Source organism: Burkholderia sp. ABCPW 11, from assembly GCF_001523445.1.
Classification (GTDB): Bacteria; Pseudomonadota; Gammaproteobacteria; order Burkholderiales; family Burkholderiaceae; genus Burkholderia.
Genome location: NZ_LOVM01000030.1, coordinates 57,455 through 113,278 on the forward strand (window position 1 = coordinate 57,455; position 55,824 = coordinate 113,278).

General features: G+C 68.2%; 56 protein-coding genes (2 of these 56 only partly in view). 39 read left to right on the forward strand and 17 right to left on the reverse strand.

Annotation, left to right across the window (positions count from 1 at the left end; all coding sequences use genetic code 11):
• The 6 genes from rqpR to WS61_RS11635 all read right to left on the reverse strand — a co-directional run.
• Nucleotides 1-198: the start of a response regulator transcription factor RqpR gene (gene rqpR, locus WS61_RS11610; RefSeq protein ID WP_059500610.1), read on the reverse strand. It extends 459 nt beyond the left edge of the window; the window shows 198 of its 657 coding nt (coding positions 1-198); it begins with the start codon at nt 196-198; the stop codon falls past the left edge of the window.
• Nucleotides 199-205: 7 nt separating this feature from the next.
• Nucleotides 206-1,021, reverse strand: coding sequence for a quorum system sensor histidine kinase RqpS (gene rqpS / locus WS61_RS11615; RefSeq protein ID WP_059500611.1), 816 nt, complete (start codon nt 1,019-1,021; stop codon nt 206-208).
• Between the two features lie 415 nt (nt 1,022-1,436).
• Entirely contained in the window at nt 1,437-2,207 is a 771-nt protein-coding gene (locus tag WS61_RS11620) for a ferredoxin--NADP reductase (RefSeq protein ID WP_059500612.1), read from the reverse strand.
• Nucleotides 2,208-2,513: 306 nt separating this feature from the next.
• Nucleotides 2,514-3,329: an endonuclease/exonuclease/phosphatase family protein gene (locus WS61_RS11625; protein WP_034208635.1), complete on the reverse strand. Its 816-nt coding sequence runs from the start codon at nt 3,327-3,329 to the stop codon at nt 2,514-2,516.
• Nucleotides 3,330-3,334: 5 nt separating this feature from the next.
• Entirely contained in the window at nt 3,335-3,820 is a 486-nt protein-coding gene (locus tag WS61_RS11630) for a hypothetical protein (RefSeq protein WP_059500613.1), read from the reverse strand.
• Nucleotides 3,821-3,966: 146 nt separating this feature from the next.
• The gene (locus WS61_RS11635) at nt 3,967-4,686 is read right to left on the reverse strand and encodes a nitroreductase (RefSeq protein ID WP_059500614.1); all 720 of its coding nucleotides are present in this window, start codon (nt 4,684-4,686) and stop codon (nt 3,967-3,969) included.
• A gap of 249 nt (nt 4,687-4,935) precedes the next feature.
• Here WS61_RS11635 and WS61_RS11640 point away from each other — a divergent pair, with 249 nt between their 5' ends.
• The 10 genes from WS61_RS11640 (at nt 4,936) to WS61_RS11685 (ending at nt 16,373) form a co-directional block, all read left to right on the forward strand.
• Nucleotides 4,936-5,916, forward strand: coding sequence for an AAA family ATPase (locus WS61_RS11640; protein ID WP_034208632.1), 981 nt, complete (start codon nt 4,936-4,938; stop codon nt 5,914-5,916).
• A gap of 156 nt (nt 5,917-6,072) precedes the next feature.
• The gene (locus WS61_RS11645) at nt 6,073-7,182 is read left to right on the forward strand and encodes an NAD(P)/FAD-dependent oxidoreductase (protein ID WP_059500615.1); all 1,110 of its coding nucleotides are present in this window, start codon (nt 6,073-6,075) and stop codon (nt 7,180-7,182) included.
• Between the two features lie 156 nt (nt 7,183-7,338).
• Entirely contained in the window at nt 7,339-7,650 is a 312-nt protein-coding gene (locus tag WS61_RS11650; protein ID WP_059500616.1) for a high-potential iron-sulfur protein, read from the forward strand.
• Between the two features lie 190 nt (nt 7,651-7,840).
• Nucleotides 7,841-9,148, forward strand: a complete 1,308-nt coding sequence (locus WS61_RS11655) for an MFS transporter (protein WP_034208629.1) — start codon at nt 7,841-7,843, stop codon at nt 9,146-9,148.
• Nucleotides 9,149-9,470: 322 nt separating this feature from the next.
• Nucleotides 9,471-11,099, forward strand: a complete 1,629-nt coding sequence (locus tag WS61_RS11660; RefSeq protein WP_059500617.1) for an ABC transporter substrate-binding protein — start codon at nt 9,471-9,473, stop codon at nt 11,097-11,099.
• 110 nt (nt 11,100-11,209) lie between these two features.
• Complete coding sequence (locus tag WS61_RS11665; RefSeq protein ID WP_059500618.1) at nt 11,210-12,220, forward strand: ABC transporter permease subunit; 1,011 nt, start codon at nt 11,210-11,212, stop codon at nt 12,218-12,220.
• A 4-nt stretch (nt 12,221-12,224) separates the two neighbouring features.
• The gene (locus tag WS61_RS11670) at nt 12,225-13,142 is read left to right on the forward strand and encodes an ABC transporter permease subunit (protein ID WP_059500619.1); all 918 of its coding nucleotides are present in this window, start codon (nt 12,225-12,227) and stop codon (nt 13,140-13,142) included.
• Nucleotides 13,143-13,226: 84 nt separating this feature from the next.
• Nucleotides 13,227-14,225, forward strand: a complete 999-nt coding sequence (locus WS61_RS11675) for an ABC transporter ATP-binding protein (RefSeq protein ID WP_059500620.1) — start codon at nt 13,227-13,229, stop codon at nt 14,223-14,225.
• The gene (locus tag WS61_RS11680; RefSeq protein ID WP_059500621.1) at nt 14,222-15,235 is read left to right on the forward strand and encodes a peptide ABC transporter ATP-binding protein; all 1,014 of its coding nucleotides are present in this window, start codon (nt 14,222-14,224) and stop codon (nt 15,233-15,235) included. Before WS61_RS11675 ends, WS61_RS11680 begins: the two co-directional genes overlap by 4 nt.
• Entirely contained in the window at nt 15,228-16,373 is a 1,146-nt protein-coding gene (locus tag WS61_RS11685) for a TraB/GumN family protein (protein WP_059500622.1), read from the forward strand. Before WS61_RS11680 ends, WS61_RS11685 begins: the two co-directional genes overlap by 8 nt.
• 557 nt (nt 16,374-16,930) lie before the next feature.
• Here the strand turns inward: WS61_RS11685 and pxpA are convergent.
• From pxpA to pxpB, 3 genes are read right to left on the reverse strand one after another with little or no spacing between them, the layout of a single operon-like run.
• The gene (pxpA, locus tag WS61_RS11690; protein ID WP_059500623.1) at nt 16,931-17,695 is read right to left on the reverse strand and encodes a 5-oxoprolinase subunit PxpA; all 765 of its coding nucleotides are present in this window, start codon (nt 17,693-17,695) and stop codon (nt 16,931-16,933) included.
• Nucleotides 17,696-17,750: 55 nt separating this feature from the next.
• Complete coding sequence (locus tag WS61_RS11695) at nt 17,751-18,818, reverse strand: biotin-dependent carboxyltransferase family protein (protein ID WP_059500624.1); 1,068 nt, start codon at nt 18,816-18,818, stop codon at nt 17,751-17,753.
• Entirely contained in the window at nt 18,815-19,471 is a 657-nt protein-coding gene (gene pxpB, locus WS61_RS11700; protein WP_059500625.1) for a 5-oxoprolinase subunit PxpB, read from the reverse strand. The genes WS61_RS11695 and pxpB overlap by 4 nt, the downstream gene beginning before the upstream one ends.
• Before the next feature lie 149 nt (nt 19,472-19,620).
• Here pxpB and WS61_RS11705 point away from each other — a divergent pair, with 149 nt between their 5' ends.
• On the forward strand, nt 19,621-20,133 hold the full coding sequence (locus WS61_RS11705; protein ID WP_011546427.1) for a winged helix DNA-binding protein: 513 nt from the start codon (nt 19,621-19,623) through the stop codon (nt 20,131-20,133).
• Between the two features lie 74 nt (nt 20,134-20,207).
• Here the strand turns inward: WS61_RS11705 and WS61_RS11710 are convergent, their stop codons facing one another.
• Entirely contained in the window at nt 20,208-20,816 is a 609-nt protein-coding gene (locus tag WS61_RS11710) for a 5-formyltetrahydrofolate cyclo-ligase (RefSeq protein WP_059500626.1), read from the reverse strand.
• An 8-nt stretch (nt 20,817-20,824) separates the two neighbouring features.
• Between WS61_RS11710 and WS61_RS11715 the strand changes: the two genes are divergently transcribed.
• From WS61_RS11715 to WS61_RS11730, 4 genes are all read left to right on the forward strand, one after another.
• The gene (locus WS61_RS11715) at nt 20,825-22,777 is read left to right on the forward strand and encodes a lytic transglycosylase domain-containing protein (RefSeq protein ID WP_059500627.1); all 1,953 of its coding nucleotides are present in this window, start codon (nt 20,825-20,827) and stop codon (nt 22,775-22,777) included.
• Between the two features lie 338 nt (nt 22,778-23,115).
• Nucleotides 23,116-24,075 carry a complex I NDUFA9 subunit family protein gene (locus tag WS61_RS11720; RefSeq protein ID WP_059500628.1) on the forward strand — a complete coding sequence of 320 codons (960 nt, stop codon included), beginning with the start codon at nt 23,116-23,118 and terminating at the stop codon, nt 24,073-24,075.
• Between the two features lie 61 nt (nt 24,076-24,136).
• Complete coding sequence (locus WS61_RS11725; RefSeq protein ID WP_059500629.1) at nt 24,137-24,784, forward strand: glutathione S-transferase family protein; 648 nt, start codon at nt 24,137-24,139, stop codon at nt 24,782-24,784.
• Nucleotides 24,781-26,025 (forward strand): multifunctional CCA addition/repair protein, encoded by a 1,245-nt coding sequence (locus WS61_RS11730; RefSeq protein ID WP_059500630.1) that lies wholly within the window; start codon nt 24,781-24,783, stop codon nt 26,023-26,025. Before WS61_RS11725 ends, WS61_RS11730 begins: the two co-directional genes overlap by 4 nt.
• 38 nt (nt 26,026-26,063) lie before the next feature.
• Here WS61_RS11730 and WS61_RS11735 read toward each other — a convergent pair whose 3' ends face one another.
• Nucleotides 26,064-26,843: a helix-turn-helix domain-containing protein gene (locus WS61_RS11735; RefSeq protein ID WP_059500631.1), complete on the reverse strand. Its 780-nt coding sequence runs from the start codon at nt 26,841-26,843 to the stop codon at nt 26,064-26,066.
• A gap of 368 nt (nt 26,844-27,211) precedes the next feature.
• Between WS61_RS11735 and WS61_RS11740 the strand changes: the two genes are divergently transcribed.
• Entirely contained in the window at nt 27,212-29,062 is a 1,851-nt protein-coding gene (locus WS61_RS11740; RefSeq protein ID WP_059500632.1) for a M24 family metallopeptidase, read from the forward strand.
• A 49-nt stretch (nt 29,063-29,111) separates the two neighbouring features.
• Here WS61_RS11740 and WS61_RS11745 read toward each other — a convergent pair whose 3' ends face one another.
• The 3 genes from WS61_RS11745 to flgA all read right to left on the reverse strand — a co-directional run bounded on the left by WS61_RS11745 (nt 29,112) and on the right by flgA (nt 31,339).
• The gene (locus tag WS61_RS11745) at nt 29,112-29,552 is read right to left on the reverse strand and encodes a flagella synthesis protein FlgN (protein WP_059500633.1); all 441 of its coding nucleotides are present in this window, start codon (nt 29,550-29,552) and stop codon (nt 29,112-29,114) included.
• Nucleotides 29,553-29,629: 77 nt separating this feature from the next.
• Nucleotides 29,630-29,959, reverse strand: a complete 330-nt coding sequence (gene flgM / locus WS61_RS11750) for a flagellar biosynthesis anti-sigma factor FlgM (protein WP_059500634.1) — start codon at nt 29,957-29,959, stop codon at nt 29,630-29,632.
• Nucleotides 29,960-30,076: 117 nt separating this feature from the next.
• Complete coding sequence (gene flgA / locus WS61_RS11755; RefSeq protein ID WP_059500635.1) at nt 30,077-31,339, reverse strand: flagellar basal body P-ring formation chaperone FlgA; 1,263 nt, start codon at nt 31,337-31,339, stop codon at nt 30,077-30,079.
• 205 nt (nt 31,340-31,544) lie between these two features.
• Between flgA and flgB the strand changes: the two genes are divergently transcribed.
• The 13 genes from flgB (at nt 31,545) to WS61_RS11820 (ending at nt 45,004) form a co-directional block, all read left to right on the forward strand.
• Nucleotides 31,545-32,033 carry a flagellar basal body rod protein FlgB gene (flgB, locus tag WS61_RS11760; protein ID WP_059500636.1) on the forward strand — a complete coding sequence of 163 codons (489 nt, stop codon included), beginning with the start codon at nt 31,545-31,547 and terminating at the stop codon, nt 32,031-32,033.
• 40 nt (nt 32,034-32,073) lie between these two features.
• Nucleotides 32,074-32,499, forward strand: a complete 426-nt coding sequence (flgC, locus tag WS61_RS11765) for a flagellar basal body rod protein FlgC (RefSeq protein ID WP_006477560.1) — start codon at nt 32,074-32,076, stop codon at nt 32,497-32,499.
• A gap of 67 nt (nt 32,500-32,566) precedes the next feature.
• Nucleotides 32,567-33,313, forward strand: a complete 747-nt coding sequence (locus WS61_RS11770; RefSeq protein ID WP_059500637.1) for a flagellar hook assembly protein FlgD — start codon at nt 32,567-32,569, stop codon at nt 33,311-33,313.
• Nucleotides 33,314-33,340: 27 nt separating this feature from the next.
• A complete protein-coding gene (gene flgE, locus WS61_RS11775; protein ID WP_059500638.1) occupies nt 33,341-34,582 on the forward strand; it encodes a flagellar hook protein FlgE in 1,242 nt (413 codons plus the stop codon).
• A 19-nt stretch (nt 34,583-34,601) separates the two neighbouring features.
• Nucleotides 34,602-35,360, forward strand: coding sequence for a flagellar basal-body rod protein FlgF (flgF, locus tag WS61_RS11780; RefSeq protein ID WP_059500639.1), 759 nt, complete (start codon nt 34,602-34,604; stop codon nt 35,358-35,360).
• A gap of 35 nt (nt 35,361-35,395) precedes the next feature.
• Nucleotides 35,396-36,184, forward strand: a complete 789-nt coding sequence (flgG, locus tag WS61_RS11785) for a flagellar basal-body rod protein FlgG (RefSeq protein ID WP_034208601.1) — start codon at nt 35,396-35,398, stop codon at nt 36,182-36,184.
• Nucleotides 36,185-36,205: 21 nt separating this feature from the next.
• Nucleotides 36,206-36,895 (forward strand): flagellar basal body L-ring protein FlgH, encoded by a 690-nt coding sequence (gene flgH / locus WS61_RS11790; RefSeq protein ID WP_059500640.1) that lies wholly within the window; start codon nt 36,206-36,208, stop codon nt 36,893-36,895.
• A 5-nt stretch (nt 36,896-36,900) separates the two neighbouring features.
• Entirely contained in the window at nt 36,901-38,082 is a 1,182-nt protein-coding gene (locus WS61_RS11795; protein ID WP_059500665.1) for a flagellar basal body P-ring protein FlgI, read from the forward strand.
• Nucleotides 38,083-39,066 (forward strand): flagellar assembly peptidoglycan hydrolase FlgJ, encoded by a 984-nt coding sequence (flgJ, locus tag WS61_RS11800; RefSeq protein ID WP_059500641.1) that lies wholly within the window; start codon nt 38,083-38,085, stop codon nt 39,064-39,066.
• 218 nt (nt 39,067-39,284) lie between these two features.
• Nucleotides 39,285-40,040, forward strand: a complete 756-nt coding sequence (locus WS61_RS11805) for a flagellar brake protein (protein ID WP_034208598.1) — start codon at nt 39,285-39,287, stop codon at nt 40,038-40,040.
• 193 nt (nt 40,041-40,233) lie between these two features.
• The gene (gene flgK, locus WS61_RS11810) at nt 40,234-42,165 is read left to right on the forward strand and encodes a flagellar hook-associated protein FlgK (RefSeq protein WP_059500642.1); all 1,932 of its coding nucleotides are present in this window, start codon (nt 40,234-40,236) and stop codon (nt 42,163-42,165) included.
• Between the two features lie 16 nt (nt 42,166-42,181).
• Nucleotides 42,182-43,417 (forward strand): flagellar hook-associated protein FlgL, encoded by a 1,236-nt coding sequence (flgL, locus tag WS61_RS11815; RefSeq protein ID WP_059500643.1) that lies wholly within the window; start codon nt 42,182-42,184, stop codon nt 43,415-43,417.
• 279 nt (nt 43,418-43,696) lie between these two features.
• Nucleotides 43,697-45,004 (forward strand): solute carrier family 23 protein, encoded by a 1,308-nt coding sequence (locus WS61_RS11820; protein ID WP_059500644.1) that lies wholly within the window; start codon nt 43,697-43,699, stop codon nt 45,002-45,004.
• A 40-nt stretch (nt 45,005-45,044) separates the two neighbouring features.
• On the opposite strand, the gene WS61_RS11825 is transcribed toward WS61_RS11820, so the two are convergent.
• On the reverse strand, nt 45,045-45,929 hold the full coding sequence (locus tag WS61_RS11825) for a transcriptional regulator GcvA (protein ID WP_059500645.1): 885 nt from the start codon (nt 45,927-45,929) through the stop codon (nt 45,045-45,047).
• 108 nt (nt 45,930-46,037) lie between these two features.
• Here WS61_RS11825 and WS61_RS11830 point away from each other — a divergent pair, with 108 nt between their 5' ends.
• Together WS61_RS11830 and WS61_RS11835 are read left to right on the forward strand one after the other, a co-directional pair.
• A complete protein-coding gene (locus WS61_RS11830; RefSeq protein WP_373557119.1) occupies nt 46,038-46,694 on the forward strand; it encodes a chromate transporter in 657 nt (218 codons plus the stop codon).
• Nucleotides 46,691-47,218: a chromate transporter gene (locus WS61_RS11835; RefSeq protein ID WP_053524657.1), complete on the forward strand. Its 528-nt coding sequence runs from the start codon at nt 46,691-46,693 to the stop codon at nt 47,216-47,218. Before WS61_RS11830 ends, WS61_RS11835 begins: the two co-directional genes overlap by 4 nt.
• Before the next feature lie 162 nt (nt 47,219-47,380).
• Here the strand turns inward: WS61_RS11835 and WS61_RS11840 are convergent, their stop codons facing one another.
• Nucleotides 47,381-47,719: a hypothetical protein gene (locus WS61_RS11840; RefSeq protein ID WP_059500647.1), complete on the reverse strand. Its 339-nt coding sequence runs from the start codon at nt 47,717-47,719 to the stop codon at nt 47,381-47,383.
• 282 nt (nt 47,720-48,001) lie between these two features.
• Here WS61_RS11840 and WS61_RS11845 point away from each other — a divergent pair, with 282 nt between their 5' ends.
• The 8 genes from WS61_RS11845 to WS61_RS11880 all read left to right on the forward strand — a co-directional run bounded on the left by WS61_RS11845 (nt 48,002) and on the right by WS61_RS11880 (nt 54,892).
• Nucleotides 48,002-48,748 carry a YoaK family protein gene (locus WS61_RS11845; protein ID WP_059500648.1) on the forward strand — a complete coding sequence of 249 codons (747 nt, stop codon included), beginning with the start codon at nt 48,002-48,004 and terminating at the stop codon, nt 48,746-48,748.
• A complete protein-coding gene (locus WS61_RS34845; RefSeq protein ID WP_059500649.1) occupies nt 48,658-49,218 on the forward strand; it encodes a hypothetical protein in 561 nt (186 codons plus the stop codon). Before WS61_RS11845 ends, WS61_RS34845 begins: the two co-directional genes overlap by 91 nt.
• Nucleotides 49,215-50,336, forward strand: a complete 1,122-nt coding sequence (locus tag WS61_RS11855; protein ID WP_059500650.1) for a porin — start codon at nt 49,215-49,217, stop codon at nt 50,334-50,336. Before WS61_RS34845 ends, WS61_RS11855 begins: the two co-directional genes overlap by 4 nt.
• 374 nt (nt 50,337-50,710) lie before the next feature.
• Entirely contained in the window at nt 50,711-50,938 is a 228-nt protein-coding gene (locus WS61_RS11860) for a hypothetical protein (protein WP_034208778.1), read from the forward strand.
• Nucleotides 50,939-51,179: 241 nt separating this feature from the next.
• Nucleotides 51,180-52,535, forward strand: coding sequence for a glutathione-disulfide reductase (gene gor / locus WS61_RS11865; RefSeq protein WP_059500651.1), 1,356 nt, complete (start codon nt 51,180-51,182; stop codon nt 52,533-52,535).
• 511 nt (nt 52,536-53,046) lie between these two features.
• Entirely contained in the window at nt 53,047-53,718 is a 672-nt protein-coding gene (locus WS61_RS11870; RefSeq protein ID WP_218921206.1) for a CsgG/HfaB family protein, read from the forward strand.
• Between the two features lie 57 nt (nt 53,719-53,775).
• Entirely contained in the window at nt 53,776-54,207 is a 432-nt protein-coding gene (locus WS61_RS11875) for a DUF4810 domain-containing protein (protein WP_059500653.1), read from the forward strand.
• Between the two features lie 10 nt (nt 54,208-54,217).
• Nucleotides 54,218-54,892 carry a DUF799 domain-containing protein gene (locus WS61_RS11880; RefSeq protein ID WP_059500654.1) on the forward strand — a complete coding sequence of 225 codons (675 nt, stop codon included), beginning with the start codon at nt 54,218-54,220 and terminating at the stop codon, nt 54,890-54,892.
• A 90-nt stretch (nt 54,893-54,982) separates the two neighbouring features.
• Here the strand turns inward: WS61_RS11880 and WS61_RS11885 are convergent, their stop codons facing one another.
• Nucleotides 54,983-55,824 carry the 3' portion of an FAD-binding oxidoreductase gene (locus WS61_RS11885; RefSeq protein ID WP_059500655.1) on the reverse strand. It continues 460 nt past the right edge of the window, so 842 of the gene's 1,302 nt are visible here — the last part of the coding sequence; the start codon falls outside the window, past its right edge; it ends in the stop codon at nt 54,983-54,985.

The following is a 55,824-nucleotide window of genomic DNA, read 5'->3' on the forward strand; positions in this document are numbered from 1 at the left end:
CACCTCGATGCCGTTCGTGTCGGGCAGCGAGATGTCGAGCAGAATCACGTCGAATTCCTGTTTGTCGACGGCGGCCATCGCGTCGCCGCCGCTCTCGGCCTCGGTCACGTCGCGCGCGACGCCGCGATCGATCAGCAACTGGCGGATCCCTTGCCGGACGATCGCGTGATCGTCCACGAGCAGGATGTTCAGGCTCATCGCGACCTCACGAAAGCGACGTGCGGCGTGCTGCGCCGGACACCGCGAGCAGCGAAGCCCACGCGAAGCGCGCGGTGACGCGCGTGCCTCGCCCGGTTGCCGGCGTGGCCGTCTCGAAGCTACCGCCGAACGCCTCACAGCGGGCGCGCATGCCGGCCAGGCCGTAGCCGTTGCGGCCGCGCCGGGCGAAACCGGTCCCATCGTCGGCGACACTCAGCGACAGATGCGTGCCGTCGGTGACGATCCGGACATCGACCGCCGTCGCGCGCGCGTGTTTCGCGACGTTCGACAGTGCCTCCTGCGCGACGCGGAACACCGCAAGCGCGCCTGCGCCGGCGAGCTGCGTCAGGCGTGCGTCGGCCGCGCACACGAAGCTCGTGCGCAGGCCGGTGCGCGCCGCATGCGTGTCGATCCACGACGCCAGCGCGCCGACCATGCCGGCGTCGAGCGCCGGCGCGGCGCGTTCGTCGATGAGCCGGCGATTCGCGTCGGTCGCGGCGTCGAGCGCCTGCTGCGCCAGCGTCAGTGCGCGCAGGCAGGCTTCCGGCGCATCGGCCGGCAGCCATGTTTGAACGTTTGCCAGTGCGAAGCGGGCGGCGGTCAATTCGGCGCCGAGCCCGTCGTGCAGCTCGCCGGCCAAATGGCGGCGGGCCGCTTCGTCGGCGGCGAGAAGCTGGGCGGAAAGTGCCGCGATCCGTGCGTCGGACGCGTCGCGTCCCGACGCTTCGTCGGCCATGGGCGGCGTAGCAGCGTAGCCGGGCATGCGCTGCCGCGACGGGAACGGGGCGTGGGCGCCCAAGGGCGCGTTAAGCGACGTATCCATGACTCTCCCTGCTGTCAGAAAGCGGTTCAGACACCGGCTGGCTGCGTGGGCTGGCTGCCGTTTCGACGACGGTCGCCGCCACGGAGTCGCTCCATGCCGAGGTAACAAAAGTTACATCTTGTAACACTTGCATCCGACCCTTCCACGCTCATCCGAACGGCAACCACGCGCGCCGAATAATATCTCAAAATTTCCGAAAAGGTCATGTCAGGCGGTCATTTAAGGGTAAATGTGAATAATCGGAATGAAGGTGTTGTAGGAAAAACACTGACACCCGACCACCCCACGATGACGTATCAAAATGTAACTATTTGAGATGGAATGGTCCCAGTTTGTTACGAATTCGCCAAGTAGGGACGAAAAAAAACCGGAGCTTTCGCTCCGGTTCTTGATGACGCGCAAATTAGGGGATCGATCAGTCCACGAACGCGCGCTCGATCACGTAGTGGCCCGGCGCGCTGTTCTTGCCTTCGACGAGGCCGGCCTGCTTCAGCAGGTCGGTCGTGTCCTTCAGCATCGCGGTGCTGCCGCACAGCATCACGCGGTCGTTTTCCGGCGAGAACGCCGGCACGCCGAGATCCGTGAACAGCTTGCCCGTTGCGATCAGGTCGGTGATCCGGCCTTCGTTGTCGAACGCTTCGCGCGTGACCGTCGGATAGTAGACGAGCTTTTCCTTGATGATGTCGCCCAGGTACTCGTGGCCGGGCAGGTCGTGCTTGATGTAGTCCATGTACGCGAGCTCGCCCTTCAGGCGGCACGTGTGGGTCAGGATCACCTTGTCGAAGCGGTCGTAGATGTCCGGATCGCGGATGATCGACATGAACGGCGCGAGGCCCGTGCCCGTCGACAGCATCCACAGCGTCTTGCCCGGCAGCAGGTTGTCGGCCACCAGCGTGCCCGTCGGCTTCTTGCCGATCAGCACCTTGTCGCCCACCTTCAGGTGTTGCAGGCGCGACGTCAGCGGGCCGTTCTGCACCTTGATGCTGAAGAATTCGAGATGCTCTTCGTAGTTCGGGCTGACGATCGAGTAGGCGCGCGCGAGCGGCTTGCCGTCGACTTCGAGGCCGACCATCGTGAATTCGCCGTTGTTGAAGCGCAGGCTCGCCTCACGGGTGCAGGTGAAGCTGAAAAGCGTGTCGGTCCAGTGATGGACGGATTGGACGGTGGCGGTGTCGTATTTGCTCATGGCTTTGAAAACGGACGCGCGTGGCGAACGCGTGTAACGGGCCCAAAAACGGGCAAAAAACCGAGTGCGACGGCCCGATCGCGGATCGGCCGGCCGGCGCGTCGGACACGCGCCTTCTCGATGACAGACGTTTGAGGAACTCGTTATTTTACCCTGTTGACGCGGATCGCGGGCTTGACCCCCGCGGCCGCGCGGATTTGGCGCAACATATCCTTTCAACGAGCTTTCATCGGTCGGCCGCCCGTTTCGCGCCGAGGCCGGCGCATTCCGGCAGCGCCGTGACCGGCGGCGCGCCCGACCGGGCAACTACTGCGGATCGAGGCGCAGGCGCGCGATGTACGGCAGATGGTCCGACAGCCATGCAGCCTCGCCGGACGGCGCGCGCCATTCGAGCGGCGTCAGGCCGCGCACGAACATCTTGTCGAGCGCGAGCGCCGGCGAGAACGCCGGGAACGTGCGGCCCGATTCGCCGAGCAGCGTCGCGACCTCGGACAGCCCGATCTCGCCGAACAGCGCGACCGAATCGTTGCGCCAGTCGTTGAAGTCGCCGGCGAGCATCAGCGGGCCGTCGCCCGCGTTGCGCACGATCCAGTGCGCGATCCAGTGCATCTGGCGCAGCCGCGCGGCGCGCGTGAGCGCGAGATGCGCGCACAGCAGCGTGACCGGGCGTGCGCCCGCGAGCGTCGCGCGCGCGACCAGCAGCCCGCGCCGCTCGAAGCGATGCGCGGAGATGTCCCAGCGGCCGCCGAGGTCGAGCGGATGCGGCGACAGGATCGCGTTGCCGTGCCGCCACGACGGCTTGAACACGTTGGGCCCGAGCGCGATCTGCCAGTCGAGCGCCTGCGCGATCTCGGTGGCCTGGCAATGCCACACGTCGTCGACCGCGTCGTCCATCGGCGCGCCGAAGCCCGGGGCGAGCATCGGGCGCGGCATGCGGCGCGCCATCGCTTCCTGCAGGAAATACACGTCGGCGTGCGTCGACTGCATCCAGTCGCGCATCGCGTTCCACGCGGTGAAGCCGAGCGGCGAGCGGCCCTTGTGCAGGTTCCAGCTGACGGCGGTGATTTCGTCGGGCGCGGCGTGCGGTTCGGCGAACGGCAGCGAGAGGGCGTCGGCGGACATGACGCTCAGTCCTTCGCGACGTGCGCGCGCACGCGGTAGACGAGATGCGGATGCTGCTCGACGAGCGTCCAGTCGGTCCAGGCGTCGCCGCCGACCGACAGGCCGGGGTGGCTCGCGACGATTTGCCGCGGCGACGCGGGCAAGCACGGATCGCCGCGCGCGTTTTCGTCGTCGAGCGTTTCCTGCACGTCGAGCCCGAGCGACACCGTGTTCGCGCTGGCATCGACGGCGAGCGGGGCGACCGTCACCGAGCGCGCGCGCTCGGTCGGCACGACGCGCGCGGCATTGCCGCAGCCCACCGGCACGGCGGCCGGATAGCGATGGGTATCGGTGCGGGACTGGCCCACGGTGGTGTTTTGCTGGAACGTGTCGATCGTCTGACCGTCGCGCACCACCTGGATTTCCCATGCGACGACGGCGGGCGCGGGGCTCTGCGCATGGGCGGCGAGCACGACGCTCGCAAGCAGGACGGCCAGGCCGTGTTTCAGCATGAAACGTCTCCGGAAACGCGGGATAGCGGGGAACGGACGCACATCTTACGCCCGATCGATTTCGGTCGCGATGTGACGGGACGTGCCGCGGCAGGTTCGCAGCACGATGCGGTCCTGCTCGACAGGTAAGGCCGCGTCATGCGTTTTCAAGCGAAAAAGCGCGTGAATTCGGCGACGCTCGCGCGCTCGGTGACGAGACGGTTCTCGATCGCGTCGGGGTCCGCATGGCCGAGCGCCATCCCGCAGACGAACTGTTCGTTCGGCGGAATGCCGAGGTGGTCGGCGACGATCCGGTGAAACGGCACGAACGCGGCCTGCGGGCAGGTATCGAGGCCGCGGGCGCGCGCGGCCGTCATCACGCCTTGCAGGAACATCCCGCAATCGAGCCACGCGCCGCGTGTCATGACCCGGTCCAGCGTGAAGAACAGCGCGACCGGCGCATCGAAGAAACGGAAATTGCGCGCGTGCTGCGCGTGCATGCGCGCCTTCTCGTCGCGGCGAATGTTCAACAGGCCGTACAGATCCCAGCCGACCTTGCGGCGCCGGTCGATATACGGCGACACCCATTCGCGCGGGTAGTAGTCGTATTCGGCGACGTATTTCTCGTCGCGCGCCGGATCGTCGTAGGCCGCGGTGAGCGCGGCGGCGAGCGCGTCGCGCGTGGCGCCCGTCGCGACGTACACGCGCCATGGCTGGATGTTGGTGCCCGACGGCGCGCGGCTCGCGGCTTCGAGGATCGCCTCGATCGTCTCGCGCGGCACGGGCGTCGGCAGGAACGCACGGACCGAACGACGCGACTTGAGCGCGGCGTCGACGGAACGGATCGCGTCGGCGTCGACGCGCGGAGAAGCAGCGGGGATGGACATCGGCAACCCTTCGGGCGAGGCGTCGGGCGAGGTGCGCAGCAGCGTGTGCGCGGCGCGCGGACGCCGTCGGCGAGCCCGGCGCGAGCCTCGTGAACTTTCGATCATACGCCGCGGCGCGCGGCCGTGCAGCGTGCGCGCGCTGTTAGCAGCAGACGCACCCGGCTGCTTGCTTGCATGGCGATGCGGGATCGCTACACTGAAATCGTAAGGGTCTGATGAGTATGTGACGGCAAGTGCAGCGAGGTAGGTATGACGACGGCGATGGTGAAACAGGAACTGGCGGTGGCGTCCTTCAGCACGGTGTACGACCTCGAGCAGGTCGAGACGGCGCTGGGCGACCTGAACGAGAGCGCAAGCGACGCACTGCGCTCGACCTACGAGAAGATGCTCAAGACGGGGAATCTGCGTTTCTGCGTGAAGCCGAACCGGATGCCGTCGTTCGACGCGCTCGGCGAAGCGTTGCCGAATTTCGGCGAGCCGCTCGATGACGTACGCAAGCAGATCGCGCTGTGTCTCGAAACGGACGACCGGCTCGAACTGATGCCGATCCTGCTGCTCGGGCCGCCCGGGATCGGCAAGACGCATTTCGCGAAGGCGCTCGCGCAGCTGCTCGGCACCGCGTACCACTACGTGCCGATGAGTTCGCTGACGGCGGGCTGGATCCTGTCGGGTGCATCGTCGCAATGGAAGAACGCGAAGCCCGGCAAGGTGTTCGACGCGCTCGTGAACGGCAGCTACGCGAACCCGGTGATCGCGGTCGACGAAATCGACAAGGCCGGCAGCGATGCGCAATACGATCCGCTCGGCGCGCTGTATGCGTTGCTCGAGCACGACACCGCGCGCGCGTTCGTCGACGAATTCGCGGAAGTGCCGATCAACGCGGGCAACGTGATCTGGATCGCGACCGCGAACGACGCGCACGCGATTCCCGAGCCGCTGCTCAACCGGATGAACGTGTACGAGATCGCGCCGCCCGATGCGGCCGGCGCGCGCCGTATCGCGCAGACGATCTACGACGAGATCCGCACGTCGCATGCGTGGGGGCGGCGCTTTCCCGATACGCTCGGCGACGACGCGCTCGACGTGCTGGCCGCGACACCGCCGCGCACGATGCGCCGCGCGCTGCTGCACGCGTTCGGCGCCGCGCGGCTCGACGGCCGCGACGCGATCGCGCCGGCCGACATCCGCGCCGACGAAGGCGCGGCGAAGCGCCGGCCGATCGGCTTCTGACGCGGCCACGCGCGCACGGCTGCGGCGTGCGCGCGTGGCATTCGTTGCGCGGTCGGCCGCATCGTCGCGCCACGATGCGCGCGCGTTCGGCAAGCGGGCGAACCGGGACGTACAATTCCCCTCTCTCCCTTCGACGCGCGAGCAGCGCGAAAAGCCATGGAGCAGACGGATTGTGTCGTGATCGGCGCGGGTGTCGTCGGTCTGGCGATCGCGCGCGAACTCGCCGCGCGCGGGCGTGAAACGATCGTGCTCGAGGCGGCCGACGCGATCGGCACGAGCACGAGTTCGCGCAACAGCGAGGTGATTCACGCGGGGCTCTACTATCCGCGCGGGTCGCTGAAGGCGGTGACGTGCGTGCACGGGCGCGACCTGCTGTACGAATTCTGCGACACCCATCACGTGCCGCACCGGCGCACGGGCAAGCTGCTCGTCGCGACGAGCGCCGCGCAGGTGAAGCAGTTGAAGGCGATCGCCGCGCGCGCGGCCGAAAACGGCGTACTCGACCTGCTGCCGCTCACGCGCGCCGAGGCGCAGACGCTCGAGCCCGCGCTCGAATGCGTGGAGGCACTGTTCTCGCCGTCGACGGGCATCGTCGACAGCCACCAGCTGATGCTCGCGCTGCTCGGCGATGCGGAGCGCGACGGCGCCGTGTGCGCGCTGCAATCGCCGGTCGAAGCGATCGACGTGCTGCGCGGCGGGCGCTTCATCGTGCGCACCGGCGGCGCCGCGCCGGCCGAGATCGACGCCACCTGCGTGATCAACAGCGCGGGCCTCGGCGCGCAGGCGCTCGCGCGCCGCACGCGCGGCCTCGATCCGCGCTGGGTGCCGCCGCTCTATCTCGCGCGCGGCAACTATTTCAGCCTGTCGCGCCGTGCGCCGTTCTCGCACCTGATCTATCCGATGCCCGATCGCGCGGGGCTCGGCGTGCACCTGACGCTCGATCTCGGCGGGCAGGCGCGCTTCGGCCCGGACGTCGAGTGGTGCGATTCGTTGCGCTACGAAGTCGATCCGGCGCGCGCGGGCGCGTTCTACGCGTCGATTCGCGCATTCTGGCCGGGCCTGCCCGACGATGCGCTGCAGCCGGCGTACGCGGGCATCCGGCCGAAGGTCGCGGGGCCCGGCGAGCCGCCGGCCGACTTCATCGTGCAGGGCGCCGCGCAGCACGGCGTGCGCGGGCTCGTGAACCTGTTCGGCATCGAGTCGCCGGGGCTCACCGCCGCGCTCGCGCTCGCGCAGCGCGTCGGCGACATGGTGTCGCGCGCGTGACGCACGGCCCGCCGCCGCGCGGGCCGGCTGGATGAGCCCGTGTGAAATCCCTTATCTCCGGCATTTCGGCGCGCACATTTATCCGCTTGGGCGTTATTCTGTCGTACGCCGTCGCCAGAACGGCTTTCAAACCGATAACGTTGGAGCGAGTCCCCCATGAAAACATCCCGTCGGAGTTTCCTGATTACGAGCATTGGCGCCGTGTCCGCGCTGGCGCTGTCGCGCGAAGCGCTGGCCGATGCGCCGATGCTGTCGGAAACCGATCCGACCGCGACGGCGCTCGGCTACAAGGCCGATGCCACGAAGGTCGACAAGACGAAGTACCCGAAATACGCAGCGGGCCAGGATTGCGCGGCCTGCATGCTGTACCAGGGCAAGAAGGGCTCGGCTGCGGGCCCGTGCGGCGCGTTCCCCGGCAAGCAGGTGTCGGCGAAGGGCTGGTGCAGCGCTTTCTCGAAGATGGGTTGAGGCCCGTGCGGCGTCGTGCGATGCCGCATTGTGGCGAAAACCGCAACACGCTCGCTGTCGTTCGATGGCGGGCGTTTTTTATTGCTTGAAAACGGTTCCGCCGCTTTCTACACTCGCTGCACACCAGCGCGCCGCGGCACCGCGCGCGCCGAACCGCCCGACACGGCGTATCCACGAGGACGAGGCACGCATGGCGACGATTGCGAATTCAACGAAAGCGACCCGGCCCGAGCGTGCGCTGAACCGGCGCGCGGTGGTGGCCGCCGTGATCGGCAATGCGCTCGAGTGGTACGACTTCACGGTGTTCGGCTTCATGACGGTCGTGATCGCCGAGCTGTTCTTCCCGACCACCAGCGAATACTCGTCGCTGCTGCTCACCACCGCGACGTTCGGCGTCGCGTTCTTCATGCGCCCGATCGGCGGCATCGTGTTCGGGCTGTACGCGGACCGCGCGGGCCGCAAGGCCGCGCTGTCGCTCGTGATCCTGTTGATGACGGCCGGCATCTTCCTGCTCGCGATCGCGCCGCCCTATGCGGCGATCGGCATCGGCGGGCCGCTCCTGATCGTGCTCGGCCGCCTGCTGCAGGGCTTTTCCGCGGGCGGCGAATTCGGCAGCGCGACGGCGCTGCTGATCGAAGCCGCGCCGTTCTCGAAACGCGGTTTCTACGGCAGCTGGCAGATGGCGAGCCAGGCGGCCGCGCTGCTGATCGGCGCGCTCGTCGGCGCGGCCGTCACGCGCGGGCTGTCGCACGACGCGCTGCGCAGCTGGGGCTGGCGCGTGCCGTTCATCCTCGGGCTCGTGATCGGCCCGATCGGCTTCTACATCCGCCGCCATCTCGCGGATTCCGAAGCATTCCTGCATGCGCAGCAAAGCGCGCGCCGCGCGACGCTCGGCGAAGTGTTCACGCGCCACCCGCGCGAGGTGCTGTGCGGGCTCGGCTCGGTGATCGCGCTCACGGTGACGATCTACGTGCTGATCAGCTATCTGCCGACCTTCGCGGTGAAGCAACTGAAGCTGCCTTATGCGGAATCGTTCTACGCGGTGATCGTCGGCAACCTGCTGCTGATGGTGCTGTCGCCGGTCGCGGGCGCGTGGTCGGACCGCATCGGCCGAAAAGGGCTGTCGCTGTGGTCGCTCGTGCTGACGCTCGCGCTGATGTATCCGCTGTTCGCGTGGCTCGACGCGGCGCCGAGCATCGGGCGGCTGATCGCGGTACAGGCCGTGCTGTCGGTGACGCTCGCGGGCTACTACGGGCCGTTCGGCGCGATGATCGCCGAACTCTTTCCGGCCAACGTGCGCTCGACCGGGCTGTCGATCGCGTACAACGTCGCGGTGATGCTGTTCGGCGGCTTCGGCCAGTTCATCGTCACGTGGCTGATCAAGGTCACGGGCACGCCGCTCGCGCCGACCTACTACGTGATGGCGGGGCTCGCGCTGTCGATCGTCGCGGTCGCGTTCGTGCCCGCGCGCAGCGCCGATCTCGATGCGCCGGCGTGACGACATGACGATTCGAAGACGGTCATCGAATCGTTTCGCAAAACGCAATGATGTGCTGCGGAACGCGGGGGAAACGGTGCGTCGCCCCCTTCGTGTTCGCACCCGAATTGTTTAGTCGTCGAACGAAACATGCCGCGAAATGAACGGAATCGTCGCTCGCGCGCGTTGTCGCATTTTTTACCCACACTAAAAATCGGCAAAAACCCGGCGGGCATCTAGAAGAGTTTTTTCTCCAGCTTGTTGCCACATCGTTAGCTCAAGTAATATCCGCGTACGCCGGACCCTGGCGGGACCGGTTCCGATCTGGAGACCTGGAGGAAACATGGAATACAACCGTCTGTTGCACACCCTGCGTGTTACCGCCATGGCAGGCGTGGCAGCGGCATCGCTCGGCGTCGCGGGCTCTGCATTCGCACAGATCCCGAACAAAACGCTCGTCTACTGCTCAGAAGGCAGCCCGGCGGGTTTCGATTCCGCGCAATTCACGACCGGCGTCGATTTCACCGCCGCCACGTTTACCGTCTACAACCGCCTCGTCGAATTCGAGCGCGGCGGCACGAAGGTCGAGCCCGGCCTCGCCGAGAAGTGGGACGTGTCGTCCGACGGCAAGGTATACACGTTCCACCTGCGCCATGGCGTGAAGTTCCACACGACCGACTTCTTCAAGCCGACGCGCGAGTTCAACGCGGACGACGTCGTGTTCTCGTTCGAGCGCATGCTCGATCCGAACAACGCGTTCCGCAAGGCGTACCCGGTGTCGTTCCCGTACTTCACCGACATGGGCCTCGACAAGCTGATCACGAAGATCGAGAAGGTCGACCCGTATACCGTGAAGTTCACGCTGGCCGAGCCGAACGCGCCGTTCATCCAGAACATGGCGATGGAATTCGCGTCGATCCTGTCGGCCGAATACGGCGACCAGTTGATGAAGGCCGGCAAGGCCGCCGACATCAACCAGAAGCCGATCGGCACGGGCCCGTTCATCTTCCGCAGCTACACGAAGGACGCGACGATCCGCTTCGATGGCAATCCTGATTACTGGAAGAAGGGCGCGGTGAAGCTGTCGAAGCTGATCTTCTCGATCACGCCGGATCCGGGCGTGCGCGTGCAGAAGATCAAGCGCAACGAATGCCAGGTGATGAGCTATCCGCGCCCGGCCGACATCGCGACGCTGAAGGCCGATCCGAACGTCGACATGCCGTCGCAGGCCGGCTTCAACCTCGGCTACCTCGCGTACAACGTCGAGCACAAGCCGGTCGACAAGCTCGAAGTGCGTCAGGCGCTCGACATGGCGATCAACAAGAAGGCGATCCTCGAATCCGTCTACCAGGGCGCCGGCCAAGCCGCGACCGCGCCGATGCCGCCGACCCAATGGTCGTACGACAAGAACCTGAAGATGGCTGCCTACGACACCGCGAAGGCGAAGGCGCTGCTCGCGAAGGCAGGCTATCCGAACGGTTTCGAGATCACGCTGTGGGCGATGCCGGTGCAGCGCGCGTACAACCCGAACGCCCGCCTGATGGCCGAGATGATCCAGGCCGACTGGGCGAAGATCGGCGTGAAGGCGAAGATCGTCACGTACGAGTGGGGCGAGTACATCAAGCGCGCGCACGGCGGCGAGCAGGACACGATGCTGATCGGCTGGACGGGCGACAACGGCGATCCCGACAACTGGCTCGGCACGCTGCTCGGCTGCGAGGCGATCAAGGGCAACAACTTCTCGCACTGGTGCTACAAGCCGTTCGACGACCTGGTCCAGAAGGGCCGCACGACGACGGGCCAGGACGCGCGCACGAAGCTCTACACGCAGGCGCAGCAGATCTTCGCGCAACAACTGCCGTTCTCCCCGATCGCGAACTCGACGGTCTATCAGCCGGTGCGCAAGAACGTGGTCGACATGCGTATCGAACCGCTCGGCTATGCCCGCTTCGACGGGGTTAGCGTGAAGTAACACGCCTGTCGTAAGCTGTCGCGAAGACCGGCTAACTCATCCGGCGGCGGGAGGCCAAAAGCTTCCCGTCGCCGGTCGCACATTTCCCACAAGAAAATACGAGACGCATCATGTTCAGATTCGTGTTGCGCCGCGTGGGGATGGTGATCCCGACCTTCATCGGCATCACCATCCTGGCGTTTGCGCTGATTCACCTGATACCGGGCGACCCCATCGAAGTGATGATGGGCGAGCGCGGCGTCGATCCCGCGATGCACGCAGAGGCGATGAAACGCCTCGGGCTCGACGAGCCGCTGCCGCTGCAGTACCTCCACTACGTCGGCCGGGCGCTGCACGGCGACCTCGGCACGTCGATCATCACCAACACGAGCGTCGCGGGCGAATTCTTCGCGCGCTTCCCGGCGACCGTCGAACTGTCGCTGTGCGCGCTCGTGTTCGCGCTCGTCGTCGGCCTGCCGGCCGGCGTGATCGCCGCGCTGCGGCGCGGCTCGGTCATCGACCACGGCGTGATGGGCACCGCGCTCACCGGCTACTCGATGCCGATCTTCTGGTGGGGGCTGATCCTCATCATGGTGTTTTCGTCGTACCTCGGCTGGACGCCCGTGTCGGGCCGCATCGCCGTCGAATACGACTTTCCGCATCCGACGGGCTTCATGCTGATCGACGCGCTGCTCGCGCCCGACGAAGGCTCATTCAAGTCGGCGGTGAGCCACCTGATCCTGCCCGCGATCGTGCTCGGCACGATCCCGCTCGCGGTGATCGCGCGGATGACGCGCTCGTCGATGCTCGAAGTGCTGCGCGAGGACTACATCCGCACCGCCCGCGCGAAAGGGCTGTCGCCCGTGCGCGTGGTCGTCGTGCATGCACTGCGCAATGCGCTGATCCCGGTCGTCACCGTGATCGGCCTGCAGATCGGCACGCTGCTTGCGGGCGCCGTGCTGACCGAGACGCTCTTTTCGTGGCCCGGCATCGGCAAGTGGCTGATCGACGCGATCGGCCGCCGCGACTATCCGGTCGTCCAGGGCGGCATCCTGCTGATCGCGACGCTCGTGATCGTCGTGAACCTGGTCGTCGACCTGCTGTACGGCGTGCTGAATCCGCGCATCCGCCACACGAGGTAATTCCATGAGCAATCTGCAAAACACCCTGCCGAGCGAATCCGCGCCGGCCGGCGGCCGTGCGCTCGCGCTGCGCGAGTTCTGGGCCAACTTCTCGCGCAACCGCGGCGCCGTCGGCGCGGGCATCGTCGTGATCGTGCTGATCGTCGTCGCACTGTTCGCGCCGCTGATCGCGCCGCACAGCCCGGTCGAGCAATACCGCGACTACGTGAAGATTCCGCCCGCGTGGCTCGCCGGCGGCAACTGGCAATTCATCCTCGGCACCGACGAAGCGGGCCGCGACATTCTTTCGCGGCTGATGTTCGGCGCGCGGATGTCGTTCTGGATCGGCTTCGTGTCGGTCGTGCTCGCGCTGATCCCCGGCATCGTGCTCGGCCTGATCGCCGCGTTCTTCCAGAAGTGGGCCGACACGCCGGTGATGCGCATCATGGACGTGCTGCTCGCGCTGCCGTCGCTGCTGCTCGCGGTCGCGGTCGTCGCGATCATCGGCCCGGGCCTCACCAACACGATGTTCGCGATCGCGATCGTCGCGCTGCCGGCCTACGTGCGCCTCACGCGCGCGTCGGCGCTCGGCGAGCTGCAGAAGGAATACGTGACCGCGTCGCGCGTGGCCGGCGCCGGCACGCTGCGCCTGATGTTCTCGCAGGTGCTGCCGAACTGCACGGCGCCGCTGATCGTGCAGGCGACGCTCGGCTTCTCGTCGGCGATCCTCGACGCGGCCGCGCTCGGCTTCCTCGGCCTCGGCGTGCAGCCGCCGACCGCCGAGTGGGGCGCGATGCTCGCGTCCGCGCGCGACTACATCGACAACGCGTGGTGGATCGTGACGATGCCCGGGCTGTCGATCCTGATTTCGGTGCTCGCGATCAACCTGCTCGGCGACGGGCTGCGCGACGCGCTCGATCCCAAACTGAAGCGGATGGCGTGATATGAAACGACCCCCACACTCTCTTCGTTCGTTGCCCCCCAAGGGGGCGGTCATCCTCCTTGGGGCGGCCCGGCGGAGGACGACATGACCCAAAATCTACTGACTATCCGCAATCTCGCGGTGAACTTCAACGGCCTGCCCGCGGTCGACCGGATCAACCTGTCGGTCGCGCCGGGCGAGGTGGTGGGCGTCGTCGGCGAATCGGGCTCGGGCAAGAGCGTGACGATGATGGCGCTGATGGGCCTGATCGACGCGCCCGGCAAGGTGACGGCCGACGAGGTCACGTTCGACGGCGTCGACCTGCTGAAGGCGTCGCCGAAGGCGCGCCGCAAAATCGTCGGCAAGGACATCGCGATGGTGTTCCAGGACGCGCTGACGAGCCTGAATCCGAGCTACACGGTCGGCTACCAGATCAAGGAAGTGCTGAAGCTGCACGAAGGCCTGCGCGGCGACGCGCTGCACCGGCGCGCGCTCGAACTGCTCGATCAGGTCGGCATTCCCGATGCGAAGAACCGCATCGCGTCGTTCCCGCACCAGATGTCGGGCGGGATGAACCAGCGCGTGATGATCGCGATGGCCGTCGCGTGCAACCCGAAGCTCCTGATCGCCGACGAGCCGACCACCGCGCTCGACGTGACGATCCAGGCGCAGATCATGGATCTGCTCGTGAAGCTTCAGAAGGAGCGCGGGATGGCGCTCGTGCTGATCTCGCACGATCTGGCGGTGGTATCCGAGGTCGCGCATCGCGTCGCGGTGATGTACGCGGGCGAGGTCATCGAGACCAACCGCGTGCCCGACATCTTCCGCGCGCCGCATCATCCGTACACCGAAGCGCTGCTCGCGGCGATTCCCGAGCACAATCGGGGGGCGCGTCGCCTTGCCGCATTGCCGGGCATGGTGCCGGGCCGCGATGATCGCCCGTCCGGGTGCCTCTTCGCGCCGCGCTGCAAGTACGTCGTCGACGATTGCCGCAAGGCGCGGCCGGCGCTCGACACGCTGGTGCCGGGCAACGATGCGATGCGCGCGCGCTGCATCAAGCCGCTCAATGTTTCCAACCTCGACCTGACGGGAGGCGCACGATGAATGCAGTCCAGGATACGCGCCACGTGTCGCACGACGAGGACGTCCTGGTGGCCGACGGCCTCGCGAAGCACTATTCGGTGAAGCGCGGGATGTTCGGGCAGGGCACGGTGAAGGCGCTGAACGGCGTGTCGTTCTCGCTGAAGCGCGGCAAGACGCTCGCCGTCGTCGGCGAGTCGGGCTGCGGGAAGTCGACGCTCGCGCGCCAGCTCACGATGATCGAGACGCCCACGTCGGGCAGCCTGACGATCGACGGCAAGAACGTGGCCGGCGCGAGCCGCGACACGGTCGCCGACCTGCGTCGCCGCGTGCAGATGGTGTTCCAGAACCCGTTCGCGTCGCTCAACCCGCGCAAGACCGTCGAGCAGACGCTCGCCGAGCCGCTCGAGATCAACGCGAACCTGACGGCCGCCGAGCGCGCCGCGCGCATCGCGCAGATCATGCGCACGGTCGGGCTGCGGCCCGAGCACGCGAAGCGCTATCCGCACATGTTCTCCGGCGGCCAGCGCCAGCGGGTCGCGATCGCGCGCGCGATGATCCTCGATCCGCGCATCGTCGTCGCCGACGAGCCGGTGTCTGCGCTCGACGTGTCGATCCAGGCGCAGATCCTGAACCTGTTCATGGATCTGCAGGAGCAGTTCAAGACGAGCTACGTGTTCATCTCGCACAACCTGTCGGTGGTCGAGCACGTCGCGGACGACGTGATGGTGATGTACTTCGGCAGCGTCGCCGAGCTCGGCGACAAGGCGACGATCTACGCACGGCCGCGCCATCCGTACACGCAGGCGCTGATGTCGGCGACGCCGGCGATCTTCGAGGAAGACCGCCGCGTGCAGATCAAGCTGCAGGGCGAGCTGCCGTCGCCGCTCAATCCGCCGTCGGGCTGCTCGTTTCACCAGCGCTGCCCGTACGCGGTCGAGCGGTGCCGCGTCGAGGAGCCGCAATTGCGTGAAGTGGACGGCCGGCGCGTGGCCTGCCATCGCGCCGAGGAGGTCGGGGAGGAGAATGCCTGAAGCGTTGGCGGCGCGCGTGTCCGGCGTGCGCCGTGCGGGGGCAGGCGGCGCGCGCGCGATGCGCGCATACCGCTACGCGCGGCGCTGGAGCGTGCGCACCGTCACGGGCGCGGCGCTGGCCGGCGCGTGCGTGGCGGCCAGCGTCGTGGTGCCCGTCGAGCCGGCGCGCGCCGAAGGGCGTGCGCCGGCGACTTCGCCGATTCATCCGTCGCAGGTTCCGCCGCCCGGCATGAGCCTGCCGGGCTTCCATGCGCCGGCCGGATCGGACGGCACGGTGTCGCGCGGCACCGTGCGCGTGCAGCCGGCGCGCATGCCGTTCTACGTCGCGACCAAGGGCAAGGTCACGCTCTACGTGCTCGGCACGCTGCACACGGGCGATCCGTCCGATTACCCGAGCGCGCAGCCGTTCCGGCCGCGCATCCTCGCGGCGCTCGCCGCGTCGCCGACGCTCGCGCTCGAACTGTCGCCCGACGACCTGCTCGAATCGCAGGACGACGTGTCGAAATACGGCGTGTGTCGCTACCCGTGCCTGCAGCGCCTGCTGCCCGAGCCGCTGTGGCAGCGGCTCGCGGCGCGCCTGCGCGGCAATCCGGCCGCGCTCGCCGAGATCCGCAAGATGCGGCCGTGGCTCGCGGCGCTCGTCGTCGAGACCTACGATTCGCTGTCGGCGGGCCTGCAGACCGAATACGGCACCGAGGCGCAACTGCAGAACGTGTTCCTGAAGAAGAAGGGCGGCCGCGTGATCGGACTCGAGACGCTCGCCGAACAGATGCGCGCGTTCACCGGGCTGACGCTCGCCGAGCAGCGCGAGATGCTCGCGCAGGACATGGTGCAGACGCCCGCGCAGAACGCCGACGACATCAAGGCGCTGCACCGGCTGTGGCGAATTGGCGACGCCGATGCGATCTCCGCATGGGCCGTCGCGAAGAGCGAGCGGCTCGCGCATTCGAAGGCGTTGTCGGCGTCGCTCGACAACAAGATCGTGTACGAACGCAACCGGCGCTTCGTTGCACGGATGACGGCAATCGCCGCGCCGAACCGGCCGCTGTTCGTCGCGATCGGCGCGCTGCATCTGGGTGGCCCGCGCGGCGTGCTCGAATTGTTGCGCCAGCAAGGATACCGGGTCGACGCGAACTGATCGGGCCCGCCTGCCCGCATCGATCTTCCCCTGTTTGATCGACGTCGCACGCACGGCGCGCAGCGCCTGCGCGGTGGCGTCGCTCGATAAGGAAAACCCTTGAATCGTCGGAAAATAGCGTTTAAAACGATTGACATCCCGTTCGGCCGATATCTATTCTTCACCCCACAAGTTGAAAAAATGAAAAGAATAGATAAGTTCTACGGGGTAGCAGAAATAAAGCGCGGGGTGAGCGTCGCCGGCACATGAAGCATGTGCCGGCCGCGGAGAGTCTGCATGCACGGCGGGGCCAATCGTCGTCGAAAACACATGCATGCAGGCCGACTTGCACATAAGCGACGTTCCGCCGTCTGACCGGGGAAGGCAGTGATCGGGCGGCGGCGGACGTTTTTTAATCCGGAATATTTTTCCGGTCACCGTCGAAAGACGGTTTCGGGGGGCGAATCGACAGACGGCGAAGCCGCAGCGATTGCGCCAACGGAAAAGCGCCACGAGGGCGCTTTTTTCTTTGGTGCGACGAAAACGCGCGACACGCGGGCGATGCGCCGGATGCTTCGTTACGCGCCTTCGTCGGCCTGCAGCGCGCCGGGCGCCACGACGTCGACGCCGGCCGCCTCGAGCGCCGTGCGAATCCTTTTCGCGAACGCCAGCGCATGCGGCCCGTCGCCATGCAGGCAGACGGTCTGCGCATTGAGCGGCACCCATTCGCCGCTCAATGCGCGCACCTGCCGGTTGCGCACCATGTCGAGCGTGCGCGCGAGCACCGCATCTTCATCGTCGATCAACGCGCCGGGCAGGCTGCGCGGCACCAGCGAGCCGTCCGCGCGATAGCCGCGATCGGCGAATACTTCCTCCACCGCCGCGAGCCCTGCATGTCGCGCGGCCGCGATGAACACGCTGTTCGCGAGCCCGAACACCGCGAGCGACGGATCGAAGTCGTGGATCGCGGATACCACCGCGTCGGCGATCATCGGATCGCGCGCGGCCTGGTTGTACAGCGCGCCGTGCGGTTTCACGTGCGCAATGCGCCCGCCCTCGGCCTGCGCGATCGCAGACAGCGCGCCGAGCTGGTACAGCACGCCCGCGTAGATGTCGCCGGCCGGCAACTGCATTTCCTTGCGGCCGAAATTCTCCGGATCGTGAAAGCTCGGATGCGCGCCGATCGACACGCCTTTCTGCACGGCCCAGCGCACGCAGTCGCGCATCGCATTCGCGCCGCCCGCATGCCATCCGCATGCGATGTTCGCCGACGTGACGAGGTCGAGCAGCGCCTCGTCCGATCCGCATCCTTCGCCGAGATCGGCATTCAGATCGATTTCCATAACGTTCCTCGTCCACTGATTGCGTGGCGTGTCCTCCGTGCCGCTTCCGTCATTGTCACGCCGCGCGCGTTTGGGCGGCGCGGCGCGCTTCCTCGCGCATCTCGATCGCGACGTCGATCTGCCGCAAGTACGCCCGTTCCGCGACGAGGGCGGCGCGTGCGGCGTCGAGCGTCGTGCGCACGAAGCGGATCGGCAGGTTGAGCCGCGCCTGCGCGAGCTTCCACAGGTCGGCGCGGATCACCGTGCCGATCTTCGGGTAGCCGCCGGTGGTCTGGGCGTCGTGCATCAGCACGATCGGCTGGCCGTTCGGCGGCACCTGGATCGTGCCGGGCAGCACCGCGTGCGACAGCAGCTCGACCGGGCGCTCGCGCACGAGCTCGGCGCCGGCGAGCCGATAGCCCATCCGGTTGCTGTTCGCGGTGACGAGCCATTCCTCGTCCCAGAACGCCTGCTGCGAATCGGCCGCGAACGACGCGTAGTCGGGGCCCGGCAGCACGCGCACGGGCATCGCCCACGGTGCGTGCGCGGGGCGGTGACGGCGCGGCGGCTCGTCGACGCGCACGAACGCGCACCACGCCGGCGCCTTCACGCCGAATTCGGGCGCATCGGCCGCGAGGCAACCCGCGCCGGCCGGCGGCACGCCGACCGGGAGCCGGTCGCCGTCGCGCAGCGCGCGGCCGCCGAGGCCGCCGAAGCGCGACGCGAGATCGGTGCTACGCGAGCCGAGCATCGGCAGCACGTCGATGCCGCCCGCGATGCACAGGTAGCCGCGCATGCCGCGTTTCGCGGCCGGCAGCACGAGCGTCTGCCCGGCGCGGACCGGCAGGCTCCACCATGAGTACACGGGCTTGCCGTCGAGCGTCGCGCCGAATTCGGTGCCGGCGATCGCGATGCGCGTCGCGCGCGTGAAGCGGAACGTGGCGGGGCCGATCGTGATTTCGACGGCCGCCGCGTCGGGGCGGTTGCCGACGAGCCGGTTGCCGACCTCGAGCGCGAGGCCGTCGAGCGCGCCGCCTTGCGCGACGCCGAGATGGCGCGTGCCGCGGCGCCCGAGATCCTGCACGGTCGACAGCGGGCCGGCCCGCACGACCTCGATGGTGCCCGGTGCGTGGCTCTGGGTCATCGTGGGTCGACTCCCGCAACGGTGAAGCGTACGCGGTCGCCGGGCAGCAGCAGCGTCGGCTGCGGCCGCGCCGGATCGAACAGCGACTGCGACGTGCGGCCGATCAGTTGCCAGCCGCCGGGCGACGTGGCCGGGTAGATGCCGGTTTGCGCGCCGCCGATGCCGACCGAGCCGGCCGGCACCTCCAGGCGCGGCGCCGCGCGGCGCGGCGTGTGCAGCGATGCGTCGAGGCCGCCGAGATACGCGAAGCCCGGCTGGAATCCGACGAAGAACACGACGTAGGTGCCGGCCGCGTGGCGCGCGACGACCTCGTCGGCCGGCAGGCCCGTGTGGGCGGCGACGGCGGCCAGGTCGGGGCCGGCGGCCCCGCCGTACTCGACCGGGATCTCGACCTCTTGGCCGTCCGCGTGCTCGACGTCGGCCGTCTCCCACGCGTCGCGCAGCGCGGGCGTGAGCGAGTCGGCCGTCGCGGCGAGCGCGTCGAACACGATGGTCAGGTTGTTCATGCCGGGGACGACGTCGATCACGTCGGGCCACGCGCGCGCGGCCTCGGCCACGGCCCAGACGCGGCGCTGGCAATCGAGCGTGGCGGGCGGCGGCACCTCGCAGACGAGGGCGGCATCGCCGAGCGGATAAATGCGGGGTTGCGTCATCGGACTGGCACGGTTCGGACGGCAATGTTAGCGCACATTGTCGACAAAATATCGACAACTTATCAATAAGCGTTTTTGCCTAGCCCGTCGGCCGGGGCTTCTGGCGTACACTCGGGCACATCCTGTCATCCGGCTTGCGCCGCCTTTCCATGAAGCGTCCTGCGACCAAGATCGTGTCATCCGAACACCTCGTTTCCGATTCGAGCGCGGAGCTGTCGGAGCTCGAATACGGGCTCATCATGGCCGGCAACGCGTTCAACCGCTGGATGGTGCGCTGCATGTCGGCGGCGGGGGCGAAGGACATGACGGCGGTCGAGGTCTCGCTGCTGCATCACGTCAGCCATCGCGAACGCAAGAAGAAGCTCGCCGACATCTGCTTCGTGCTCAATATCGAGGATACGCACGTCGCGACCTATGCGCTGAAAAAACTGATCGCCCGCGGCTACGTGAAGAGCGAGAAAAGCGGCAAGGAAGTGTTCTTCTTCGCGACCGACGCGGGCCGCGACCTGTGCCTGAAGTACCGCGAGGTTCGCGAGCACTGCCTGATCGAGACGCTGAAGGACAGCGGCCTCACCAACGAGCAGATCGGCGACGCGGCGCAGTTGCTGCGCCACGCATCGGGCCTCTACGACACGGCCGCGCGCGCGGCGGCATCGCTGTAAGCGCTGGCGGAAACGCTCGGGCGCGGCGACGCGCCCTCGGGCCGGCGGCGACGATCGCGGCGCCGTGCGCGGCATTATCCGGCGGCCGGGTAAAGCGCCCCGTCGGTGACGATCCAGCGCAGCGCGAGATCGTGCGCTTCGGCCGGCAGCGCATCGACGCGGCACGCTTCGTACGCGATGCCGACCGTCACGGGCAGCGTGTCGCCCGGCCATGCGGCGAGCGTGCGGTCGTAGTAGCCGCCGCCGTAGCCGAGCCGGTAGCGCTGCGGATCGAATCCCACGCAGGGAATCAGCAAAAGATCGGGCACGACGACGATTCCCGACGCCGGTTCGGGAATCCGGTGATGGCCTTCGCGCATCGGCGTGTGCGTGTCCCACGCGTGGAACGCGAGCGGCGTGTGACGCTCGCCGATCACCGGCAACGCGGCGCACCGGCCGGCACCCGCCGCGCACCATGCGAGCACCGCGTCGCGCGCATCGAATTCGCCCGGCAGCGGCCAGTAGAACCCGACCGTGCGCGGCGCCAGACGGTCGAGCAGCGTGCGCAGCCGCGCGTCGAGCGCGGCGTTCGCGGCGGGCTGCGACGCGGCGTCGCGACGGGCGCCGGACAGCGTTTTGCGCAGCGCAACCTTCGGGTTCGGCACAGGGTTGCGTGCTATGCTTTCGCTCACTTCGTGCTCCATTCATAACGATGTCGAACAGCCTTTTTCGAGTATATCGCGCGGTCGCGCTGATGCTTTCGGCCGGCGCGCTCGTCGCGGGCACGGCCGCGTGCGCCGCACCGAACGACGACACGCTCCCCGGGGATGACCAGATCTTCGTGCAGCTTCGCGAAGCCGCACGCCGCAACGACGCCGCGAAGGCCGCGCAGCTCGCGTCGATGATCCCGAACTATCCGGTTCCGTCCTACGTCGAGTATTTCCAGATCAAGCCGCAGCTGTTCGATTCGACGGGCCGCGCGCGCGTCGATGCGCCGGATGCGCCCGTGCAGTCGTTCCTGCAGCGCTACGATGGCCAGGCGATCGCCGATCGCCTGCGCAACGACTACCTGCTCGTGCTCGGCGCGCGCCACGACTGGCGCAATTTCGACGACCAGTACAAGCGCTTCGTGCTCGACGACGACACGCAGGTCAAGTGCTATGCGCTCGAATCGCGCGCGGCGCGCAACGAGAACGTCGCCGACGCGGCGCGCGCGCTGCTCGTCGAGCCGAAGAACTACGGCGACGCGTGCGTCGACCTGATCACCGCGCTCGCCGTCAACCAGCAGTTCACGAGCGACGACGTGTGGCAGCAGGCGCGCCTCGCGTACGAGCAGAACTACACGACGCTGGGCGGCAAGATCGTCGATGCGCTCGGCCCGCGCCCGGCCGGTTTCGACCAGGCGACGAGCGCGCCGCCGCTGTATCTCGCGCGCGGCGTCGGCCCCGACGCCGCGTCGCATCAGCTCGCGCTGATCGCGCTCGGCCGCATGGCGCGCAACGATCCGGACGCCGCCGCCGGGATGCTGACGACGGTCGCGCCTTCGCTGACCAAGCAGGAACAGGCGATCGCGTGGGGCGCGATCGGCTACCAGGGCGCGATCAAGCGCTCGCCGATGGCGTCGGTCTGGTATGCGAAATCGGCGAACGCGCCGCTGTCGAACCCGGGCTACGAATGGCGCACGCGCGCCGCGCTGCTCGCCGGCAACTGGCCGATGGTGCGCTGGTCGATCGAGCAGATGCCGCCGTCGCTGCGCAACGATCCGGCGTGGATCTACTGGCATGCGCGCGCGCTCAAGCAGAGCGGCGACACGCTGCAGGCGAACCAGGAATTCGAGCAGGTCGCCGGCCAGTTCAACTTCTACGGGCAGTTGGCTGGTGAAGAGCTCGGCCAGCGCACGACGATCCCGCCGCGCACGAAGGTGAGCGACGCCGAGATCGATGCGATGGGCAAGATCCCGGGCTTCGCGCTCGCGCAGCGTTTCTACGCACTGAACCTGCGCCTCGAAGGCAATCGCGAATGGAACTGGCCGCTGCGCGGGATGACCGATCGCCAGTTGCTCGCGGCCGCCGAATACGGCAAGCGCGTCGAGCTGCTCGACCGCACGGTCAACACGGCCGACCGCACGAAGGCCGAGCACGACTTCACGCTGCGCTATCCGTCGCCGTACCGCACGACCGTCGAGCGCTACGCGCAGTCGACGGGCCTCGACGTCGAGTGGGCGTACGGGCTGATCCGCCAGGAATCGCGCTTCATCATCAGTGCGCGTTCGTCGGTGGGCGCGGGCGGCCTGATGCAGCTGATGCCGGCGACGGCGCAGATGGTCGCGAAGAAGCTCGGCATGGGCACGATCTCGCGTGCGCAGATGCACGACATCGACACCAACATCCAGCTCGGCACCTGGTATCTGGCGGACATCTACAACAACTTCGACAGCTCGCCGGTGCTCGCCACCGCCGGCTACAACGCGGGCCCCGGCCGGCCGCGCCAGTGGCGCCAGGTGTTGACGCAGCCGGTCGAAGGCGCGATCTTCGCGGAGACGATTCCGTTCAACGAGACGCGCGACTACGTGAAGAACGTGCTGTCGAACACCGTCTATTACGCGGCGCTCTTCGAGGGCAAACCGCAGTCGTTGAAGAAACGTCTAGGCATGATCTCGCCCTGATATACGAACTGCCGCGCGAGACGCGGCAGTGTTTAAGGGGCTGTTCACGCTAATAACGGGCTTGCGAACGAGGCTGGCCGGCTGCAGTGCAAGAAGCAAGGAGCGCCGTTTGGCCGAGCCAAACAAGCGACGCGCGACGCCGCAATGCGGCCGGCCAGCCTCGTTCCCCTGACCGGAAAAAATCATGAATGGGGCTGGCCGCCAGAAGGGCCGATCGCTGCGTCATGCTCCTTGCGAATACGTCGAGTATTCGCTGCGTCGCAATCCTTGCGCTCGGCCCTTCTGGTGGCCAGCGCAAGCCCGTTATTAGCGTGAACCGCCCCTTAGAGGTCCCGAACATGGATCGCCAGACCGTCGCGCTGCTGGGTGGCACCGGCTTCATCGGCAGCCGGCTCGTCAATGCGCTGATCGACGCCGGCAAGCACGTGCGGATCGGCACGCGGCGGCGCGACCACGCGCGCCACCTGCAGATGCTGCCGGTCGACATCGTCGAACTCGACGCGCTCGATACGCGCACGCTCGCGCGCTTCGTCGCCGGCGCGCACGCGGCGATCAACCTGATCGGCGTGCTGCACGGCGGCCGCGGCACGCCGTACGGGCCGGGCTTCGAGCGTGCGCACGTCGCGCTGCCGGCCGCGCTGGCCGCGGCATGCGTCGAGGTCGGCGTGCGGCGCGTGCTGCACATGAGCGCGCTCGGCGCCGATTCGCACGGCGCGAGCATGTACCAGCGCTCGAAGGGCGACGGCGAAGCCGCGTTGCATGCGGTCGCGGCCACCGATTCGCTCGCGCTGACGATCTTCCGTCCGTCGGTCGTGTTCGGCCCGGGCGACGCATTCCTCAACACGTTCGCGAAGCTGCAGCGCATGGCGCCCGTGCTGCCGCTCGCGATGCCCGACGCGCGCTTCCAGCCGGTGTTCGTCGGCGACGTCGTACGCGCGTTCGTCAACACGCTCGATCTCGCGGCCGCGCACGGCAAGACTTACGAACTGGGTGGCCCGACCGTCTACACGCTCGAGCAACTGGTGCGCTATTGCGGCACACTGGTCGGCCGCCAGGCACGCATCGTGCGGCTGCCCGACGCGCTTGCGCGGCTGCAGGCGAGCGTGTTCGAATGCCTGCCCGGCGAGCCGGTGCTCACGCGCGACAATCTCGCGACGATGTCGGTGCCCAATGTGCTGTCGGGGCCGCTCGCGCCGGAACTCGGGATCTCGCCCGCGAGTCTGGAAAGCATTGCACCCGCGTATCTCGGCGAAGCGACCGGGCGCTCGCGGTTCGACTGGTTCCGCTCGCGTCGCTAGCATCCGCACGGGGCGTCGCGGGTCGACCCTTTTCTTTTTTTACGTTTTTCGGAACCCCATCATGAAGCTCGTCATCGGAGACAAGAACTACTCGTCGTGGTCGATGCGGCCGTGGCTGCTGCTCGCGCATTTCGGCATCCCGTTCGACGAGATCGTGGTCGAACTGCGCCGCGACGACTCGGCCGCGCGCATCCGCGAATACTCGCCAACCGGCAAGGTGCCGTGCCTGGTCGACGATCACGGCATGGCGATCTGGGATTCGCTCGCGATCGCCGAGACGCTCGCCGAGCGCTATCCGCAATTCCCGATGTGGCCGGCCGACCCGCTCGCGCGTACGCATGCGCGCTGCGTATCCGCCGAGATGCATTCGGGTTTCGCGGCGCTGCGCACGCAGATGGGTATGAACATCCGCGCGTCGATGCCGGGGCGCGGCGCGACGCCCGAGGCGCTCGCCGACGTCGCGCGCATCGACGCGCTGTGGAGCGAATGCATCGAGGCATCGGGCGGCCCGTTCCTGTTCGGCGAATTCGGGATCGCCGATGCGATGTATGCGCCCGTCGTGATGCGCTTCAACACGTATGCGCCGGCGCTGTCGCCGGAAGCGGCCGGCTATGCGGCGCGCGTGACGGCGCTGCCGGCGGTGCAGCGCTGGATCGACGCCGCGCGCCGCGAAACCAACGTGATCGCCGACTACGAACCTCAGCCATGAACATCTACGCAGTAGGCGGAGCGATCCGCGACGAATTGCTCGGCGTGCCGGTGCAGGACCGCGACTACGTGGTGGTCGGCGCGACGCCCGAGCAAATGACCGCGCAGGGCTTCCGGCCGGTCGGCAAGGATTTCCCGGTGTTCCTGCATCCGCAGACGCAGGAGGAATACGCGCTGGCGCGTACCGAGCGCAAGACGGCGGCCGGCTATCACGGCTTCCAGTTCCATTACGCGCCGGACGTGACGCTCGACGAGGATCTCGCGCGGCGCGATCTGACGATCAACGCGATGGCGCGCGAAGTGAGCCCGGAGGGCGCGCTGGTCGGCCCGGTGATCGATCCGTTCGACGGGCAGGCCGACCTGCGCGCGCGCGTGTTCCGGCACGTGAGCGACGCGTTCGTCGAGGATCCGGTGCGGATCCTGCGCATTGCGCGCTTCGCCGCGCGGTTCGCGGATTTCACGGTCGCAAACGAAACGCTCGCGCTGATGCGGCGGATGGTCGACGCGGGCGAGGTCGATGCGCTCGTGCCCGAGCGCGTGTGGCAGGAAATCGCGCGCGGGCTGATGGAGGCGAAGCCGTCGCGGATGTTCGCGGTGCTGCGCGACTGCGGCGCGCTCGCGCGCATCCTGCCCGAGGTGAACGCGCTGTGGGGCGTGCCGCAGCGCGCCGATTACCACCCGGAAGTCGACACCGGCGTGCACGTGATGATGGTCGTCGACTACGCGGCGAAGCAGGGCTATTCGCTGGCGGTGCGGTTCGCGGCGCTCACGCACGACCTCGGCAAGGGGACGACGCCCGCGGACGTGCTGCCGCGCCACGTCGGCCACGAAAGCCGCAGCGTCGAGCTGCTCAAGCCGTTGTGCGAGCGGCTGCGCGTGCCGAACGAATGCCGCGATCTCGCGCTGGTGGTCGCGCGCGAGCACGGCAACCTGCATCGCGTGATGGAGATGGGCGCGGCCGCGCTGGTGCGGCTCTTCGAGCGCAGCGACGCGCTGCGCAAGCCGGCGCGCTTCGCCGAGCTGCTGCAGGCCTGCGAAGCGGATGCGCGCGGCCGGCTCGGGCTCGACGCGCAGCCGTATCCGCAGGCCGAGCGGCTGCGCGTCGCGCTCGCGGCGGCGCGTAGCGTCGACGCCGGCGCGATCGCGCGCGGCATCGGCGCCGACACGGAGAAGATCAAGGAAGCCGTGCATCGCGCGCGGATCCAGGCCGTCGCGCAGGCGCTCGCGATCGGCGACGAGTAGAGAGGAACAGCGCGCGCGGCGTGCGCGCCCGCCAGCGGTTACGGTTTCTTCGTGCGCTTCGACGTGGCGGCCGCTGGGCGCTTGCCGGCGGCGGCGCGCGGCTTCGCCGCCCCCTTCCTTTCGGCTGCGCCAACCGTGGACGGCCGCGCCGCGGCGGCGTCGCGCTCATCCCGTTCGGACGCCGGCGCACGGCGGCGCCCGCGCGACTTGCCGGGCTTCGACTGCCTGATTTCCGCCGTCGCGGACACGGATTCCGCCGAACTGTCGTCGAACAGCGGCAGCGTGCTGACGGTGATCAGCTCGGCCGGCCCGTCGCCGACATTGGCCACGCGATGCCGCTTGCGCGCGTCGAAGTGCAGCGAGTCGCCGGGCGCCAGCGGGTAATTCTTCTTGCCGACCGTGTAGCAGATGCGGCCGGCCAGCACGTACACGAATTCGTCGCCGCCGTGCGCGACCCATTCCGACCGGTAGCCTTCCATCATCTGCACCTTCAATGCGTTGATCTGGCTGCCGTCGAACGTGGTGGAGAGCCGCTCGTACCACTGCAACGCGGCGTCGAGCGCATAGGGCTTGCGACTGCCCTCGTGCGAATCGGGCTGCGTCTGGCGCGGCTGCGCGATCAGCGTGCCGAGCGGCACGCCGAGCGCCTTCGCGACGTTGACGAGCGACGACAGCGAGATGCCCGTCAGATGGCGCTCGACTTGCGACAGGAACCCGACCGACAGTTTCGCCTCGGTCGCGACTTCCAGCAGCGTCTTCTTCGCTTCCCGGCGCAGGCGGCGAATGCGCTGGCCGATACGCATGAGGTCTGAATCCATGAATCTCTTTCGTGGCAACGAGTCGGGGCGCGGGCGCAGCGGCGGGGCGGTCGCCGGGGCGGAGGCCGGCGCATTGTACCGCGCGGTGTCGCCGGGCGAATCGGCGTTGTGCCGGGATCCGCAGGCTACGCGCCGATTTTAGTCCTACGAAAATTTTGGCTTGACCTCGATTTCGGCCTGCTCTAGATTCTGTCGCGCATCAAACAAAGTTAAGTGAGACGAAAATTTCCCGAGGGCGGCCGCTCGAACCGCGGCGCGGCCCGGCCGCGCGTCGCGCCATGCGCGGGCCGCGGCGACGTGTGCGGGCGAGCAGGCGCGATGCCGCGACGCGCCGCCGGCCGCCGACAACAATGAATAACGGGCATCCGATGATCGATCGACTGAAATACAGCTTTTCCGGCCTTCCCCCGTACGACGCGTCCGTCGCCGAGACCCAGGCCGGCCTGTCGCGTCTGCTCGATGCCGCGCGACTCGACGCGGTGCTGATCACGTCGCAGGACGAATACGTGACCGAGTACCTGCCGCGCAGCAACAACCCGCGCTACGCGGTGTCCGGCTTCGACGGCTCGGCCGGCTGCGGGATCTTCCTGAGCGCGGCGACCGCGCAGGCGCTCGGCGTGCCGCCGTTCGTGCTGTTCGTCGACGGCCGCTATCACTTCCAGGCCGACGAGCAGTGCGATCCGGCGCGCGTGCGGGTGGAGAAGCTCGGCATCGACGTGACGATCTGGCAGGCGATGGCCGACTGGCTGGTCGTGCACGCGAGCCGGCTCGCGCGGGTCGGCTACGACGCGCGACGGATCAGCGTCGCGCAGCGCAACCGGCTGTTCGATGAGACGCAGGCCGCGTCGCTCGACTGGGCGAGCCTCGCCGATCGCGAGATCGATCGCGCGATCGCGCTGCCGGGCTGGAACGTCGAGCGGCCGATCTTCGAGATCCCGGCAACGGTGACCGGCCTGAGCGTCGCGCAAAACCTCGACGCGCTGAACCACCGGCTCGCCGCGCATACCGGCGCGGCCGACGGCAGGACGGCGTTCTTCACCTGCGCATCGGACGATCTCGCGTATCTGCTGAACAGCCGCGGCTATCACATCCCGAATGCGTCGTCGCACCTCGGTTTCCTGTTCGCGATCGGCGACCAGGTGGCGCTGTTTTTGCCGGAAGGCTGCGACCGCTGCGAGGTCGGGCTCGCTTCGTATCCGGCGCTGCACGTGATCCGGCGCGACGTCGCGGCGCTCGAGCGCTTCCTCGCGCAGTTCGCGGTCGAGCACGTGTGCTATGGCTTCGAATCGGTGAACTGCGCGCTCGTCGACGCGGTGAAGCGGGTGTGGCCGCACGCGCGGCACGCCGATTTCAACCCGGTCGAGGCGATGCGCGCGAGCAAGACGCCGGCGGTGCTCGAGCGCTTTCGCGACGCGTTCGCGCGCAGCTCCGCGGCGATCGCCGAAACGATGCGCTGGGCGAAGACCGGCGAGCCGGGCGTGCGTCACACCGAGTACGATCTCGCACGCACGATCAACGACGCGTACGGCGCACGCTCGGCGGTCGCGCTGTCGTTTCCGTCGATCGCGGCGAATGGCGCGAACAGCGCCTTCGCGCATTACACGGCGGCGAGCGCCGACGTCGAGCTGACCGAAGGCGAACTCGTGCTGCTCGACAGCGGCGCGTATTACGAAGCCGGCTTCGCGACGGACTGCACGCGCGTGGTGCTGCGCCGCACGCGGCCGGACACGGTCGCACAGCCGTGGCAGCGCGAGATTTACACGGTCGCGCTGAAGGCCTGCATCAAGGGGCTCGTCGCGCGCTTTCCGGCCGCCGCGACGGGCGGCGACGTCGATGCGCTGGTGCGGCAGGTGTGTCGCGATCATGGCTACGATTTCGGCCACGGCACCGGGCACGGCGTCGGGATTCACGTACACGAGGGCGGCGTGCGATTCGCGCCGGGCGCCCGGTACGGGCTGGTGCCGAATGCGGTGATTTCGGTCGAGCCGGGCATCTACCTGCCGGGCAAGGGCGGCGTGCGGATCGAGAACATCGTGATCGTGCGGCCGGACGACGCGCAGCCGGGCACCGTGACGTTCGAGAACATCGTGACGGTCGGCTACGACTGGGATCTGATCGATCTCGACCTGCTGGACGACGCCGAGCGTGCGTATCTGCGCGACTACGAGCGGCTGTGCGTGGAGCGCGGCACGCAGGTCACCGCGTGTCCGCTGTTGTAACGACGGGCAAGGCAGGGGCGCGGCCGCCGGGCGGCCGCGCGGCGCGACGTCAGCGCGTCAGTGCCGAGACGCGTCCGTCGGGGCCGTACACGCCGGCCGGCGCGGGCGCCGAGCGCAGCACCGCGAGCGCGCGCTCGTTGTAGTCCATCCGGATCCGGATCAGCATCCCGTTGTTCGCATTGGCCTGGCGCGCGCGTTCGGCGGCCTGTTGCAGCAGTTGCCAGCGGCTCGCGAGGCGCGCATCGCGTTCGGCCGCCTGGTCCATGCCTTTCTTGCCGGCCGGAAAGCCGAGCGCGGAAAGTTGCGTGTCGCGCGTGCGTTCGAGCTGCGCGAGCCGGTCGATCAGCGCGCTTTTCTTCTCGACGATCCCGGGCAGCATCTCGATCGGCTCGGCCGTCGTCAGCGCCTTTTCCTCGTAGACGAGCAGGGACGCGAACGCTTCGACCGTCGCGTGTTCGTCGTTGACCGTGGCCAGCAGCTCTTCTCTCATCGCGTCATGCTCGTCACGCCGGTGCGTGCAGTGCTGCGCGCGCCGGCAAACCGGGTGAACCGGCCACGAGGCCGGGATTAGCTGCCCTGCGGGCGCTGCTGCTGCAGCAGTTCGCGGGCGGTGTTCAATACGCCGTCGGCAATCTTGTTCGCGTCGATCGTCAGCGTGCCGTCGTTCAGCGCGTCCTTGATCGACTGGACCAGGCCCGTGTCGATATCGGCGTCGCCCGACGCGGATACCGAACGCAGCTGGCCCGACAGACCCGACAGGTTCACGGTCGTGTCGCCGCCGGTCGATCCTGCGTCGGCTGCCTGCCCGGACGACTGGGCCGTGCCGGACTGCGCACGGGCCGCGCCGGTGCCGGTCGGCGCGAGGGGGCTCGGTTTCGGAGTGGAATCGATCTTCACGATGGGTTTCCTGTACGGTTTGACCCAGATAACGGCCGGGTCGGCCCGAACTTTAGCATCGCGAGCCCGAAATGCTCCGAATAAACAATTCTTTACATTCTTGCGGCCGATCCGTCCCTACAGCGGGATTTCGACGGTGCCGGCGTCCTTGACGATCGCCGTGACGATCTGCCCGGCCGCCATCCGCACCCGCACCGACTGGCCCGGCGCCGCATTCGCGAGCGCGCTGCCCTCGGCCGAAATCGTGAAGCCGGGGCCGGCCGCGACGACCCGCACCGTCTGGCCGGCCGACACCGATGCCGCGCTCTTCAGCATGTCCTGCCGCAGCGGCAGCCCGGCCGAGATGCGTGCGAGCGCGGTCGCGCCGATCGCCTGCGCCGGATCGGTGATCACCGCGAGCGGCAGCACCGTCAGGTCGCCGTCGCGCGCGACCAGGTCGGCCGCGGACAGCGGCTCGCCGGGCGCGATCTGGCGCGCGGCGACGTAATAGGTAGCCTGCACGGCGACCTTCGCCTGCAGGTAGACGGTCCACGGCCGCTCGCCGGCGCAGCGCACGCCGACCGTCGTGCGGCCCCACAGGCGCGCGCCGGTCGGCAGGAACGGTTCGAGCGTCGTGCACGCGGCGAGCCCGCGCGGAAAGGCGGTCGTGACGGTCGCGGTGGTCTTGCCGGGCAGGCCGGCGATCTGCTGCTGCAGGAATGCGAGCGCCGCGCGCCGGATCGTTTCGGGGTCTTGCCGGCCGGGCGGCGTCGGCTGTGCCGCGGGCTCGGCCGCCGCCGGCGCACGCGGTGCCGGCGCGGATGAAGCGGCGCGCGCCGCGGCGATACGGGCGGCAAGCGCCTGCCGGGGATTCGACGCGGCTTCGGCGGCACCGGTGCCGGCAACGACGGTCGCGACGCCGCCGGGATCGACAGCGCGCGGCGCGCCGTAAGCGGCGTTTGCGGCATTCGCGCGGGCTGCTGCGTAGACGGGGCGTGGTGCTGGCGCCGGTACCGGTGCAGGTGCCGGAACGCTCGTCACCCCCATCGATCCGGCCGGCTGCGCCGTGTAGCCGTTGGCGGCCATGCCGACGGCGCCGGGCATGCCCGAAGCGCCACCAGCGGCTGCACCGGCCGTGCCGACCATGCCGCCGGCACCGCCCGCCGCACCACCCATGGCCGAATCCGCGCCCGTACCCGCTTTCCCGCCGAACTGGCCGCCGCTCGCCGCATTCGCATGCGCGAGCGCGGTCTCTGCCGTCTCGCCGCGGCCGGGAATCACGATCGTCCCGTCGTCCGCGTGCGCGGCCGGCACCGCGGCCCACAGCGCCGCGGCGAGCGCGAGCGCACGGCGCAGGCGCGTGCCGCGTCCGGCGTATTCGCGAAATGCGCTGCGTGCCATCGCCGTGTCCTCGAAGCCGTTGATCCGCTTCGCATTCTAGGGAGCGGGGGCGGCGCGCAAACGATGAATAGAGGGGGGCTTTGCCGCGTTATTCGTCCGATTGCCGGTTGCGTCCCGCGCCTACCATCGCTGTCATGGAAAAAAGCCTCTCGGGTCGCCATCCGGCGCGAGGGGCGTGCAGCGCTTCATACGGAGAGACGCACACATGCTGGACAAACTCGATTCGGAATTCGCGTTCGGCCGACAGGCGCTCGACGTGCGCGCCTACCGGCAGGAACTGCTGTCGTCGAACATCGCGAACGCCGACACGCCCGGCTACCAGGCCCGCGACGTCGATTTCGCGTCGACGCTCGCGCGCTCGCTGAAGCAGGCGAGCGGCGGTCTGGCGCCGAGCAATGCCGCGCAACTGCCGATGGCGCAGCCGGCCGGCGTGACGAGCGGCATGTCGATGGTGTCGACGGCGCCGGGCCACATGGCCGGCACCGCGAAGCTGATCCCGACCGGCGGCCCGTCGGACGACTACGGCCGCGCGCAATACCGGATGCCGTTGCAGCCGTCGCTCGACGGCAACACGGTCGATCTCGACGTCGAGCGCGTGCAGTTCGCGAACAACGCGCTGCACTACGAAACCGGGATGACCGTGATGACCCAGCAGATCAAGGCGATGATCGCCGCGATCACGACGAACTCGTAAGCGCCGTTTCCGAATTCGGACCCCAGCACAAGGAGCTTCCATGCCTTCGTTGATGAACATCTTCGGCGTCGCCGGTTCGGCGCTGTCCGCGCAATCGCAGCGCCTGAACGTCACCGCGTCGAACCTCGCGAACGCCGACAGCGCGACCGGCCCCGACGGCAAGCCGTACAAGGCCAAGCAGGTCGTGTTCGCGACCGATCCGCTCGGCGGCGCGCGCACCGCGTCCGGCCAGGGCGTGGGCGGCGTGCGCGTGACCAAGGTGATGGACGACCCGTCGCCGATGAAATCGACGTACGACCCGGCGAACCCGGCCGCCGACGCGAACGGCTACGTGCAGATGCCGAACGTCGATCCGGTGCAGGAGATGGTGAACATGATCTCGGCGTCGCGCTCGTACCAGGCCAACGTCGAGACGCTGAACACCGCGAAGACGCTGATGCTCAAGACGCTGACGATCGGCTCGTAAGCCGCGCGCCGCCCGACCTTTCCATACCGAGACCCGGACCGACAGTTCCGACACAAGGCCACCCAGGATGACTTCCTCCAACACGACGATCGGCGGCAACGGCACCAGCGTGTCGACGCTGCCGACCGACACGATGAACACCAACAACGTGTCGTCGACCAACGGCACGTCGGCGAGCGACCTGCAGGCGACGTTCCTGAAGCTGCTCGTCACGCAGTTGCAGAACCAGGATCCGACGAGCCCGGTGGACAGCTCGCAGATGACGTCGCAGCTCGCGCAGATCAACACGGTGAGCGGCATCGCGCAACTGAACACGTCGCTCACGTCGCTGTCGACGCAACTCGCGGCCGGCCAGCAGACGCAGGCCGCGCTGCTGATCGGCACGAACGTGCTCGCGCCGGGCAACGGCGTCACGGTGAAGAGCGGCGCGGCGTCGCCGTTCGGCGTGTCGCTCACGAGCAGCGTGTCGAACCTGACGATCACCGTGAAGAACTCGGCGGGCGCCGTCGTGAACACGATCAACGCGGGCGCGCAGTCGGCCGGCACCGTGCCGTTCAACTGGACGCCGACCGACGCGGCCGGCAACGCGCTGCCGGACGGCAACTACACGGTCAGCGCGCAGTACACCGGCACCGACGGCAAGACCTACGCGCCGACCGTGCTGGCCGCCTCGCAGGTGCAGAGCGTGATCAAGCAGGCGGACGGCACCGCGGGGCTGGTGCTGTCGAACGGCACGACGGTGGGGCTCACCCAGGTTGCGTCGATCTTCCCGAACACCCGGTCGTCCTCGTCCGGCGACACCACCACCAACTGATCGAGCTTTCTCGTAACGGAGACCGAAATGGGTTATCAACAGGGTCTGAGCGGCCTCGCCGGCGCATCGAACGCGCTCGACGTGATCGGCAACAACATCGCGAACGCGAACACGGTCGGCTTCAAGTCGAGCACCGCGCAGTTCGCCGACATGTACGCGAACTCGGTCGCGACGTCGGTCAACACGCAGATCGGCATCGGCACGACGCTGAACTCGGTGCAGCAGCAGTTCGGCCAGGGCACGATCAATACGACGAACTCGTCGCTCGACGTCGCGATCAACGGCAACGGCTTCTTCCAGATGTCGAACAACGGCGTGACGACGTACTCGCGCGACGGCACGTTCCAGCGCGACAAGAACGGCTACATCGTCAACGCGCAGGGCATGAACCTGATGGGGTACATGGCCGACAAGAACGGCGTGATCAACACCGCGCAGACCGTGCCGCTGCAGGCGCCGACCACCAACATCGCGCCGACCGCCACGACTAGGATCAACGGCCAGTTCAACCTGAACTCGCAGGATACGGTGCCGGCCAAGACGCCGTTCAGCGCGACCGACAACACGACGTACAACTACTCGACGTCGATCCAGGTGTACGACTCGCTCGGCGGTTCGCAGGCGGTCAACATGTATTTCGTGAAGTCGGCGGCCGGCACGTGGGAAGCGTACGCGGGCGTGCAGGGCGGCACGACGACCGATCTCGGCACGATCACGTTCAATTCGGCGGGGGCGATCTCGAGCACGACGACCGGCACGCCGGCCGCGCCGACCGCATCGCTCGGCCAGTTCCAGTTCACCGTGCCGAACACCGACGGCTCGGCGACGCCGCAACAGCTCACGCTCGACCTGACCGGCACGACGCAGTACGGCGGCAAGGACGGCGTGAACAACCTCGCGCAGGACGGCTACGCGAGCGGCACGCTGACGACCTACTCGATCGGCACCGACGGCAAGCTGACCGGCAACTACTCGAACGGCCAGACCGCCGTGCTCGGCCAGATCGCGCTCGCGAACTTCAACAACCCGAACGGGCTCGTGAACCTCGGCGGCAACCAGTACGCGGAATCCGCCGCGTCGGGCGTGCCGCAGATCTCGGCGCCGGGCAGCACGAACCACGGCACGCTGCAGGGCAGCGCGCTCGAGAACTCGAACGTCGACCTCACGTCGCAGCTCGTCAACCTGATCACCGCGCAGCGCAACTACCAGGCGAACGCGCAGACGATCAAGACGCAGCAGACCGTCGACCAGACGCTCATCAACCTGTAAGCGCGGATAACCGGCAGCCATGGACCGACTGATCTATACGGCGATGACGGGCGCGTCGCAGTCGCTCGACCAGCAGGCGATCGTCGCGAACAATCTCGCGAACGCGTCGACGACGGGCTTTCGCGCGCAGCTCGCGACGTATCGCGCGGTGCCGATGAATTTCGGCGACGGCAGCAACATCGACCCGGCGACGACACGCACCTACGTGCTGTCGTCCACGCCCGGCGCCGATTACGCGCCGGGCCCGATCACGCGCACCGGCAATCCGCTCGACGTCGCCGTGCAGGGCCCCGGCTGGCTGTCGGTGCAGACGGCCGACGGCAGCGAGGCGTACACGCGCGCCGGCAACCTGCACGTCGACGAAAACGGCCAGCTCGTCAACGCGAGCAACCTGCCGGTGGTCGGCAACGGCGGCCCGATCTCGGTGCCGCCGAACGCGGAAGTGACGATCGGCAAGGACGGCACGGTGTCCGCGCTGATGCCGGGCGACCCGCCGACGGCGGTCGCGATCGTCGACCAGCTGAAGCTCGTCAATCCCGATCCGGCCACGCTCACGCGCGGCAACGACGGGCTGTTCCGCACCGCCGACGGCAATCCGGCCGACGTCGACCCGAACGTGGTCGTCACGCCGAATTCGCTCGAAGGCAGCAACGTGAATCCGGTGACCGCGATGGTCGCGATGATCGACAACGCGCGCGCGTTCCAGCTTCAGTCGAAGCTGATCCAGACGGCCGACCAGAACGAGCAGACGGCGAACCAGCTGCTCAACTTCAGCTGAGCGGCCAGGCCGTAGCTACCAGGAGAAGATTCAACATGAACCGTTCGCTCTACATCGCCGCCACCGGCATGAATGCGCAGCAGGCGCAGATGGACGTGATTTCGAACAACCTCGCGAACACCAGCACGAACGGCTTCAAGGCGTCGCGCGCGGTGTTCGAGGATCTGCTGTACCAGACCATCCGCCAGCCCGGCGCGAATTCGACGCAGCAGACCGAGCTGCCGTCGGGCCTGCAGCTCGGCACCGGCGTGCAGCAGGTCGCGACCGAGCGCCTGTACACGCAGGGCGGCCTCACGCAGACCGGCAACTCGAAGGACGTCGCGATCAACGGCGCGGGCTTCTTCCAGGTGCTGATGCCGGACGGCACCAACGCGTACACGCGCGACGGCTCGTTCCAGACCAACGCGCAGGGCCAGCTCGTCACGTCGAGCGGCTACCAGGTGCTGCCGGCGATCACCGTGCCGCAGAACGCGCAGTCGCTGACGATCGGCAAGGACGGCGTCGTGTCGGTCACGCAGCCGGGCTCGAACAACGCGGTCCAGATCGGCTCGCTGCAGATCGCGACCTTCATCAACCCGGCCGGCCTCGAGGCGAAGGGCGAGAACCTGTTCGCGGAAACGACGTCGTCGGGCGCACCGAACGTGTCGCAGCCGGGGCTGAACGGCGCGGGCGTGCTCAACCAGGGTTACGTTGAGGCGTCGAACGTGAACGTCGTGCAGGAACTCGTCAACATGATCCAGACCCAGCGTGCCTACGAGATCAACAGCAAGGCCGTGACGACGTCCGACCAGATGCTGCAGACCGTCACGCAGATGAAGAGCTAACCGGAACGTCCCGTCGTCGCCATGAAGCAGGTTCGCCTCCCCTCGTCAGCCACCGTCCGCGCCGCCTGCGCGGTCGCGGTGGCGGCGCTCGCCGGTTGCGCGCAGATCCCGCGCGATCCGATCATCCAGCAGCCGATGACGGCGCAGCCGCCGATGCCGATGTCGATGCAGGCGCCCGGCTCGATCTACAACCCCGGCTACGCGGGCCGGCCGCTGTTCGAGGATCAGCGGCCGCGCAACGTCGGCGACATCCTGACGATCATGATCGCGGAGAACATCAACGCGACCAAGTCGTCGGGCGCGAACACGAACCGGCAGGGCAACACCGACTTCAACGTGCCGACGGCCGGCTTCCTCGGCGGGCTGTTCGCGAAGGCGAACCTGTCGGCCGCCGGCGCGAACAAGTTCGCGGCCACCGGCGGCGCGAGCGCGGCGAACACGTTCAACGGCACGATCACGGTGACCGTCACCAACGTGCTGCCGAACGGCAACCTCGTGGTGAGCGGCGAGAAGCAGATGCTGATCAACCAGGGCAACGAATTCGTGCGCTTCTCGGGGGTCGTCAACCCGAACACGATCTCGGGCGCGAACTCCGTCTATTCGACGCAGGTCGCCGACGCGAAGATCGAATACTCGTCGAAGGGCTACATCAACGAAGCCGAGACGATGGGCTGGCTGCAGCGGTTCTTCCTCAACATCGCGCCGTGGTGACGACGATGCAGACGACCCTGTTCGGCCGCCTGTCGGCCCGCGCGCAGACGGCCGCGCGGCTCGCCGTCGCGTTCGCGGCCGTGGCTGCCTGCATGCTCGGCGCCGCGCCCGCGCAGGCGGAACGCCTGAAGGATCTCGCGCAGATCCAGGGCGTGCGCGACAACCCGCTGATCGGCTATGGCCTCGTCGTCGGCCTCGACGGCACGGGCGACCAGACGATGCAGACGCCGTTTACGACGCAGACGCTCGCGAACATGCTCGCGAACCTCGGCATCTCGATCAACAACGGTTCGGCCAACGGCGGCCCGTCGTCGCTGAACAACATGCAGTTGAAGAACGTCGCGGCGGTGATGGTGACGGCCACGCTGCCGCCGTTCGCGCGGCCGGGCGAGGCGCTCGACGTGACCGTGTCGTCGCTCGGCAACGCGAAGAGCCTGCGCGGCGGCACGCTGCTGCTCACGCCGCTGAAGGGCGCGGACGGCCAGGTATACGCGCTTGCGCAGGGCAACATGGCGGTCGGCGGCGCGGGGGCCAGCGCGAACGGCAGCCGCGTGCAGGTGAACCAGCTCGCGGCCGGCCGGATCGTCGGCGGCGCGATCGTCGAGCGCGCGGTGCCGAACGCGGTCGCGCAGATGAACGGCATGCTGCAACTGCAACTGAACGACATGGATTACGGCACCGCGCAGCGGATCGTGTCCGCGGTCAATTCGAGCTTCGGCCCGGGCACCGCGACGGCGCTCGACGGCCGCACGATCCAGCTCGCGGCGCCGGCCGACTCCGCGCAGCAGGTCGCGTTCATGGCGCGGCTGCAGAACCTCGACGTGAGCCCGGACAAGGCCGCCGCGAAGGTGATCCTGAACGCGCGCACCGGCTCGATCGTGATGAACCAGATGGTCACGCTGCAAAGCTGCGCGGTCGCGCACGGCAACCTGTCGGTGGTCGTCAACACGCAGCCGGTGGTGTCGCAGCCGGGGCCGTTCTCGAACGGGCAGACGGTGGTGGCGCAGCAGTCGCAGATCCAGCTCAAGCAGGACAACGGCGCGCTGAAGATGGTGACGGCCGGCGCGAATCTCGCCGACGTCGTGAAGGCGCTGAACACGCTCGGCGCGACGCCCGCGGACCTGATGTCGATCCTGCAGGCGATGAAGGCGGCCGGCGCGCTGCGCGCCGATCTGGAGATCATCTAAATGGCAGCCACGCTCCCCAACGCAAACGACCTCACGCAGCGCTTCGCGCTCGACGTGCAGGGTTTCGATGCGCTGCGCGCGCAGGCGAAGCAGTCGCCGCAGGCCGGCGCGAAGGCGGTGGCCGGCCAGTTCGACGCGATGTTCACGCAGATGATGCTCAAGAGCATGCGCGACGCGTCGCCCGACGGCGGGCTGTTCGATTCGCATACGTCGAAGATGTACACGTCGATGCTCGACCAGCAGCTCGCGCAGCAGATGTCGACGCGCGGAATCGGCGTCGCCGACGCGCTGATGAAGCAGCTGCTTCGCAATGCGGGCGCCGGCGCGGGCAGCGACACGGCGGCCGACGTCGGCGCGGGCGGCCTGGGCGCCGGCGGCCTCGGCTCGGCCGGCAACGAAGGCAGCCTCGCCGCGATGAACGCGATGGCGAAGGCGTATGCGAACGCGGCGAACAACGGCGGGCTTGCCGGCGCGCGCGGCTATTCGGCCGGCAGCGCGCTGACGCCGCCGCTGAAGGGCGCGAGCGGCGTGCAGGACGCGGATGCGTTCGTCGACCGGCTCGCGGCCCCCGCGCAGGCGGCCAGTGCGACGACCGGCATCCCGGCGCGTTTCATCGTCGGGCAGGCCGCGCTCGAATCGGGCTGGGGCAAGCGCGAGATCCGCGCGGCGGACGGCTCGACCAGCTACAACGTGTTCGGCATCAAGGCGAACAAGGGTTGGACCGGCCGCACCGTGTCGGCGCTGACCACCGAATACGTGAACGGCACGCCGCGCCGCGTGGTCGCGAAATTCCGCGCGTACGACTCGTACGAGCACGCGATGACCGATTACGCGAACCTGCTGAAGAACAATCCGCGCTACGCGGGCGTGCTGAGCGCGAGCCGCAGCGTCGAAGGCTTCGCGCACGGCATGCAGAAGGCCGGCTACGCAACCGACCCCAATTACGCGAAGAAGCTGATCTCGATCATGCAGCAGATCGGCTGACGGGCTCGCCCGCCACCGGTTCGCCCCCTTCGGACCGCGCCCGGCACCCCGCCGCGCGCGGTTTCAACGTTTGCGCGAAATAAATCGCCGTTTCGATCTAAACTTTCGGTCAGCACTGCCGCTAAGTGTGAGAGACCTGCGACCGGGCCCCCGTTCTGGCCCGGTTTTATCGCGCACCGGTTGCCCCGGGCGCCCATGACAAGAAAGACCGGCTAGCCATGAATATCGAAACGTCGACGGACCCCAGCCTGGATGCAGGCCACTCCGGGCCCGACTATGCCCGCCGCAATCCGCTGGAAATCGGCGTGCAGCTGCGCAACCTCGTGAATCGCGGCGATTTCCTGACCGTCCAGTACCCGGGCGGCCAACTCGTCACGCGCCTGCTCGAGGTCGACGTCGGCGCGCGGACGTTCACGTTCGACTGGGGCGCGCTGTCCGAGCAGAACGCCGGCATCCTCGGCGCGTCGCACTGCACGTTCGCGGCTGCGCCGGAGGGCGTGCGCGTCGAATTCGCCACGGGCACGCCGCGCGAAACGCGCTACGAAGGGCTGCCCGCGTTCGTCGCCGATTTCCCCGACGTGCTGGTCTGCATCCAGCGCCGCGAGTATTTCCGCGTCGACGCGCCGATCGTCGATCCGTTCCTGTGCCGCGGCAAGCTGCCGGACGGTGAAAGCTTCCTGTTCGAGGTGCACAACCTGTCGCTCGGCGGCGTGGGGCTGCGCACGGCCGACGAGCGTGTCGAGGCGCTCGAGGTCGGCACGCTGCTGCCGGACGTCGAGCTCGAGCTGACCGGCCACGGCAAGCTGTCGCTCGACCTGCAACTGGTGTCGCAGCGTTCGACGCAGATGCCGAACGGGTCGCGGCGCTACCAGCTCGGCTTTCGCTACATGTCGCTGCCGGGCAGCGCGGAGAACACGCTGCAGCGGCTGATCACGCAGCTCGAAATGAAGCGCCGCTCGCTCGCGCGGGCCTGACGCGCAGTTGGCGGGCGGCCCCGCACGGGCCGCTCGCACGGCGCGGCCGGCGGGCTCGCCGGCCGCCTCGACCGGCGCCGCACGCCCGTGCGTCGCGCGTGCATTTTTTCCTCAATTTTCTCGATCCGCGGCCGTTATACCGGGAGTCACGCAACCCGGCGGCCGCAGCGCGGCCGGCTCATCAGGATCGCGCATGTCCAACACACTCATGAACCTCGGCGTCAGCGGCCTGAATGCCGCGCTCTGGGGCCTCACGACGACCGGCCAGAACATCAGCAACGCCGCGACGCCGGGCTATTCGGTCGAACGCCCCGTCTATGCCGAGGCAAGCGGGCAGTACACCAGCAGCGGCTACATGCCGCAGGGCGTGAACACCGTCACCGTGCAGCGGCAGTACAGCCAGTACCTGAGCGACCAGCTGAACGGCGCGCAGACGCAGGGCGGCGCGCTGTCGACGTGGTACTCGCTCGTCACGCAGCTGAACAACTACATCGGCAGCCCGACGGCCGGCATCTCGACCGCGATCACGAGCTACTTCACCGGCATGCAGAACGTCGCGAACAGCGCGTCCGACTCGTCGGTGCGGCAGACCGCGATGAGCAATGCGCAGACGCTCGCGAACCAGATCACGGCGGCCGGCCAGCAGTACGACGCGCTGCGCCAGAGCGTGAACACGCAGCTCACGAGCACCGTCACGCAGATCAACGCGTACACCGCGCAGATCGCGCAACTGAACCAGCAGATCGCCGCGGCGAGCAGCCAGGGCCAGCCGCCGAACCAGCTGATGGACCAGCGCGACCTCGCGGTGTCGAACCTGTCGAATCTCGCGGGCGTGCAGGTGGTGCGCAACAGCGACGGCTACAGCGTGTTCATGTCGGGCGGCACGCCGCTCGTCGTCGCGGACAAGAGCTACCAGCTCGCGACCGTCACGTCGCCGTCCGATCCGAGCGAGCTGACCGTCGTGTCGCAGGGCATCGCCGGCGCGAATCCGCCGGGGCCGAACCAGTTCCTGTCCGACGCGTCGCTGTCGGGCGGCACGCTCGGCGGCCTGCTCGCGTTCCGCAGCCAGACGCTCGATCCGGCCGAGGCCCAGCTCGGCGCGATCGCGACCAGTTTCGCCGCGCAGGTCAACGCGCAGAACGCGCTCGGCATCGACCTGTCGGGCAAGGTGGGCGGCAACCTGTTTTCGACCGGCGCGCCGATCACGTACGCGAACCAGGGCAATACCGGCAACGCGGCGCTGTCCGTGTCGTTCGCGAACGCCGCGCAGCCGACCATCAGCGACTACACGCTTGCATACGACGGCACGAACTACACGCTGACCGACCGCGCGAGCGGCACGGTGGTCGGCACGTCGACGTCGATGCCGGCATCGATCGGCGGCCTGAACTTCTCGTTCTTGTCCGGCTCGATGAGCGCCGGCGACAAGTTCACCGTGCAGCCGACGCGCGGCGCGCTGAACGGCTTCGGCCTCGCGACGTCGAACGGCTCCGCGATCGCGGCGGCCGCGCCGTACGTGCCGTCGGCCACGACGACCAACACCGGCAACGGCACGATCGGCGGGCTGTCGGTCACGAGCGCGACGGCCGCGGCCAACGCGCACAACTACACGATCACGATGGGCGGCACCGCGGCCGCGCCGACCTATACGGTCACCGACAACACGGCCGTGCCGCCGACGACCAGCGCCGCGCAGCCGTACCAGTCCGGCTCGCCGATCACGCTGACGGCGGGCGTCACGGTCACGGTATCGGGCACGCCGGCGGTGGGCGACACGTTCAAGGTCGCGCCGAACACGGGCGGCACGAACGACGGCAGCAACGCGCTCGCGCTGTCGAAGCTCGTCAACTCGAAGGCGTTCGGCAACGGCTCGACCACGTTGACGGGCGCGTACGCGAACTACGTGAACGGCATCGGCAACACGGCGAGCCAGCTGAAGTCGTCGAGCGCCGCGCAGACCGCGCTGGTCGGCCAGATCACGCAGGCGCAGCAGTCGGTGTCGGGCGTGAACCAGAACGAGGAAGCGGCCAACCTGATGCAGTACCAGCAGCTCTACCAGGCGAACGCGAAGGTGATCCAGACCGCGTCGACGCTGTTCCAGACCGTGCTCGGCCTGTTCAACTAATTTCGGAACCGAAGCGATGCGGATTTCCACTGCGCAGTTCTACCAGATGAACGTCGCTCAAATGAGCGACCAGCAGGCGCAGCTCTCGCAGCTGTACCAGCAGATCTCCAGCGGCGTGAGCCTCGCGACGCCGGCCGACAACCCGCTCGGCGCGGCGCAGGCCGTGCAGCTGTCGATGACGTCGGCGACGCTGTCGCAGTACGCGTCGAACCAGAACGCCGCGCTGTCGTCGCTGCAGAAGGAAGACCAGACGCTCATCAGCGTCAACAACCTGCTGAACAGCATTCACACGGTCGTGATCCAGGCCGGCGACGGCTCGCTGTCGGACAGCGATCGTTCCGCGCTGTCGACGCAACTGCAGGGCTATCGCGACCAGTTGCTGACGCTCGCGAACTCGACCGACGGCGCGGGCAACTACCTGTTCGCCGGCTTCAAGACGGCCACTGCGCCGTTCTCGAACGCGCCGGGCGGCGGCGTGACCTACAGCGGCGACACCGGCTCGCGCGAGGTGCAGATCGCCGACACGCGTTCGATCGCACAGGGCGACAACGGCGCGAACGTGTTCCTGTCGGTGCCGATGCTCGGCAGCCAGCCGGTGCCGCTTGCCGGCGCGGGCAACACGGGCACGGGCACGATCGGCGGCGTGACGATCACGAGCCCGTCGGCCGCGACCAACGCGCACCAGTTCACGATCGCGTTCGGCGGCACGGCCGCGGCGCCCACGTACACGGTGACCGACAACACCGTCGTGCCGCCGACCACGACCCCCGCGCAGCCGTATTCGGACGGCGCCGGGATCGCGCTCGGCAACGGTCTGTCGGTGCCCGTGTCGGGCAAGCCGGCGCCGGGCGACACGTTCACGGTCACGCCCGCGCCGCAGGCCGGCACCGACGTGTTCGCGGCGCTCGACACGATGATCGCCGCGCTGAAGGTGCCGATCAGCAGCAACACGGCCGCCGCGACCGCGCTCGCGAACGCGATGACCACCGGCACGACGAAGCTGAACAACATGATGACGAACGTCCTCACCGTGCAGGCGTCGGTGGGCGGCCGCGAGCAGGAAATCAAGGCGATGCAGGCCGTGAACCAGACCAACACGCTGCAGGTCAGCAGCAACCTGGCCGACCTCACGAGCACCAACATGGTCGCGACGATCAGCCAGTTCCTGCAGATGCAGAACGCGCTGACGGGCTCGCAGAAGGCGTACGCGCAGTTGCAGAACCTGTCGCTGTTCCAGTACATCAACCCCTGATGCACGATACGCCGGCCGCGATGTGAGCGCACGCTTACCTCGCCGCCGGCGCTGGCCGCCCCGCGCGCATCGCGCCCGGGCGGGCACTTCGCCGGGCCGCGCGGTCGCGCGCCGGTTCTCTCGCGCGGCCGGACGTTTGCGCACCTTGCTGCACCGCTTGCCGATTCCGCGTACCGGTTCGCTTGCCAGCCCCATTTCCGCTCCGTAAACTCGCGCCAGATTCCAGACCGGCGCATCCCTGGCAGCCGGCGACCGACGACCGACAGGAGCGCTTTCCCCATGTCCGATTCCTATTTCCCGCGCTGGCGGGTCCGACCGACCGGCGCGGCCTCGCGCGTGGTGGGCCCCGACGAGCGCCTCGCGTGGCCGCAGATGGTCGCGATGGGCGTGCAGCACGTCGTCGCGATGTTCGGCTCGACCGTGCTCGCGCCGCTGCTGATGGGCTTCGACCCGAACCTGTGCATCTTCATGTCGGGCATCGGCACGCTGCTGTTCTTCGTGCTGGTGGGCGGCCGCGTGCCGAGCTATCTCGGCTCGAGCTTCGCGTTCATCGGCCTCGTGATCGCGGTGACGGGCTACGGCGGCAGCGGGCCGAACCCGAACATTCCGGTCGCGCTCGGCGGGATCGTCGCGTGCGGCGTCGTGTACGTCGCGCTCGGCGCGCTGGTGCAGGCGATCGGCACGCGCTGGATCGAGACGCTGATGCCGCCCGTCGTGACCGGCGCGGTGGTTGCGGTGATCGGGTTGAACCTCGCGCCGATCGCGGTCAAGGGCGTGTCGGGCTCGACCTTCGAATCGGTGATGGCGCTCGTCACGGTGCTGTGCGTCGGCGGCGTCGCGGTGTTCGCGCGCGGGATGATGCAACGCCTGCTGATCCTGGTCGGGCTCGCGATCGCCTACGTGATCTACGCGATCGCGACCAACGGGATGGGCCTCGGCAAGCCGATCGATTTCGCGATCGTCGCGCAGGCCGCGTGGTTCGGCGTGCCGAGCTTCCGCGCGCCGGTGTTCGATCCGCACGCGATGCTGATGCTCGCGCCGATCGCGGTGATCCTGGTCGCGGAGAACCTCGGCCACATCAAGGCCGTCAGCGCGATGACGGGCACCAACCTCGACCGCTACGTCGGCCGCGCGTTCATCGGCGACGGGCTCGCGACGATCGTGTCGGGCAGCGTCGGCGGCACGGGCGTGACCACCTACGCGGAGAACATCGGCGTGATGGCCGTCACGCGGATCTATTCGACGCTGGTGTTCGCGCTCGCCGCGCTGATCGCGATCGGGCTCGGCTTCTCGCCGAAGTTCGGCGCGGTGATCCAGACGATTCCCGGCCCCGTGCTCGGCGGCGTGTCGATCGTCGTGTTCGGGCTGATCGCGGTGACGGGCGCGCGGATCTGGGTCGTCAACAAGGTCGACTTTTCCGACAACCGCAACCTGATCGTCGCGGCCGTCACGCTGGTGCTCGGCGCCGGCGACTTCTCGCTGAAGATCGGCGGCTTCGGGCTCGGCGGGATCGGCACCGCGACCTTCGGCGCGATCATCCTGTACGCGATCCTGCGCAAGGAAAAGGAACCGGGGCCGGTGGTGTGATTCGACAGCGGGCGGTGCAATGCCGCCCGCCCGCGCGCCTTCATGCGCCGGTATTCGACTGCCCCTGCAGCCACGCACAGAATTGCGCGACGAGCGGATCGTCGGCCGGCGCGCCCGGCGTGATCCACCAGTAGCTGCGCGTCGCGATGCGTGGCCCGTCGAGCGGCATCACCAGGCGCCCGCTCGCGAGCTCGTCGTCGATCAGCGGCAACGGGCCGAGCGCGACGCCGAGCCCGTCGACGGCCGCCTGCAGCGCCAGGTAGAAGTGGTCGAACGACTGCCGCTTGCGCCCCTTCATCGCGACGCCGGCCGCCGCGAACCAGTCGCGCCAGCCTTCCGGCCGCGTCTCCGAATGCAGCAGCACGTGCCGCGCGAGATCGTCCGCGCGGCTGATCGGCGCGCGCTTGAGCAGTGCCGGGCTGCACACCGGAATCACGCTTTCGTCGAGGAAGTGGCCGCTCGTGCAGTTCGGCCAGTGGCCGGGGCCGCGGCGGATCGCGACGTCGAAGCCGTTCAGCGTGTCGAGCGGCGCGTTCGACGTCGACAGCTTCAGCTCGACGTTCGGCACGTCGCGCTGGAACCGCGACAGCCGCGGCAGCAGCCATTTCATCGCGAAGGTCGGCAGCGCGTTGATGCGCAGCACGCGCGCCGCGCCGGTGTTGCGCAATTGCTCGGTCGCGTGCGCGATGCTGTCGAACGCCGCGCGCACGGTGTCCAGGTAGCGGCGGCCTTCGTCGGTGAGCTTCACGCGCTTGCCGTAGCGGTGGAACACCGGCTTGCCGAGCCACGCCTCGAACCCGGCAATCTGCCGGCTGATGGCACCGTGAGTCACATGCAGCTCGTCACCGGCGGCGCTGAAGCTTTCATGTCGTGCCGCGGCTTCAAAGGCCCGAAGCGCGGAAAAGGGCGGGAGATCGCGTGCCATGCTTGTGATTCTAGATCACAAGGGCGCGCCGATAAAATCGTTTTGCCGGAATCCCGAACGGCGGTAACCTCGATTCATCGTTTGATGAGGAGCCCCATGCAATCCGCTTTGCCGCCTGCCTCCCCGCCGCCTGCCGCATCTTCGCGCGGCGTCGGCCTCGCCGAGCTGTTCACAGGTTTCCTGTCGCTCGGCCTGATGTCGTTCGGCGGCGCGTTGCCGTTCGCGCGGCGCACGATCGTCGACGAGCGCAAGTGGCTCTCCGCCGACGAATTCACCGATCTGCTCGGCCTGTGCCAGTTCCTCCCCGGCGGGAACGTGATCAATCTGTCGGTCGCCGTCGGCATGCGCTTTCGCGGCGTCGCCGGCGCGTTCGCCGGCATTCTCGGGCTGATCGCGGGCCCGACGCTCGTCGTCGTCGCGCTCGGCGTGCTGTACGCGAAGACCCAGAGCGATCCGCGCGTGCAGCACCTGTTCGCGGGGCTCGCCGCCGCGGCGGCCGGCCTGCTCGTCGCGATGGCCGTGAAGGTGGCGAAGCCGCTGCTCCGGGCGCCGCGCACGGCCGCTGCGATTGCGGTCGTCGCGTTCGTCGCGATCGCGGTGCTGCGCATGCCGCTGCTGACCACGATGCTCGTGTTGACGCCCGTCAGCATCTGGCTCGCGTCGCGCCGCCGCGACGCGGGCACGCCGCGGCCGGCGCCGGCCGCCGCGCCCGGCACGTCCGACTCGCCCGACTCGCCCGACTCGCAACGGAAGGGCCGGCCATGAGCGACACGCTGATCGCCATCGCGACGATCTTCAGCCAGTTGTCGCTGCTCGCGTTCGGCGGCGGCAACACGATCCTGCCGGAAATGCAGCGGCAGGTCGTCGACGTGCATCACTGGATGAGCGCGCACGAGTTCACCGCGCTGTTCGCGCTGGCCCAGGCGGCGCCGGGGCCGAACATGATGATCGTGTCGCTGGTCGGCTGGCACGTGGCCGGCTGGGCCGGGCTGCTCGTCGCGTCGCTCGCGAAGTTCGGGCCGTCGTCGATCGTCACCGTGCTCGTGCTGCATGCGTGGGAGCGCTTTCGCGACCGGCCGTGGCGCCGCTACGTGCAGCAGGGGATGATGCCGGTGACGGCCGGGCTCGTCGCGGCGAGCGCGGTGCTGATTTCCGAGGCGTCGAACCGCACCGCGATCCAGTGGGGCATCACGGCCGCGTGCGCGGTGCTGGCATGGCGCACGCGCATCCATCCGCTGTGGCTGCTCGCGGGCGGCGCGCTGATCGGGCTCACGGGCATCGGGCAGTGAGCGGCTTATCGTGTCGCAGCCCGCAGCCCGCAGCCCGCAGCCCGCAGCCCGCAGCCCGCAGCCCGCAGCCCGCAGCCCGCAGCCCGCAGCCTGCAACCTGCAACCTGCAACCTGCAACCTGCAACCTGCAACCTGCAACCTGCAACCCGCTGTGGCCGCAGGCTACCGCGATGCGGGCAGGTCACGATTCACGAGGCCGAGCAGTCGGCCGCGTTCGCTGCCGACGTCGTCCGTCGGGGCCGGCCAGTCGATCACGAACCCCGCGTCGAGCGCGTCGCGCATGATCGTGCCGTAATCGGCCTTCGCAAGCCTGCCGCCGCGCAACGCGTCGGCCACCTCGTGCTTCAGCTTCGGCGTGAACGACGGATACGCGGCCACCAGCGCCGCATACTGGCGCGCATCGATCTCGCCCGATTCGCGGTTGAACGTCCAGACGGCCACCAGCACGATCGCGGCGAACGGGATGACCGTGTAGCGCAGGAAGAACTTCGCGGGTGTCATTCGAAGGCCCGTTGAAGAAAGGCGGCGCGGCGCGCGTGGCGCAGCCGGCGCCGGTCGGCCCGGTATACTCGGCCGGTCTTGCGGCGGCGGAAATCGCGCGGTCGGCACGCTTCGGCCGGCTGCGATGCGCGGCGCTCGCCCGTCCCCCGACGGCAAACATTATATTGACGCGCGGCATGCGGCGAAGCCGGGCCGCGCAGTGCCGGCGGCGCACCTGCCGGCACGGCCGACATTCGCACCGCCCGCCGCGCGCGGCCGGGCGGCGCCCACCACGGAGGATCGATGGATCTCGACGGCGCCAGCCGCAATCTCACTGTCGCCGCATTGCTGACGCTGTCCGGCGGCTATCTCGACGCGTATACGTACGTCGGCCACGGCCACGTGTTCGCGAACACGATGACCGGCAACGTCGCGCTGCTCGGCATCAACCTGTCGGCCGGCGAATGGGCCGCCGCGCTGCATCACGTGCCGCCGCTCGTCGGCTTCGTGATCGCGGTGTTCGTCGCGCACCTGCTCGGCCTCGCCGCGCAGCGCGGCTGGATGCGGCATACGGCGTTCGCGAGCCTGATCGTCGAAATCGCGTTTCTCGGGGTCGCCGCGAGCGGCCTCGTCGGCGTGTCGAGCGCGTGGCTGATTCCGGGCATCTCGTTCGTCGCGACGCTGCAGACGCTGTCGTTCACCCATCTCGAGGAACTGTCGTACACGTCGGTGATGACGACCGGCAACCTGCGGCGTGCCGCGCAGAAGCTGTTCGTCGGGCTGATTCCGCGTTACGACGCGGGGGCGCTGCACGATTCGGCGCTGCTCGCGACGATCAGCTTCTGTTTCCTGGCCGGCGCCGTGGTCGGCGGGCTCGTGACGCGGCTCGCGCCGGACATCGCGCTGTGGGGCGCCGTGCTGCTGCTCGTCGGTGCATTCGCGGAGATCGTGCGACGTGCATGGCGTCGCGCGGGGAACGGCGGTGCAGGCGACGCGGGCGGCAACGGCGGCGCGGGCAACGGCAGCGACGGGGCGACGCAAACGGTCTGACGGCAGGGCAGGGCAGGCGTGGCAAGCGGCTGGCCGCAGGCCGCCGCACCGAGCGCACCGAGCGCACCGAGCGCACCGAGCGCACCGAGCGCACCGAGCGCACCGAGCGCACCGAGCGCACCGACGACACCGACGACACCGACGACACCGACGACACCGACGACACCGACGACACCGACCATTTCGCCACGATCCGCGTGAGCGCGCCGCACCATCGAACCTTACAGCGCCGCGCGTGCCCGCCGACGCCGTCGCGCCCCGTCCCGCCGCTGGGCGAACGAGACCTGGCGCGGGAAACGTTGTTCCCGGACGACAATCGCGCGATTGCCGCGTATTTCAATTTCTTTCAGCGTTCGGACTCGTCTTATGATTCAGCCCACATCGCGCCCGCCATGAACGTTCGCGATCGCCACCCGGCTGCGCACGCGGCCGGTCATGAATGGAGACACCTAAAAAAGGAAAGCTCATGAAGCAGACCACCCGACTCGCAGTCATCGCAGGGGGCGCGGCGCTGGCGTTCGCCAGCCAGTACGCATCGGCACAAAGCTCGGTCACGCTCTGGGGCGTCGCCGACGCCAGCATCCGTTACCTGACCAACGCCAACGCTAAGAACGACGGCCTGCTGTCGATGACCAACGGCGCGATCACGAACAGCCGCTTCGGCATCTACGGCACGGAAGACCTCGGCGGCGGCCTGAAGGCCGTGTTCAACCTCGAGAGCGGCGTGAACCTGCAGAACGGCGCATTCGCCGACAGCGGCCGCCTGTTCAACCGCGCGGCGTACGTCGGCCTGCAGAGCCCGTACGGCACGGTGACCCTCGGCCGCCAGAAGACGCCGCTGTTCGACCTGCTGTCGGATACCTACGATCCGCTCACCGTCGGCAACTACCTCGAAAACGCGTGGCTGCCGGTCGCACTCGGCGCCGGCCTGTATGCGGACAACCAGATCAAGTACACGGGCAAGTTCGAGGGCCTGACGGCGAAGGCGATGTACTCGACCGGCACCAACTACGAATCGACCGGCGCGGGCGGCTTCTCGGGCCAGATCCCGGGCTCGCTCGGCAAGGGCAATGCGTGGGGCGTGTCGCTGTCGTACGCGATGGGCCCGCTCAGCATCGCGGCCGGCGCGCAGCAGAACAGCGACAACTCGGCGCGCAAGCAGACGATCTACCACGCGAACGTCGTGTACGCGTTCAGCAAGGCGAAGATCTACGCGGGCTACCTGCGCTCGAAGGACGATACGGGCTTCGTCGACAGCCTGCTCGCGCAGCAGACGATTCCGGTCGCGAAGGGCACGGGCCGCATCGACGACGGCCCGTTCGCGGGCGTGAGCTGGCAGGTCAGCGCGCCGCTGACGCTGACGGGCGCGTTCTACTACGACCACATGCGCAACGCGATGACCACGAACGGCACGCTCGCGAGCGGCAACCGCTATGCGATCGTCGGCATCGCCGAGTACGCGCTGAGCAAGCGCACCGAGATCTACGGCACCGTCGACTTCAACAAGACGAACGGCGCGGCGAACGTGGAGCTGCCCGGCCGCAGCAACCAGACGGGCATCGCGATCGGCCTGCGCAATATCTTCTGACGAACGCCGGAACGCATGCGCCGGCTTCGTCCGGCGCGCATCGAAGAGGCTCCGCGAGGAGCCTCTTTTTTTTCGTCGCGCGACCTTCATACGCGCACCCGACTATTCGGCAGGCGCTCCATTGCGGAAGTCCCGCACCGTAAGCGATCCGTCGGCAATCCAGAACATACTTTTACAGTGCGCGCGCAGGCTTTCCGCTACGCTGCGTGCATCGCTCGTGGCATGCCGTCTGGCGTGCGCGTGCGTCGTTCCGATGGCGCTCGGCGCGCGCTGCCGGCCTGGTGCGTAACTTGTGTATCCGGCGATGACAAACGCGGTCCGCCGGTTTCTTTCGTGGGACGATGCGCTCACGATTTTCTTGAAAGGGGATGACGATGGGTATCCTGAACACCGTGGGTGAAATCGCCGGCGCCATCGCCGCCGTCGAAGGCGCGGAAAAGCTGGATCCGGACGCGGGCCTGCTGACCAAGGCGGCCGCGGCCGTCGCGGGTTTCAAGGGCGCCGAGGCGATCGAAGGCATGCTCGAGAAGAAGGAAGAGAAGCCCGAACAGGCAGCGGACGATACGCAGGCGACGGACGGCAGCGACACGTCGCAGGCATGAGCATGGCGGCCGGTCCGGCCGCGGGTGCGCCCTTCGCGCGCTCGGGTCGACCGGTGCCGCGCAATCGGCAGGTCGGGCATGCGGTCGATCGGTGACGCATGGCACAACCGCCGGCCGGTTTGACCGGCGAGAGGCGTCGTCTCTCGCCGTTTTTTATTGGGCGCGCGACGCGCGCCATGCGCCGCACGAATTCCCGAATCTTGCTATCGTGCCTCCATTCGAACTGCGATGAGGGGATGCGATGGATTTCGACTACGACCTGTTCGTCATCGGCGCCGGCTCGGGCGGCGTGAGGCTCGCGCGCATGTCCGCGTCGTACGGCGCACGCGTCGGCATCGCGGAAGAAGAGCAGATCGGCGGCACCTGCGTGCTGCGCGGCTGCATCCCGAAGAAACTGCTGGTCTACGCATCGCACTACCCGCACGAAGTCGACGACGCGAAGGGCTTCGGCTGGACCTTCGGCGCCGGCACGCTCGACTGGCCGGCGCTGATCGCCGCGAAGGATCGCGAGATCAACCGGCTGAGCGACATCTACATCAACCTGCTGCTGCAATCGGGCGTCGAGATGCACGCCGGCCGCGCGACGCTCGTCGATGCGCACACGGTCGCGATCGGCGCACGCACGTTCCGCGCGCGCCACATCGCGATCGCGACCGGCTCGCGGCCGTCGCTGCCGCCGCGGCCCGGCATCGAGCATGCGATCACGTCGCGCGAGGCGTTGTCGCTCGCGGCGCTGCCCAGGCGCATCGCGGTGGTCGGCGGCGGCTATATCGCGGTCGAGTTCGCGGGCATCTTCAACGGCTTCGGCAGCCACGTCGACGTGTTCTATCGCGGCGACCAAATCCTGCGCGGTTTCGACGACGACGTGCGCCGGTTCCTGACCGACGAGATGACGAAGCAGGGCGTCGCGATTCATGCGCGCGCGGTGATCGGATCGATCGAGCGCGCGAGCGGCGGCGCGCTTTTCGTGCACGTCGGCGACGTGCGGCACGGGCCGTACGATCAGGTGCTCTATGCGACGGGCCGCGTGCCGAACGTCGACGGGCTCGGGCTCGAGCAGGCGGGCATCCTGCTCGATGCGCGCGGCGCGATTGCCGTCGATGCGTATTCGGCGACGTCGGTGCCGTCGATCCACGCGATTGGCGACGTCACGTCGCGGCCGCAGCTCACGCCGGTCGCGACGCGCGACGCCGGGCTGCTCGCGCGCACGCTGTTCGGCGGATCGCGCGTCGCGGTCGATCACGCGTACGTGCCGTCGGCCGTGTTCAGCCAGCCGGAGGTCGCGACGGTCGGCCTGAGCGAAGCCGATGCGCGGCACGCGCATGGCGACGTCGATATCTACCGCACGTCGTTCAAGGCGCTGCGCCACACGCTGTCGGGCCGCGACGAACGCACGCTGATGAAGCTCGTCGTCGCGCGCGACAGTCAGCGCGTGGTCGGTGCGCACATGGTCGGCCGCGATGCGGGCGAGATCATCCAGGGCATCGCGATCGCGATCCGCGCGGGCGCGACGAAGGCGCAGTTCGACGACACGATCGGCATTCATCCGACCGCGGCCGAGGAATTCGTGACGATGCGACAGAAAGTGGCCGATTAGCGGAAACCGTATGCGCGTGTGCGGCTGGAATGCCGGACGGCTTATTGTCGGGATATCGGCCGTTCGGATCGACGGCGCGAATGACGTGTGTCGATATCGCCGGATCGATCGTCAATCCGGCGATATCGACACGGAAGACCGGCGCAGATCGGTCGCGTGCCGCGCGAGCCCACGCGTGCAACGCTTCGCGCACGAATAAGCGGCGTATTTAATATAAGTGCGAAAATCGTCAATTATTATCAAGATACTCCGTCTTGATAAACAGGCTTGATATGATCGCGAAAAATCATATACGGGGCCGACCATGCGCGATCAACAGTGCAGTAACCAGAATAACGAAATCATTCGTGTGCGCGATCCAGACGCGCATCGCATTCCCCTCCGTCTTTTGCCGTAACGCACCCGTTGCGCGCCCCCTTCCCTGACTTGCCGCGATCGCCGAACCGGCGATGAGCGCGTGCATGAGCCTCGCGCAGCGGCATCTTTTCCAGCAAGGAGACCAGCAGTGAACATTCAGACACGACGCACCGTCCTCGTGGCGGCAGCGGTCGTCGCGGCGCTGTCCGGCTGCGCGACCGAATCGTCGCGCACGCTCGACGTGCCGGCCGTCAGCAGCGCGCAGAAGCCGTACGCGGGCAAGCCCGTCGCGATCGCCGTCGGCAAGTTCGACAACCGTTCGAGCTACATGCGCGGCATCTTCTCCGACGGCATCGACCGTCTCGGCGGACAGGCGAAGACGATCCTCGTCACGCGCCTGCAGCAGAGCCGCCGCTTCAACGTGCTCGATCGCGAGAACCTCGACGAGATCAAGCAGGAAGCCGGCTTCATGAAGAAGGCGCAGGCCGTGAAGGGCGCGAACTACGTGGTGACGGGCGACGTGACCGAGTTCGGCCGCAAGGACGTCGGCGATCATCAATTGTTCGGCATTCTCGGCCGCGGCAAGACACAGGTCGCGTACGCGAAGGTCAACCTGAACATCGTCGACACGACCACGTCGGAAGTCGTCGCATCGAGCCAGGGCGCGGGCGAGTTCAGCCTGTCGAACCGCGAGGTGATCGGCTTCGGCGGCACGGCCGGCTACGACTCGACGCTCAACGGCAAGGTGCTGGACCTCGCGATCCAGGAGGCCGTGAACCATCTCGTCGACCAGGTCGACGCCGGCGCGCTGAAGTCGGTGCAGTAAATACCGCGCGCGATACGACACGTACGAATCATTTCACCCACCAGAAGAGACAAGACCATGAAACGGGGAATCTGGCTGCCGGCGACGGCGGCTGCATTGCTGCTCGCGGGCTGCGCGGCGCCGACCACGCCGCCGCTGTATCAGTGGACCGGCTATCAGCCGCAGGTGTACGAATACTTCAAGGGGCAGCAAGCGCCGCAGCAGCAGATCGATGCGCTCGAAAAAGCGCTGCAGGAGATCCGCGCGAAGGGCCATACGCCGCCGCCGGGTTTCCATGCGCATCTCGGGATGCTGTATGCGAGCGTCGGCAACGAGCAGCAGGCCGAGCAGGAGCTGCAGGCCGAGAAGCAACTGTTCCCGGAATCCACGGCGTTTATGGATTTCCTGATGAAGAAGAAGGCCGGTGCATCGAAAACCGCGAATCCGGCGGCCGCCGGACAGACCGTTGCCGGTCAGAAGAATGCCGATTCGAATTCCGCCAAACAGTGACACGCCTGCCATGTTCAAGACACTTTCATTCAAGCTGCTGTCCGTGCTGTCGATCGCCGCGCTGCTGAGCGCGTGTGCGCAGCCGGTACAACGTCCCGACTACACGGCGTTCAAGAAGAGCCAGCCGCGTTCGATTCTCGTGCTGCCGCCGGTCAACGAAACCACCGACGTCGGCGCAACCTACGGCGTGCTGTCGCAGATGACGCTGCCGCTCGCCGAGTCCGGCTACTACGTGGTGCCCGTTGCGGTGATGGACGAGACGTTCAAGCAGAACGGCCTGACGAACGCGACCGATATCCAGGCTACGTCGCCGGCGAAACTGCGCGAGATCTTCGGCGCGGACGCCGCGCTGTATTCGAAGGTCACGCAGTACGGCTCCGTCTATCAACTGATCGACAGCACGACGATCGTTTCCGCGTCGGCAAAGCTCGTCGACCTGAAGAGCGGCGACGTGCTGTGGCAGGGCGAGGGCCGGGCGACCGGCAAGGAAGTCGGCAACAACATGAGCGTCAATACGTTCGGGATCGTCGGGGCGCTCGTGCAGGCGGCCGTCAAGCAGGTCGCGCATTCGCTGACCGACGAAGCGCATGACGTCGCCGGGCTGACGAGCACGCGGCTGCTGTCGGCCGGGCCGCCGAACGGGCTGCTGTACGGGCCGCGCTCGCCGAAGTACGGTACCGACTGACGCGCGGCGGCGTCACGCCACGCCTGTCGTCCGGACGGCCGCTCGAAACGAGCGGCCGTTTTGCTTCTGCGCGGCAATGCCGCGCGCCGCTCAATGCACGCCGAACGCGTCCAGCAGCCGGTACCAGCTCATCGCGAGCACCAGCGCCGGCGTGCGCAGCGCCTCGCCGCCGGGGAAGTCGCGATGCCGGATCTTGTCGAACAGGTCGAAGCGGCTCGCCTGGCCGTCGATCGCCTCGGCGATGAGCTTGCCCGCGAGTGCGGTCGTGTTCACGCCGTGCCCCGAAAACCCCTGCGCGAAGTACGTCGTCGGCGCGATGCGGCCGAAATGCGGCGCGCGGTTCATCGTGATGTCGACGAAGCCGCCCCACGCATAGTCGACCTTCACGTCCGCGAGTTGCGGGAACGTCTTCAGCATGTCGGCGCGCATCGCCGCCGCGAGGTCGCGCGGCTCGCGCGTCGAATAGCTGACCTTGCCGCCCCAGACGAGCCGCGTGTCGGGCGCCGGCCGGAAATAGTCGAGCACGAAGCGGCTGTCGCAGATCGCCGCGCGCGCGGGCATTAGCGCGGCGGCACGCGCTTCGCCGAGCGGCTCGGTCGCGATCACGTAGGTGCCGACCGGCATGATCTTCCTCGCCAGCGCAGGCGCGAGCGTGCCGACGTAGGTGTTGCAGGCGAGCACCACGAAGCGCGCCCGCACGTTGCCGCCGCTCGTCTCGACGACGTGGCCGCCGGACACGTCGCGCACGCGCGTCACGCAACTGTCCTCGTGGATGCGCACGCCGGCAGCGGTGGCCGCCCGCGCGAGGCCGAGCGTGTAGTTGAGCGGATGGAGGTGGCCGCTGTCGGGGTCGTACAGGCCGCCGCAATAGCGGGCCGACTGCACGTAGTCGCCGAGTTCGTCGGCTTCGACGAAGTGGAAGCGGTCGTAGC

Bases quoted from the DNA above. Each gene is read 5' to 3' on its own strand.
- rqpS (WP_059500611.1), bottom strand. From the start codon at position 1,021: ATGGATACGTCGCTTAACGCGCCCTTGGGCGCCCACGCCCCGTTCCCG.
- WS61_RS11620 (WP_059500612.1), bottom strand. From the start codon at position 2,207: ATGAGCAAATACGACACCGCCACCGTCCAATCCGTCCATCACTGGACC.
- WS61_RS11625 (WP_034208635.1), bottom strand. From the start codon at position 3,329: ATGTCCGCCGACGCCCTCTCGCTGCCGTTCGCCGAACCGCACGCCGCG.
- WS61_RS11630 (WP_059500613.1), bottom strand. From the start codon at position 3,820: ATGCTGAAACACGGCCTGGCCGTCCTGCTTGCGAGCGTCGTGCTCGCC.
- WS61_RS11635 (WP_059500614.1), bottom strand. From the start codon at position 4,686: ATGTCCATCCCCGCTGCTTCTCCGCGCGTCGACGCCGACGCGATCCGT.
- WS61_RS11640 (WP_034208632.1), top strand. From the start codon at position 4,936: ATGACGACGGCGATGGTGAAACAGGAACTGGCGGTGGCGTCCTTCAGC.
- WS61_RS11645 (WP_059500615.1), top strand. From the start codon at position 6,073: ATGGAGCAGACGGATTGTGTCGTGATCGGCGCGGGTGTCGTCGGTCTG.
- WS61_RS11650 (WP_059500616.1), top strand. From the start codon at position 7,339: ATGAAAACATCCCGTCGGAGTTTCCTGATTACGAGCATTGGCGCCGTG.
- WS61_RS11655 (WP_034208629.1), top strand. From the start codon at position 7,841: ATGGCGACGATTGCGAATTCAACGAAAGCGACCCGGCCCGAGCGTGCG.
- WS61_RS11660 (WP_059500617.1), top strand. From the start codon at position 9,471: ATGGAATACAACCGTCTGTTGCACACCCTGCGTGTTACCGCCATGGCA.
- WS61_RS11665 (WP_059500618.1), top strand. From the start codon at position 11,210: ATGTTCAGATTCGTGTTGCGCCGCGTGGGGATGGTGATCCCGACCTTC.
- WS61_RS11670 (WP_059500619.1), top strand. From the start codon at position 12,225: ATGAGCAATCTGCAAAACACCCTGCCGAGCGAATCCGCGCCGGCCGGC.
- WS61_RS11675 (WP_059500620.1), top strand. From the start codon at position 13,227: ATGACCCAAAATCTACTGACTATCCGCAATCTCGCGGTGAACTTCAAC.
- WS61_RS11680 (WP_059500621.1), top strand. From the start codon at position 14,222: ATGAATGCAGTCCAGGATACGCGCCACGTGTCGCACGACGAGGACGTC.
- WS61_RS11685 (WP_059500622.1), top strand. From the start codon at position 15,228: ATGCCTGAAGCGTTGGCGGCGCGCGTGTCCGGCGTGCGCCGTGCGGGG.
- pxpA (WP_059500623.1), bottom strand. From the start codon at position 17,695: ATGGAAATCGATCTGAATGCCGATCTCGGCGAAGGATGCGGATCGGAC.
- WS61_RS11695 (WP_059500624.1), bottom strand. From the start codon at position 18,818: ATGACCCAGAGCCACGCACCGGGCACCATCGAGGTCGTGCGGGCCGGC.
- pxpB (WP_059500625.1), bottom strand. From the start codon at position 19,471: ATGACGCAACCCCGCATTTATCCGCTCGGCGATGCCGCCCTCGTCTGC.
- WS61_RS11705 (WP_011546427.1), top strand. From the start codon at position 19,621: ATGAAGCGTCCTGCGACCAAGATCGTGTCATCCGAACACCTCGTTTCC.
- WS61_RS11710 (WP_059500626.1), bottom strand. From the start codon at position 20,816: ATGGAGCACGAAGTGAGCGAAAGCATAGCACGCAACCCTGTGCCGAAC.
- WS61_RS11715 (WP_059500627.1), top strand. From the start codon at position 20,825: ATGTCGAACAGCCTTTTTCGAGTATATCGCGCGGTCGCGCTGATGCTT.
- WS61_RS11720 (WP_059500628.1), top strand. From the start codon at position 23,116: ATGGATCGCCAGACCGTCGCGCTGCTGGGTGGCACCGGCTTCATCGGC.
- WS61_RS11725 (WP_059500629.1), top strand. From the start codon at position 24,137: ATGAAGCTCGTCATCGGAGACAAGAACTACTCGTCGTGGTCGATGCGG.
- WS61_RS11730 (WP_059500630.1), top strand. From the start codon at position 24,781: ATGAACATCTACGCAGTAGGCGGAGCGATCCGCGACGAATTGCTCGGC.
- WS61_RS11735 (WP_059500631.1), bottom strand. From the start codon at position 26,843: ATGGATTCAGACCTCATGCGTATCGGCCAGCGCATTCGCCGCCTGCGC.
- WS61_RS11740 (WP_059500632.1), top strand. From the start codon at position 27,212: ATGATCGATCGACTGAAATACAGCTTTTCCGGCCTTCCCCCGTACGAC.
- WS61_RS11745 (WP_059500633.1), bottom strand. From the start codon at position 29,552: ATGAGAGAAGAGCTGCTGGCCACGGTCAACGACGAACACGCGACGGTC.
- flgA (WP_059500635.1), bottom strand. From the start codon at position 31,339: ATGGCACGCAGCGCATTTCGCGAATACGCCGGACGCGGCACGCGCCTG.
- flgB (WP_059500636.1), top strand. From the start codon at position 31,545: ATGCTGGACAAACTCGATTCGGAATTCGCGTTCGGCCGACAGGCGCTC.
- flgC (WP_006477560.1), top strand. From the start codon at position 32,074: ATGCCTTCGTTGATGAACATCTTCGGCGTCGCCGGTTCGGCGCTGTCC.
- WS61_RS11770 (WP_059500637.1), top strand. From the start codon at position 32,567: ATGACTTCCTCCAACACGACGATCGGCGGCAACGGCACCAGCGTGTCG.
- flgE (WP_059500638.1), top strand. From the start codon at position 33,341: ATGGGTTATCAACAGGGTCTGAGCGGCCTCGCCGGCGCATCGAACGCG.
- flgF (WP_059500639.1), top strand. From the start codon at position 34,602: ATGGACCGACTGATCTATACGGCGATGACGGGCGCGTCGCAGTCGCTC.
- flgG (WP_034208601.1), top strand. From the start codon at position 35,396: ATGAACCGTTCGCTCTACATCGCCGCCACCGGCATGAATGCGCAGCAG.
- flgH (WP_059500640.1), top strand. From the start codon at position 36,206: ATGAAGCAGGTTCGCCTCCCCTCGTCAGCCACCGTCCGCGCCGCCTGC.
- WS61_RS11795 (WP_059500665.1), top strand. From the start codon at position 36,901: ATGCAGACGACCCTGTTCGGCCGCCTGTCGGCCCGCGCGCAGACGGCC.
- flgJ (WP_059500641.1), top strand. From the start codon at position 38,083: ATGGCAGCCACGCTCCCCAACGCAAACGACCTCACGCAGCGCTTCGCG.
- WS61_RS11805 (WP_034208598.1), top strand. From the start codon at position 39,285: ATGAATATCGAAACGTCGACGGACCCCAGCCTGGATGCAGGCCACTCC.
- flgK (WP_059500642.1), top strand. From the start codon at position 40,234: ATGTCCAACACACTCATGAACCTCGGCGTCAGCGGCCTGAATGCCGCG.
- flgL (WP_059500643.1), top strand. From the start codon at position 42,182: ATGCGGATTTCCACTGCGCAGTTCTACCAGATGAACGTCGCTCAAATG.
- WS61_RS11820 (WP_059500644.1), top strand. From the start codon at position 43,697: ATGTCCGATTCCTATTTCCCGCGCTGGCGGGTCCGACCGACCGGCGCG.
- WS61_RS11825 (WP_059500645.1), bottom strand. From the start codon at position 45,929: ATGGCACGCGATCTCCCGCCCTTTTCCGCGCTTCGGGCCTTTGAAGCC.
- WS61_RS11835 (WP_053524657.1), top strand. From the start codon at position 46,691: ATGAGCGACACGCTGATCGCCATCGCGACGATCTTCAGCCAGTTGTCG.
- WS61_RS11840 (WP_059500647.1), bottom strand. From the start codon at position 47,719: ATGACACCCGCGAAGTTCTTCCTGCGCTACACGGTCATCCCGTTCGCC.
- WS61_RS11845 (WP_059500648.1), top strand. From the start codon at position 48,002: ATGGATCTCGACGGCGCCAGCCGCAATCTCACTGTCGCCGCATTGCTG.
- WS61_RS34845 (WP_059500649.1), top strand. From the start codon at position 48,658: ATGGCGTCGCGCGGGGAACGGCGGTGCAGGCGACGCGGGCGGCAACGG.
- WS61_RS11855 (WP_059500650.1), top strand. From the start codon at position 49,215: ATGAAGCAGACCACCCGACTCGCAGTCATCGCAGGGGGCGCGGCGCTG.
- WS61_RS11860 (WP_034208778.1), top strand. From the start codon at position 50,711: ATGGGTATCCTGAACACCGTGGGTGAAATCGCCGGCGCCATCGCCGCC.
- gor (WP_059500651.1), top strand. From the start codon at position 51,180: ATGGATTTCGACTACGACCTGTTCGTCATCGGCGCCGGCTCGGGCGGC.
- WS61_RS11875 (WP_059500653.1), top strand. From the start codon at position 53,776: ATGAAACGGGGAATCTGGCTGCCGGCGACGGCGGCTGCATTGCTGCTC.
- WS61_RS11880 (WP_059500654.1), top strand. From the start codon at position 54,218: ATGTTCAAGACACTTTCATTCAAGCTGCTGTCCGTGCTGTCGATCGCC.